This is a genomic window from Paradesulfitobacterium ferrireducens, assembly GCF_017310645.1.
GTDB classification, from domain to species: Bacteria; Bacillota; Desulfitobacteriia; order Desulfitobacteriales; family Desulfitobacteriaceae; genus Paradesulfitobacterium; species Paradesulfitobacterium ferrireducens.
Map to the genome: position 1 here is coordinate 1 of NZ_JAFLRH010000017.1, position 57671 is coordinate 57671.

General features: G+C 50.8%; 50 protein-coding genes and 1 riboswitch (1 of these 51 running past the window's edge). Of the genes, 7 read left to right on the top strand and 43 right to left on the bottom strand.

Going from position 1 to position 57671, the window contains the following annotated elements; genetic code table 11:
* Positions 1 to 162: 162 nt before the first annotated feature.
* The 4 genes from J0X21_RS05205 to J0X21_RS05220 all read right to left on the bottom strand — a co-directional run bounded on the left by J0X21_RS05205 (position 163) and on the right by J0X21_RS05220 (position 7978).
* Positions 163 to 966, bottom strand: coding sequence for a Cof-type HAD-IIB family hydrolase (locus J0X21_RS05205; protein WP_206811137.1), 804 nt, complete (start codon positions 964 to 966; stop codon positions 163 to 165).
* 158 nt (positions 967 to 1124) lie between these two features.
* On the bottom strand, positions 1125 to 3938 hold the full coding sequence (gene uvrA, locus J0X21_RS05210; protein ID WP_206811138.1) for an excinuclease ABC subunit UvrA: 2814 nt from the start codon (positions 3936 to 3938) through the stop codon (positions 1125 to 1127).
* A 301-nt stretch (positions 3939 to 4239) separates the two neighbouring features.
* Entirely contained in the window at positions 4240 to 6306 is a 2067-nt protein-coding gene (gene uvrB / locus J0X21_RS05215; RefSeq protein ID WP_206811139.1) for an excinuclease ABC subunit UvrB, read from the bottom strand.
* Positions 6307 to 6427: 121 nt separating this feature from the next.
* Positions 6428 to 7978 (bottom strand): substrate-binding domain-containing protein, encoded by a 1551-nt coding sequence (locus J0X21_RS05220; protein ID WP_206811140.1) that lies wholly within the window; start codon positions 7976 to 7978, stop codon positions 6428 to 6430.
* A 179-nt stretch (positions 7979 to 8157) separates the two neighbouring features.
* Between J0X21_RS05220 and J0X21_RS05225 the strand changes: the two genes are divergently transcribed.
* The 6 genes from J0X21_RS05225 to J0X21_RS05250 all read left to right on the top strand — a co-directional run bounded on the left by J0X21_RS05225 (position 8158) and on the right by J0X21_RS05250 (position 14639).
* Positions 8158 to 8496, top strand: a complete 339-nt coding sequence (locus J0X21_RS05225) for a phage holin family protein (RefSeq protein WP_206811141.1) — start codon at positions 8158 to 8160, stop codon at positions 8494 to 8496.
* 39 nt (positions 8497 to 8535) lie between these two features.
* On the top strand, positions 8536 to 9378 hold the full coding sequence (locus J0X21_RS05230) for an HDOD domain-containing protein (RefSeq protein WP_206811142.1): 843 nt from the start codon (positions 8536 to 8538) through the stop codon (positions 9376 to 9378).
* Between the two features lie 67 nt (positions 9379 to 9445).
* Positions 9446 to 11128: a sensor histidine kinase gene (locus J0X21_RS05235; RefSeq protein ID WP_206811143.1), complete on the top strand. Its 1683-nt coding sequence runs from the start codon at positions 9446 to 9448 to the stop codon at positions 11126 to 11128.
* A 46-nt stretch (positions 11129 to 11174) separates the two neighbouring features.
* Entirely contained in the window at positions 11175 to 11960 is a 786-nt protein-coding gene (locus tag J0X21_RS05240; RefSeq protein ID WP_206811144.1) for a LytR/AlgR family response regulator transcription factor, read from the top strand.
* A gap of 444 nt (positions 11961 to 12404) precedes the next feature.
* On the top strand, positions 12405 to 14225 hold the full coding sequence (locus J0X21_RS05245) for a carbon starvation CstA family protein (RefSeq protein ID WP_206811145.1): 1821 nt from the start codon (positions 12405 to 12407) through the stop codon (positions 14223 to 14225).
* Between the two features lie 99 nt (positions 14226 to 14324).
* Positions 14325 to 14639, top strand: a complete 315-nt coding sequence (locus J0X21_RS05250) for a hypothetical protein (protein WP_206811146.1) — start codon at positions 14325 to 14327, stop codon at positions 14637 to 14639.
* A gap of 11 nt (positions 14640 to 14650) precedes the next feature.
* On the opposite strand, the gene J0X21_RS05255 is transcribed toward J0X21_RS05250, so the two are convergent.
* Positions 14651 to 15688 (bottom strand): hypothetical protein, encoded by a 1038-nt coding sequence (locus J0X21_RS05255; RefSeq protein ID WP_206811147.1) that lies wholly within the window; start codon positions 15686 to 15688, stop codon positions 14651 to 14653.
* Between the two features lie 253 nt (positions 15689 to 15941).
* On the opposite strand from J0X21_RS05255, the gene J0X21_RS05260 reads away from it, so the two are divergent.
* Positions 15942 to 17024 (top strand): serine hydrolase, encoded by a 1083-nt coding sequence (locus tag J0X21_RS05260; protein WP_236006100.1) that lies wholly within the window; start codon positions 15942 to 15944, stop codon positions 17022 to 17024.
* A 115-nt stretch (positions 17025 to 17139) separates the two neighbouring features.
* On the opposite strand, the gene J0X21_RS05265 is transcribed toward J0X21_RS05260, so the two are convergent.
* The 38 genes from J0X21_RS05265 to J0X21_RS05450 all read right to left on the bottom strand — a co-directional run.
* Positions 17140 to 18741, bottom strand: coding sequence for a methyl-accepting chemotaxis protein (locus J0X21_RS05265; RefSeq protein ID WP_206811149.1), 1602 nt, complete (start codon positions 18739 to 18741; stop codon positions 17140 to 17142).
* Positions 18742 to 18793: 52 nt separating this feature from the next.
* Positions 18794 to 18894, bottom strand: a riboswitch (purine riboswitch).
* Positions 18895 to 19063: 169 nt separating this feature from the next.
* Positions 19064 to 20248, bottom strand: coding sequence for a S41 family peptidase (locus tag J0X21_RS05270; protein WP_206811150.1), 1185 nt, complete (start codon positions 20246 to 20248; stop codon positions 19064 to 19066).
* 270 nt (positions 20249 to 20518) lie between these two features.
* Positions 20519 to 21649: a murein hydrolase activator EnvC family protein gene (locus J0X21_RS05275; RefSeq protein WP_206811151.1), complete on the bottom strand. Its 1131-nt coding sequence runs from the start codon at positions 21647 to 21649 to the stop codon at positions 20519 to 20521.
* Positions 21650 to 21670: 21 nt separating this feature from the next.
* A complete protein-coding gene (ftsX, locus tag J0X21_RS05280) occupies positions 21671 to 22561 on the bottom strand; it encodes a permease-like cell division protein FtsX (protein ID WP_206811152.1) in 891 nt (296 codons plus the stop codon).
* The gene (gene ftsE / locus J0X21_RS05285; protein ID WP_206811153.1) at positions 22551 to 23237 is read right to left on the bottom strand and encodes a cell division ATP-binding protein FtsE; all 687 of its coding nucleotides are present in this window, start codon (positions 23235 to 23237) and stop codon (positions 22551 to 22553) included. Before ftsE ends, ftsX begins: the two co-directional genes overlap by 11 nt.
* A 416-nt stretch (positions 23238 to 23653) precedes the next feature.
* A complete protein-coding gene (locus tag J0X21_RS05290; RefSeq protein WP_236006084.1) occupies positions 23654 to 24592 on the bottom strand; it encodes a transketolase family protein in 939 nt (312 codons plus the stop codon).
* Entirely contained in the window at positions 24585 to 25415 is an 831-nt protein-coding gene (locus tag J0X21_RS05295; protein WP_206811155.1) for a transketolase, read from the bottom strand. Before J0X21_RS05295 ends, J0X21_RS05290 begins: the two co-directional genes overlap by 8 nt.
* A 495-nt stretch (positions 25416 to 25910) precedes the next feature.
* Positions 25911 to 27015, bottom strand: a protein-coding gene (prfB, locus tag J0X21_RS05300) for a peptide chain release factor 2 (protein WP_206811156.1) whose coding sequence is annotated in 2 segments (ribosomal slippage) — positions 25911 to 26945 and positions 26947 to 27015 — 1104 coding nt in all. Because the reading frame shifts where the segments join, the coding sequence is not laid out codon by codon here.
* 30 nt (positions 27016 to 27045) lie between these two features.
* Complete coding sequence (gene secA / locus J0X21_RS05305) at positions 27046 to 29553, bottom strand: preprotein translocase subunit SecA (RefSeq protein ID WP_206811157.1); 2508 nt, start codon at positions 29551 to 29553, stop codon at positions 27046 to 27048.
* A 124-nt stretch (positions 29554 to 29677) separates the two neighbouring features.
* The gene (gene hpf / locus J0X21_RS05310) at positions 29678 to 30199 is read right to left on the bottom strand and encodes a ribosome hibernation-promoting factor, HPF/YfiA family (RefSeq protein ID WP_206811158.1); all 522 of its coding nucleotides are present in this window, start codon (positions 30197 to 30199) and stop codon (positions 29678 to 29680) included.
* A gap of 329 nt (positions 30200 to 30528) precedes the next feature.
* A complete protein-coding gene (locus tag J0X21_RS05315) occupies positions 30529 to 30726 on the bottom strand; it encodes a cold shock domain-containing protein (protein ID WP_328812326.1) in 198 nt (65 codons plus the stop codon).
* A gap of 87 nt (positions 30727 to 30813) precedes the next feature.
* A complete protein-coding gene (locus J0X21_RS05320; protein WP_206811160.1) occupies positions 30814 to 31554 on the bottom strand; it encodes an amino acid ABC transporter ATP-binding protein in 741 nt (246 codons plus the stop codon).
* Positions 31541 to 32215 (bottom strand): amino acid ABC transporter permease, encoded by a 675-nt coding sequence (locus tag J0X21_RS05325; protein WP_206811161.1) that lies wholly within the window; start codon positions 32213 to 32215, stop codon positions 31541 to 31543. The genes J0X21_RS05320 and J0X21_RS05325 overlap by 14 nt, the downstream gene beginning before the upstream one ends.
* Positions 32216 to 32493: 278 nt before the next feature.
* A complete protein-coding gene (locus J0X21_RS05330) occupies positions 32494 to 33297 on the bottom strand; it encodes a basic amino acid ABC transporter substrate-binding protein (protein WP_206811162.1) in 804 nt (267 codons plus the stop codon).
* A gap of 523 nt (positions 33298 to 33820) precedes the next feature.
* The gene (locus J0X21_RS05335) at positions 33821 to 35455 is read right to left on the bottom strand and encodes a mannitol dehydrogenase family protein (protein ID WP_328812328.1); all 1635 of its coding nucleotides are present in this window, start codon (positions 35453 to 35455) and stop codon (positions 33821 to 33823) included.
* Positions 35456 to 35475: 20 nt separating this feature from the next.
* A complete protein-coding gene (locus J0X21_RS05340) occupies positions 35476 to 36576 on the bottom strand; it encodes a sugar kinase (protein WP_206811163.1) in 1101 nt (366 codons plus the stop codon).
* Between the two features lie 263 nt (positions 36577 to 36839).
* A complete protein-coding gene (locus J0X21_RS05345; RefSeq protein ID WP_206811164.1) occupies positions 36840 to 37487 on the bottom strand; it encodes a bifunctional 2-keto-4-hydroxyglutarate aldolase/2-keto-3-deoxy-6-phosphogluconate aldolase in 648 nt (215 codons plus the stop codon).
* A 24-nt stretch (positions 37488 to 37511) separates the two neighbouring features.
* Positions 37512 to 38582, bottom strand: a complete 1071-nt coding sequence (gene uxuA, locus J0X21_RS05350) for a mannonate dehydratase (protein ID WP_206811165.1) — start codon at positions 38580 to 38582, stop codon at positions 37512 to 37514.
* A 39-nt stretch (positions 38583 to 38621) separates the two neighbouring features.
* On the bottom strand, positions 38622 to 39896 hold the full coding sequence (locus tag J0X21_RS05355) for a TRAP transporter large permease (protein WP_206811166.1): 1275 nt from the start codon (positions 39894 to 39896) through the stop codon (positions 38622 to 38624).
* Positions 39893 to 40384, bottom strand: coding sequence for a TRAP transporter small permease (locus tag J0X21_RS05360; protein WP_206811167.1), 492 nt, complete (start codon positions 40382 to 40384; stop codon positions 39893 to 39895). Before J0X21_RS05360 ends, J0X21_RS05355 begins: the two co-directional genes overlap by 4 nt.
* Positions 40385 to 40480: 96 nt before the next feature.
* Positions 40481 to 41506: a TRAP transporter substrate-binding protein gene (locus tag J0X21_RS05365; protein ID WP_206811168.1), complete on the bottom strand. Its 1026-nt coding sequence runs from the start codon at positions 41504 to 41506 to the stop codon at positions 40481 to 40483.
* Between the two features lie 150 nt (positions 41507 to 41656).
* Positions 41657 to 42703, bottom strand: coding sequence for a Zn-dependent oxidoreductase (locus tag J0X21_RS05370; RefSeq protein ID WP_236006085.1), 1047 nt, complete (start codon positions 42701 to 42703; stop codon positions 41657 to 41659).
* 7 nt (positions 42704 to 42710) lie between these two features.
* On the bottom strand, positions 42711 to 43391 hold the full coding sequence (locus J0X21_RS05375) for a GntR family transcriptional regulator (RefSeq protein WP_206811169.1): 681 nt from the start codon (positions 43389 to 43391) through the stop codon (positions 42711 to 42713).
* Positions 43392 to 43587: 196 nt separating this feature from the next.
* Entirely contained in the window at positions 43588 to 43881 is a 294-nt protein-coding gene (locus J0X21_RS05380; RefSeq protein WP_206811170.1) for a zinc-ribbon domain containing protein, read from the bottom strand.
* Between the two features lie 102 nt (positions 43882 to 43983).
* Positions 43984 to 44712: a ComF family protein gene (locus J0X21_RS05385; protein ID WP_206811171.1), complete on the bottom strand. Its 729-nt coding sequence runs from the start codon at positions 44710 to 44712 to the stop codon at positions 43984 to 43986.
* A 20-nt stretch (positions 44713 to 44732) separates the two neighbouring features.
* Entirely contained in the window at positions 44733 to 46466 is a 1734-nt protein-coding gene (locus J0X21_RS05390; RefSeq protein WP_206811172.1) for a DEAD/DEAH box helicase family protein, read from the bottom strand.
* A 7-nt stretch (positions 46467 to 46473) separates the two neighbouring features.
* Positions 46474 to 46659, bottom strand: coding sequence for a hypothetical protein (locus J0X21_RS05395; protein WP_206811173.1), 186 nt, complete (start codon positions 46657 to 46659; stop codon positions 46474 to 46476).
* A gap of 29 nt (positions 46660 to 46688) precedes the next feature.
* Positions 46689 to 48599 (bottom strand): O-antigen ligase family protein, encoded by a 1911-nt coding sequence (locus tag J0X21_RS05400; RefSeq protein WP_206811174.1) that lies wholly within the window; start codon positions 48597 to 48599, stop codon positions 46689 to 46691.
* Positions 48600 to 48617: 18 nt separating this feature from the next.
* Positions 48618 to 49055 (bottom strand): 3-hydroxyacyl-ACP dehydratase FabZ, encoded by a 438-nt coding sequence (gene fabZ / locus J0X21_RS05405; protein WP_206811175.1) that lies wholly within the window; start codon positions 49053 to 49055, stop codon positions 48618 to 48620.
* A 2-nt stretch (positions 49056 to 49057) separates the two neighbouring features.
* Positions 49058 to 50080: a dTDP-glucose 4,6-dehydratase gene (gene rfbB / locus J0X21_RS05410; RefSeq protein WP_206811176.1), complete on the bottom strand. Its 1023-nt coding sequence runs from the start codon at positions 50078 to 50080 to the stop codon at positions 49058 to 49060.
* Positions 50081 to 50208: 128 nt separating this feature from the next.
* Complete coding sequence (locus J0X21_RS05415) at positions 50209 to 50664, bottom strand: dTDP-4-dehydrorhamnose 3,5-epimerase family protein (protein WP_206811177.1); 456 nt, start codon at positions 50662 to 50664, stop codon at positions 50209 to 50211.
* A gap of 49 nt (positions 50665 to 50713) precedes the next feature.
* Positions 50714 to 51460, bottom strand: a complete 747-nt coding sequence (locus tag J0X21_RS05420; RefSeq protein ID WP_206811178.1) for a sugar phosphate nucleotidyltransferase — start codon at positions 51458 to 51460, stop codon at positions 50714 to 50716.
* A gap of 24 nt (positions 51461 to 51484) precedes the next feature.
* A complete protein-coding gene (locus tag J0X21_RS05425; protein WP_206811179.1) occupies positions 51485 to 52423 on the bottom strand; it encodes a glycosyltransferase family 2 protein in 939 nt (312 codons plus the stop codon).
* A gap of 4 nt (positions 52424 to 52427) precedes the next feature.
* Positions 52428 to 53576: a glycosyltransferase family 4 protein gene (locus tag J0X21_RS05430; protein ID WP_206811180.1), complete on the bottom strand. Its 1149-nt coding sequence runs from the start codon at positions 53574 to 53576 to the stop codon at positions 52428 to 52430.
* Positions 53577 to 53604: 28 nt separating this feature from the next.
* Entirely contained in the window at positions 53605 to 55014 is a 1410-nt protein-coding gene (locus J0X21_RS05435) for a flippase (protein ID WP_206811181.1), read from the bottom strand.
* Between the two features lie 68 nt (positions 55015 to 55082).
* Positions 55083 to 56273, bottom strand: a complete 1191-nt coding sequence (locus J0X21_RS05440) for an anti-sigma factor domain-containing protein (protein ID WP_206811182.1) — start codon at positions 56271 to 56273, stop codon at positions 55083 to 55085.
* Positions 56270 to 56983 (bottom strand): RNA polymerase sigma-I factor, encoded by a 714-nt coding sequence (gene sigI, locus J0X21_RS05445; protein ID WP_206811183.1) that lies wholly within the window; start codon positions 56981 to 56983, stop codon positions 56270 to 56272. Before sigI ends, J0X21_RS05440 begins: the two co-directional genes overlap by 4 nt.
* 129 nt (positions 56984 to 57112) lie before the next feature.
* Positions 57113 to 57671, bottom strand: the 3' portion of a protein-coding gene (locus J0X21_RS05450; RefSeq protein WP_206811184.1) for a WecB/TagA/CpsF family glycosyltransferase. The gene runs 182 nt beyond the window's last position; only the last 559 of its 741 coding nucleotides appear in the window; its start codon lies off the right edge, out of view; its stop codon occupies positions 57113 to 57115.

The window sequence follows — 57671 nt, forward strand, 5'->3', positions numbered from 1 at the left end:
GAGATAATCGCCGAAGCCGCACAACACCAGAGAATCTCTTCGCGGCGAAGGATGCGGGTAATGCACCTTGGCTATTTTCATCCATCAGTGGTGCCGCATAGCGGCATGGGAGTCTGACTACTGACTCCTGAATTCTGGCTCCTGACTCCTGACTCCTGACACCTATTTCAGCACGTAGCGTTCGATTGCCTGGGCGACCCCGTCTTCCTCATTGGTTCCGGTGATGACATCCGCTATTTTCCTGACCTCCGGGCGGGCATTCCCCATGGCTACCCCTAGTCCGGCGTAGGTTATCATCTCGACGTCATTGAGACTGTCCCCTACGGCCATCACTTCCTCCTGCTTCACTCCAAACTTCCTGGCCAGCGCGGCTAAAGCTACCCCTTTATTCACTTCGGCATTAATAAGCTCCAGGAAAAAGGGTTTGGACTTGGTGACATGAATATCCCGGCCGAAACTCTCCCGCAAAACAGGGGCAAACGCATCCAGGCGGGCTTCTTCATCGATGATCAGGATTTTCTCTACCCCTTCGGGCTCAGCAGCCAAAACCGCGGCCAGATCGGCTTCCTCAATATTGACGCTGGCAATGCGTTCATATTCCTGTGTCCATTCCGTAACCTTCTGCACCATCACCCGGTCCCGTAAATATACCTGGGCATAAAGCCCTTGCTGTTCAATCCGGTTCAGAAGCTCGGCCGCCAAGGCGGAAGGAATCACCTTGCGAAAAAAGATTTCCCCGCTTAAAGCCTGAGAAATCAGAGCCCCATGATAGGTAATAACCGGCACATCGACCCCCAATTGCTCAGCATAAGGCTTAGCTGAAATGGTCATGCGCCCGGTCGCAATCGTTAAATTGACACCTTGCTCCCGTGCGGCCTGAATTGCCTTCACCGTGCGGGAGGATATGGTCCAATCATCGCGCAGCAACGTATCGTCAAGATCCATGGCAACCAGGCGAATCGCCATCCGTAATCCCCCCTAAATCGCAGTCCGAGGTCCGAAGTCCGAGGTCCGTCCTAACTGAATTCTAACTCCTGAATTCTGACTCCTGAATTCTGACTCCTGAATTCTGACTCCTGAATTCTGACTCCTGAATTCTGACTCCTGAATTCTGACTCCTGAAATCACAGATATCGCTTCAGAAACTGCCCCGTGTACGAGCCAGGATAGGCGGCTACTTCTTCCGGGGTGCCGGCGATTACGACTTCTCCGCCCCGGTCTCCGCCTTCCGGCCCTAAATCAATCAGATAATCCGCCGTTTTTATCACGTCCAGATTATGCTCGATCACCAGGACGGTATCTCCGCCTTCCACCAAGCGGTGCAAAACCTCAAGCAGGCGGTCAACGTCCGCCATATGCAGACCGGTTGTCGGTTCATCCAGGATGTAAATGGTTCTCCCGGTGCTGCGGCGGCTCAATTCCGTCGCCAGCTTGACCCGCTGCGCTTCCCCGCCGGAGAGCGTAGTGGCCGGCTGTCCGAGCTTGATGTAGCCTAAGCCCACATCCTGCAGGGTCTGAAGCTTGCGCTGGATCTTCGGCACTGCCTGGAAAAAGACGAGAGCCTCATCCACTGTCATGTCCAAGACCTGGGCAATGTTTTTGCCTTTATAGTGTACTTCCAGGGTCTCCCGGTTATATCTCTGCCCGCGGCACACTTCACACGGGACATAGACATCAGGCAAAAAGTGCATTTCAATTTTAATGATCCCGTCCCCGTGGCAGGCCTCACAGCGCCCGCCCTTGACATTGAAGCTGAAGCGCCCGGGCTTGTAGCCGCGCACTTTGGCTTCCGGCGTCTGGGAAAAAAGCTCGCGGATGAAGTCAAAAACCCCGGTATAAGTGGCCGGATTCGAGCGCGGGGTGCGCCCGATCGGGGACTGGTCAATATCAATGACTTTGTCCAGGTACTCCATCCCCTGGATTTTGGCAAAAGCCCCCGGGCGCTGGCGTGAGCCGTTCAAACGGGCAGCCAGCCCTTTATATATGATGTCATTGACCAAAGTGCTTTTGCCTGAGCCGGAAACTCCGGTCACACACGTAAACACCCCGAGCGGAACTTCGACAGTTATTTGTTTGAGGTTGTTTTCTTCAGCACCCAAGACTTTAAGCCATTTCCCGTTGGGAGTCCGGCGCACTAAGGGTACCGGAATTTTTCTCTTTCCGCTCAGGTATTGTCCGGTGACAGATTCCGGCGTGTTCAGAATCTCCTCCAATGTTCCCTGGGCTACAACCTGGCCTCCATGCGCTCCGGCCCCCGGGCCGATATCTATAATATGGTCCGCAGCCAGCATGGTATCCTCATCATGCTCCACCACCAACAGGGTATTGCCCAAGTCACGCAAACGCTGCAAGGTGGAGAGCAAACGGGCATTGTCCCGCTGGTGCAGTCCGATGCTGGGTTCATCCAGGACATAGAGCACCCCCATGAGGCTGGAGCCGATTTGAGTGGCCAGGCGGATGCGCTGGGCCTCCCCGCCGGAAAGCGTCCCGGCGGCCCGGTTAAGCGTGAGGTAATCCAGACCCACATTTACCAAGAAGCCAAGGCGCTCCCGAATCTCCTTCAAGACTTGGTGGGCAATTGTCTGTTCTTTTTCCGTAAGCTTTAGGGACTCTAAAAACTGTAGGCTCTCTGTCACCGGCAGCCGCGTTAAGTCATCGATCGACATATCCCCGACCTTGACGGCCAAAGCCTCCGGTTTGAGGCGCCTGCCCTGGCAGACCGGGCAGGGGCGTTCACTCATATACTGTTCAATCTCCGTGCGCACCGCGTCTGAGCTGGACTCCCGGTAACGCCGCTCGAAATATGGAATAAGCCCTTCAAACGGAGCGTGATAAATCTTGGGCTGGTCAAAGACATTGACATAACGGAAGCGCACCGGCACCTTGGTCCCGTGGAGCAGCCCCTGCCATTGCTCCTCAGTGAAATCCTTAACGGGAGTATCCATGCTAAAGCCTAAAACCTGGGCCACGCCTTCCAGCAGGTTCGGGTAATAATCGGACACAGAGCGGGCCCAGGGCGCAATCGCCCCCTCGCGCAAGGTTTTGCGCCGGTCCGGAATGACCAGGTCAATATCCACTTCCAGATTGGCCCCCAGCCCGGTACAGGCGGGGCAGGCTCCAAAGGGGCTGTTAAACGAGAACAGGCGCGGGGAAATTTCTTCTAAGGCAATGCCGCAGTCCGGGCAGGCAAAGTTTTCGCTGAACAAGACCTCCCCGCCATCCATTCGTTGGGCGATTACGTTCCCCTCGCCCAACTGAAGCGCGGTTTCCAAAGAATCAGCGAGGCGCGCGGCGCTGTCCGGCTTGAGCGCAATCCGGTCGATGATCACATCAATGGAGTGCTTCTTATTCTTCTCCAGTTTAATCTCGTCATTGATATCATAGGTCTCTCCATCCACCCGTACCCGGACGTATCCGGCCTTGCGGATTTCCTCCAGAACTTTGGCGTGTTCCCCTTTTTTCCCTTTGATTACCGGAGCCAAGATCTGCAGGCGCGTCTTCTCCGGCCAGGCCATAATCTGGTCTACCATCTGCTGCACGGTCTGGCGGCTGATTTCCCGGCCGCAGCGGGGACAATGGGGATGCCCGATGCGGGCATAAAGCAGGCGCAAGTAATCGTAGACCTCGGTTACCGTACCTACGGTAGAGCGCGGGTTGCGGCTGGTTGTCTTCTGGTCGATGGAAATCGCCGGAGACAACCCCTCGATATAATCCACATCCGGCTTGTCCATCTGCCCCAGGAACTGGCGGGCATAAGCCGAGAGAGACTCGACATAGCGCCGCTGCCCCTCGGCATAGATGGTATCGAAAGCTAAGGAGGACTTGCCGGAACCGGACAAGCCGGTGATGACCACCAGTTTGTCGCGGGGAATGTCCACATCAATATTTTTTAAGTTATGGGCGCGGGCGCCGCGCACCTTCAAGTAATCTTGGCTCATAAGTCCTCCAGATTTATATTACGAAAATATAATGGACGAAATACAGGCCCGCTCACCACGCGCCGGATGCTCGAACAGCGTGAAGCTGTTCGCCGAAGGATCGAAGTTTGTCGGCTCCGCTGACGCATCCGAAACCCTTTTGCTTTCTGCATGTGCGCCGCGTTGTGTGCCGTCCATGGCACACGCGGCATCAGTCCATCCGTGGACTAGTCCCGTCGGTGCGTCTAACGCTACGCCGACTACACTCGCTTAACGCTCCTTTGCTCAAACGGTTCGCTAAGCTTGTATTTCGCCATACTAATTAGCGTTTAGCTCTCTTCGCGGTCTTGGCAGCGTTGGCTGGGCCGGAGGCGGAGGCTTTGCGGGTGTCATAGCGGGAGCTGCGGCGCTGGACGGGCAGGCGCAGCTTGTTCTCTTCTCCTTTGAGTTCGATTATGAGGTCGCGCAGTTCAGCGGCCCTTTCAAATTCCAGATTCTTCGCCGCCTCACGCATTTCTTGCTCGAGAGCGCGGATGGCGGTTGCCAGTTCCTCAGGAGAGAGTTTACCCCCGTATGCCTGTTTCTTCTCTGCGACCATGGTCGCTTCCGGCACTTCGTACACGGGCTTGCGGATGGTTTGCGGAACAATGCCCATTGTTTCATTATAGGCCTTTTGGATTTTACGCCGGCGTTCCGTTTCGGAAATAGCCACCTTCATCGATTCGGTGACGCTGTCGGCATACATAATCACCTGACCGCCGGCATTGCGGGCCGCGCGTCCGATGGTCTGAATCAGGGAACGCTCCGCCCGCAGGAAGCCTTCTTTGTCCGCGTCCAGGATGGCGACCAGCGACACCTCCGGCAAATCCAGACCCTCGCGCAATAGGTTGATCCCCACAACGACATCGACCACCCCGAGCCTCAGCTCGCGCAGGATTTCCACCCGCTCCAGCGTTGTGATGTCCGAGTGCAAGTATTTTACTTTCAGCTCCAGGTTTTTCAGGTAATCTGTCAGTTCCTCCGCCATCTTTTTGGTCAGAGTGGTTACTAAGACCCTCTCCTGGCGGGCAATCCGCTTGTTAATCTCACCCACTAAATCGTCAATCTGCCCTTTGGTCGGGCGCACAAAAATTTCCGGGTCCAGCAGCCCGGTCGGCCGGATAATTTGCTCCACCAAGACAGGGCAATGCTCGAGTTCGTACGGCCCCGGGGTGGCGCTTACATAAACACGCTGGGGCACCAGCCGCTCGAACTCGGCAAACTTCAAGGGGCGGTTGTCGAGAGCGGACGGGAGGCGGAAGCCGAAATCCACCAGGGTGGTCTTGCGCGAGCGGTCCCCTTCATACATCCCGCGCACCTGGGGCAGGGTCACATGGGATTCATCCACAAACAACAGAAAATCCTCCGGGAAGTAATGGAGCAAGGTATAGGGAGTTTCCCCCGCGGCCCGGAAGGTGAGGTGGCGGGAATAATTCTCTACCCCATTGCAGAAGCCCATTTCCCTGAGCATTTCCAGGTCGTAGCGTGTTCTCTGCTCAAGCCGCTGGGCTTCTAAGAGCTTGTTTTCAGACTTTAAATAGGCCAGTCTCTCCTCCAGTTCAGCTTCAATATTGTCACAGGCTGCCAGCAGCTTCTCCCGGGCCGTCACATAGTGGGAATTTGGGAAAATAGAGACATGCCGGCGCTCGCCGAGAATCTCCCCGGTCAGCACGTTAATTTCATAAATATGCTCGATCTCATCACCGAACAGCTCAACCCGGATCGCCTGTTCTGAAGCTGAGGCGGGATAAATTTCGACCACATCCCCCCGTGCGCGGAACGTCCCGCGCACGAAGGCGATATCATTGCGGTCATACTGAATGGATACCAGCTTGCGCAACATATCGTCCCGGTCGAGCTCCTGCCCTTGGCGCAAAGACAAGACCAAATCACGGTATTCATCCGGAGAACCCAAACCGTAGATACAGGAAACGCTGGCGACCACAATGACATCCCGCCGTTCAAAGAGGGACGCTGTGGCCGAGTGGCGAAGCTTTTCGATCTCATCATTAATCGAAGCGTCTTTTTCAATATAGGTGTCGCTGGAAGGAACATACGCTTCAGGCTGATAATAATCGTAATAACTGACAAAGTATTCGACTGCGTTCTCCGGGAAAAACTCTTTGAATTCACTATAAAGCTGGGCGGCCAGGGTCTTATTATGCGCCAGCACCAAGGTCGGCTTCTGAACCTCAGCAATAATGCTTGCCATCGTATAGGTTTTGCCGGACCCTGTGACTCCTAAAAGGGTCTGGTGTTTTTTCCCGTCCCTGACGCCTTGTGCTAAACTCTCAATCGCCTGCGGTTGGTCCCCTGATGGTTTATACGGTGCATGCAGACGAAATTCCATAAGTGTTTTACTCCTTACTTTCCTTGGATAAATTTAACTAGCTTATAAATCGTAATAAGTCTAAATTAAATTATATCACTCCGGGAAGTAAAGAGCCAAACTTTCCTTTATTCGTTGTCCGTCAACCTGGTGAATTATTTCCTCCATTTTCTCCGCCATTCTTTTTATCTTTTTGGTCTCCTTGTTCCTTATCTCCGTTCTTCCCGTCCTGGCCTGAAGTTTGGGATTGCTTTTGACTGGCGGAGGGTTGGTTTTGCAGAAGCATTTCAGGCGGAATCGTACGCACTTGCTCATTAGCGTTTTTCTCTGTCCCGATGACTTTACCTTGTGCATCCAAATATTCTCTGGTCGTCTCGGTGCGCACCCGTTCCGTAACTTTTTGAACTCCGGCCGGGAGTCCGGTTGATGGCTGCTGTCCACCGGACTGACTTTGATTTTGCCCGCCTTGGGCGCTTTGGCCTGATGCATTTTGGCTGCCTTGACTTTGCCCTTGATTGGCTTGTCCCTGGCCTTGTTGTCCTTGCTTCCCTGACTGGTCTTGCTGCTGCCCGGCCGCCTGTTCCTGAGCGGCGGCATTCAAGGTCGTCACGTAGCTTTTTTGGACTAAAGCTATATTTTCCGGTGTTACCGGCTTCACCGGGAGAATCTTGGCCGGAATTTCTCCTCCATCACTGGGGATAGAACTTGTGATATCCAAAGGTTCATTTTTGACAATCTTTTGAGCCCATTGATAGGCGTTGACACCTAATAAATAGGGAGAAGTATCTACATCCGCTATTTGCCCGCCGGAGGCCATTCTTTGCAGGGATTGAATATTGGCCTGCCCGTTCACTAAGAAAACTTTATCGGCTAACTGCATCTGCTTCAGGACCTCTGAAGCCTGAGCCGACAATTTCTCGGTCTGCGCCAAGACTCCTTGAACTTTGCCCGGATTTTTCTGGAGGTAATCAATAAAGCTTTGCCTGGCCACGGATTCTGACCCGGGAGGGCTGCCAATAACCACGAGATTGATTTTCGGATTTTTGCTCAAAACAGCTTTAGCCCCCGCCACCAGGCTCTGGGAAGCGCTGTCATTGGGATCAGCCTGCAAGAATATCAACTGGCCTTCCTGCATCTTAGCTAAAGCGCTTTCCGCCATGAGCTGGCCCACGCTTTCGGGATTTGACAGCACGACACCTACCGGTTTCACCCCTGAAGGCACTTGTCCGATGGTTAGAATGGGTACTTTGCTTTGGCTGGCCGCTTGCAATAAATTTTGGGATTTCCCCCCTTGGTATATCAAAACCTTGGCCCCTTGCAGCGGATCATCATTTTGGTTTGAACTCTGGCTGCTTTCATTCGATCCGGACTTGGATTTAGCGTTGGATTTCGAGCCGGAGGACTGTCCGGAGCTGCCCTTAGACTGTTGATTGTTGCCCGCTCCTTGGGATTGGGCCGCACTTGCAGATAAATATTTTACTTCCATATTTTCCTTTTTAGCCATATCTTCGATCCCTTTTTGAATAAGTATTTTATTGGGATCCTCGTCATTTAGAGCTACTCCGATGACTTGCTTAGAATCAGATGTTTTTGGGGAAGAAGTTTTCTTTTTATTTCCTAAAAGGTCTTGTAGACCGCAGCCTGTTAAGGTTAAACTTAAAAGTAGAGTTAATAGGATATAAAAGAATCGCATAGGACACGCCTCCTCCCGTAAGTACTCAGTTGATTAGGAGTCAGGAGTCAGGAGCCGAATAACAAAACGAAATTTTAATTCTATTTCACATTCTGATTACTGAATTCTGGCTACTGAATTCTTTCAGCATTTAGTTTTCCCGCGGACATCTTAAAAATTCGGAAATAAAGGATGGTACGATGCTAAGCTTTTTGGTAAAACTGCTCATTAATTCCATGGCTTTAATTTTAACAACTTTATTTGTTCCGGGGCTGCACCTGGCCCGCTTTTCCACGGCGATCTGGGCCGCCCTGGTTTGGGGTTTAGTCAACAGCTTGATCCGCCCAGTTCTTTCCTTTTTTACCTTTCCCCTTCAGCTTGTTACTTTGGGCCTATTTACTCTAATCCTTAACGGGCTTATGCTGGCATTGACGGCCAAACTCGTTCCGGGCTTCAGCATCCGCAGCTTTTCCAGCGCAGTGATAGGGTCGGTGGTGTTAAGCATCATTAGTTTGGTACTGACCCATTTGTTTGATTAGGCTTCGTGAATATTTAGACAAGACTGGAGGGATTACAAGATGCCTGTTAAATTAGAACACATCCTGAAACGGGTTCAAGCCCTTCCCGCCTTGCCCGCCTCAGCCATGCGCGTCATTGCTCTGACCAAAAACCCCGAGACCAATATTAAAGATTTGCAGGCGGTAATCGCCCAAGATCCGGCCTTAGCCGCAGGTATTTTACGCCAGGCCAATTCGTCCTATTATGGGTATGCCCGCCGTATTTCCTCCCTGCAGGACGGAATCATGATTCTGGGCTTTCAAGCCATCCAGGGTCTGGCGATGGCCTCAGCAGTCGCTCCTATCCTTAAGGTAAACCTCGCCGGGTATGAGATCGATCAGGAAGGGTTGTGGCAGCACTCCATGCTTACAGCCATGACTGCCAAAAAGCTATGTAAAATCTTAAAACTCCCGCATGGGGATACTGCCTTTACGGCCGGCCTTTTGCACGATATCGGCAAAATTATTATTACGGTCTATCTCCAGGAAATCGGTTCCTATATACTCAAAAAAATAAATGACTCCAGCCTGACCTATGCAGAACTGGAGGAAAAAGTCATCGGTTTCGGCCACGCCACCGTTGGCGGATTTATTGCCAAACACTGGAACCTGCCCCCAGAGTTAGTGAGCGCCATTTCTTATCACCATACCCTCCCTTCCGAGGATCCGCACCCGGATGTTACCGCCGTTGTACATATTGCCAATTCTCTAGCCAATACGATGGGCGTTGGAGGCGGGGTCGACAGCTTCCTCAATCCTTTAGAGGAAAAGGCCTTAGCACGTTTTCAACTGACGGAAGCTGATTTGGAACTCCTCATGGCGGAAATGGGCGAGCTTCTCTCAGATCCGTCTTTGTTCGGGTAAACCTTAAACAGTTCACACCAAGACAAACTAGCAAAACAGGCGTATACTTGTGTTGGTGGTGAATATGATGCCGTTTGACTTATTTTTTAAACTTGCCCAAAATACGAGTGTTATCGTGACGATTGCTTACCTCTTAAGTAAAACGAAAATTTTTAAAAATGCCATGCTCCTGCGCAATAACCGGCTGGAAAAGCTTTTCCTGATTGCCATCTTCAGTGCGATCGGGATCATGGGCACGTATACGGGGATTTCGATCAAAGGGGCTTTAGCCAACTCACGGGTGATTGGCGTCGTGGTAGGATCTTTGCTGGGAGGGCCGGTGGTCGGGATTGGGGCTGCGCTGATTGCAGGCTTGCACCGTTACCTTATCGGAGGGTTTACGGCGTTCTCATGTTCGATCGCAACGGTGGCAGAAGCCGGTTTCGCGGCCGTATATGTGCGCAAAATGAATCCTAAAAGCCTCACTTGGAAGACGGGGTTGTTCATCGGGGTTGTGACTGAAACTTTGCAGATGCTCATCATCTTGGCAACGGCGCGCCCGTTTGCGGCGGCTTGGGACTTAGTTGAGACGATTGGACTCCCTATGATCGTAATGAATTCAATCGGAATTGCCATTTTCGTGGTGATCGCCCGCAATTCGATTGAAGAGGAAGAGAAGGCAGGAGCATTACAAGCCCAGAAAGCGCTCGAAATTGCCAAGGTTACTTTGCCTATCTTAAGAAAAGGACTGCAAGAAGAGAGCGCCAGGCAAGTGGCTCAGATCATTTTTGACAGGGCGGAAGTGGAGGCCGTAGCGATCACCAACCGTGAGGTCATCCTCGCCCATATAGGGAACGGTTGTTCCCATCATTTAGCCGGTTCCCCGATCATGACCAAGGCTACCCAAGAAGCAATGGATACGGGCGAGATGAAGCTGGCTCAAGTAAAGGAAGAAATCGGCTGCCGCGATCATGCCTGTACCCTGCGTTCGGCCGTGATCGTCCCGCTGTATAGCCGAGGCGACATTATCGGAACGTTGAAACTTTACCGGGGCCGGGATCACGGGATCGGAAGCGTAGAGATTGAGCTGGCCCAAGGACTGGCCGGCTTGTTTTCAACCCAGTTGGAACTCGCAGCCTTGGAAGAACAGTCGAGACGGGTGGCAAAAGCGGAGCTTCAGGCACTTCAAGCCCAGATCAACCCCCATTTTTTGTTTAATGCCTTAAATACGATCGTTTCACTCGTGCGTACAGACGGAGAAAAAGCACGAAAACTCTTAATTCAGCTGGGGGATTTTTTTCGCAAAAACATCCAGCGGAGAGACAAGTTTGTGAGCCTGCGTGAGGAATTGGAGCATATCAGGGCTTACCTGAGCATTGAACAGGCCCGTTTTGGGGATAGTTTGAATGTAGTGGAAGAGATTGCTCCCGAAGCCGAAGATTGGCTCGTTCCGCCACTAACCCTTCAGCCCCTGGTGGAAAATTCCATCAAGCACGGGATTTATCCCAAGGTAAACGGAGGAACCGTCAACATCCGTTGCTGGGTCGAACAACATGTATTGCGAGTTGTTATCGAAGATGACGGAGTGGGGATTGAACAAGCCAAGCTGGAGGCGATACGGCAAAAACGGTATATTTCGCCGACCGGGGCGGGTGTGGGTTTAAGCAATATCAATGACCGCCTCAAATATTTATACGGATCCGAATTGGAGATTCAGAGTGAACAGGGGCGAGGCACCCGAGTATCAATCAACATACCCGCACAGACTTAGGAAAGTATCATGCATGATTATTGAGGCCAACGAGGAGTGAAACCGGATGCGCGTGGTGATCGTTGATGATGAATCCCCGGCGCGGGATGAATTAAAATACCTGTTGGAACAAATGGAGAATGTGGATATTATAGGCCTGGCGCGCAACGGTCAAGAAGCTTTGGCCATCATTCCCGAGCTACGACCGGACGTGGTCTTTTTGGATATTCAGATGCCGGATATATCCGGACTTAGTGTGGCACGGGAATTGTATCAGCGCCTGGGCCCGGAACTTTTTCCTTTATTAGTCTTTGCCACTGCGTACGACCAACATGCTTTGGAAGCGTTTGAGGTCAATGCGGCCGACTATGTGTTGAAGCCTTTCAGTGAGGAAAGGCTGCAGCAAACGGTTCAACGCCTGAAACACAGTCTCCAGGAAAGAGGATGTCCTCCGGAACAAGTAGAGGGTACCCGGCTTGATAGAGAGAAATTAGATCGCATCCTTTCTCTCTTGGAAAGTCCGTCCCCAAAGGCCAAGCTTCCCGTTGAGGAAAATGAACGAATGATTCTGCTGAATGCGGAGGAAATTGTTTTTGCCGGGATCGAAGGTCGGCATGTGCTCATCAAAACACTGGATGCTTCGTACGCTACGAATTATTCTTTAAGCGAGTTGGAAGAACGTCTTGGCCTAGTGCAGACTCATAAGAGCTATTTAGTCAATAAAGAAATGGTGCGGGAAATCGTCCCTTGGTTTAACGGAACCTATAACCTGATCATGAATGACCGGGATAGATCCCAGATCCCGGTGAGCCGGACGTATGTCAAGTCTGTCAAGCAGGCACTGAAGATATAAAGCAAGTTTCTAAGATTAGGTATTCAGAATTCAGGAGTCAGACTTCCATGCCGCTATGCGGCACCACTGATGGATGAAAATAGCCAAGGTGCATTACCCGCTCACCACGCGCCGGAGCTGTTCGCTTGTTGATTCAGCTACAGCGCCAAACCTTAGGGTAATACCTGAAGTGAACCGTGACGCTGCTTAACGCTGAATCAACTGCGCTCTCGACGCTCCTCTGCTCTACGGTTCGCTAAGTAATTGCCCCTCGTCTATTTTCAGGGCAGAAGTCAGAAGCATTTTGAAAGTTGGAACCAAAAACGTGCAACTTAAGCACGTTTTTTTGCATGTTTTGCACACTTTCCCTCTAAAGATCCGATTTGAAGTATGATTTCAATGAGCATTAACCTTAGGGTAAATGCTTGTGCAATAATTTAATTTTTCCGAAAAGGGGGATATACCATGCGTGCACTTTATCTATTGATTGCGGCAGCCAGTATCCTGATTATTGGCTATCGCCTCTACGGCACCTTCATGGCGGCTAAAGTTTTAGCGGTCGACCCTCGAATTGCCACTCCGGCTAAACGTCTGGACGACGGCCATGATTATGTACCTACCAATCGCTGGGTAGCGTTTGGACATCATTTTGCAGCAATTGCCGCTGCCGGCCCGCTGGTCGGCCCGGTGCTCGCAGCCCAGTTCGGCTATTTGCCGGGAACACTTTGGATCCTCATCGGCGGCGTTCTCGGCGGAGCAGTCCACGACATGGTCGTACTGTTCGCATCCGTGCGCCACAACGGAGAGTCACTGGCACAAATCGCCAAGAAAGAAGTGGGCCCTGTGACCGGGGTTGCCGCCTCATTTGCGGTCTTGTTTATTCTGCTTATTACCATGGCCGGTTTATCGATTGTTATCGTCAATGCCTTGCACGATAATCCCTGGGGTTCCTTTACGGTCGCAATGACCATTCCGATTGCAATTTTTATTGGGATTTATATGCGCTTTTTACGCCCGGGGAAATTGGGCGAAGCCTCTTTAATCGGGGTGCTTCTCATCTTGCTGGCCGTAGCCTTGGGCCCGGTAGTGAAAAGTTCAGGCCTGGCACCTTACTTCAACTACAGCGCCAATGTCATTAAGATTGCCCTCCCTGCCTACGCCTTTGTCGCAGCGGCGCTTCCGGTCTGGTTCTTACTCGCACCGCGCGACTACTTGAGTTCTTACCTTAAAATCGGAACCATCGGCGCCTTAGCTTTGGGAATCATCTTTGTCAATCCGGTCTTGCACATGCCTGCGGTAACGAAGTTTGTCAACGGCGGAGGTCCTATCATCGCCGGCAAGGTTTGGCCTTTTGTTTTCATTACGATTGCCTGTGGCGCAATCTCCGGCTTCCATAGTCTGATTGCGGCCGGGACCACGCCTAAGATGCTGGAAAGCGAAAAAGATATTAAAATTGTCGGCTTCGGGGCCATGCTGGTGGAATCCTTCGTCGCAATCATGGCCATGATTGCCGCCTCGGTGCTCCCGGTCGGAGACTATTTCGCCATTAACACCATGCCAGACGTCTTTGCCAAGCTCGGCATGGCGGTCGACAAGCTGCCGGTGCTGTCCCAAATGATTGGGGAAAACGTGGCGGGACGCCCAGGCGGGGCAGTATCCCTCGCCGTCGGCATGTCTTATGTATTCTCGAGCATTCCAGGGCTCAATCATCTGGTTGCTTACTGGTATCAATTCGCAATTATGTTTGAAGCGGTATTTATCTTGACTGCTGTGGACGCCGGAACCCGGGCCGCCCGCTACGTAGTCCAAGACATGCTTGGAGTGATAATTAAACCCTTCAAGAAAATCAACTGGTGGCCCGGAGCGATTATCAGTGCAGCTTTGGTCTCTTTTGCCTGGGGCTATCTCCTGTACGGGGGGAATATTTCAACGGTCTGGCCCCTTTTCGGGGTCTCGAACCAGCTGCTCGCCTCCCTGGCCTTAGTGGTTGGAACGACCATCATCTTGAAGAACACAGGAAAGATAACCTACGCCTTGACTACGTTTATCCCGTTCGTCTTTCTCTTCGTGACCACGCTCACCGCATCCTACTATAATGTAACACTGGTTTATCTGCCCAAACACATGACCTTGAATGTCGTGCTGTCAGTTCTCATGGCACTGCTCTCCCTGGTTATTGTGGTGGATTCTGCAATCAAATGGAACCGCTTAATTGCAGACAAAAAAGCTATGACCCGGCAAAAACTCGAACACAATGCCTTGGTACAGGAGTTGAGCGCAAAGTAAGCATCTGTCCCGGAGATTTGCAGTAGAAATAAAGCGGGGCGCAGCGTAACATCTGCGCCCTATTTTTTCAGCACATGTAATGGAAAGGGGATGACCCGGATGTGGAAAATCTCACCGGAGGCGCTGGCATATCTGAATAAACAGCAGATTCAGGAACTTACTGTTGATCAACCTGTTACTGTCAGCGGGTGCTGTATCCAGGTTTCCGAACCACCTGGAGTTAGAGCGGGAGAACCGCTCTGGGACGGATTGCAGCCGGGAGTTCAGGTCGGTGGAGGGTCTTTTGCCGTGCTGGAGGTCGAAGGGATAAAGCTCAATGTACCGTCCCATCTGTCCGGCCTGGACTTAACCATTGATTTGACCCGGTTTTGGCGGCGGGAAAAGCTGGTTATCGAGGGTTGGAATCTGGTCTAGTTTTGCTTCTCTCAGCTCCGTCTTTGTTCGGTTAGAAAGTCAAGCTCCCGCAGGATGCGGTTTAGCAAGTCTTCCCTTAAAGCGTCGACCTTGCTGAAATCCACCGTTTCAATGTATATGTTTTTTAAGAGAGACCTTTGCTCATACCAAGCACGCAGGGTCTCTTTTAATTTGGGACTAAGAGACTGAGTCAGATTTTGATCGGCTAAGTTGTCCGGATTTCCTTGCCAAATGGCTAAATTCCGTTCCGGAAATACAATCCCAATGATCTCATTCGGATTGAGCGGGTGCAGTACCACCTCTATCACCTGCCCCAGCAACTGGGCTTCCCGTAAAAACCAGTTGAGCGCCTCCAGGGTTTCCTCCCCTGCTAAATGAATCTGATCAAATTCCGCTAAGAAATGGGGAGCCAGGTTGAGCCAGCCGTCAGGCGTGACACTATGAAGAAAACAGGGAGTAACAACACTCTTTTGCAATTTATGCAGGGCCTTTTGCACTTGGGACCAGGCACTATTTTCATTCTTGCTGAAATCCCACTGGGTCGGATTATATAAAGAAAACGGCTCTTGACCCTGCTGATCCATCCGTTTGGGTACGTGTTTTGTAAGCAAATGCACCAGTATCTCTTCAATTTCTGTTTGAAGTTCCCTTAATTTTTCTTCCAATATTAAAATTTCCTGGCGCTGATTGAGGAGCTTGCGCCCATCACAAAAGGCACCGAAATCATAGAAATGCTCGACGACGCCGGGAGCACGCCACTGCAGGGGAGAAATTTCTGCAGCATCGAGCATGGTATACCCTTCTCCAGCCAAAGTAAACCCGGCAATCGAGTCCGGGTCGCGGGCAGAGCGGAAAAAATCGAGTCCGTATCCCCGATCCAGAAGCTCCAGCCCAATCATTTTGATTAGGGTAGATTTACCTGTGCCCGGTCCGCCCAGGAGTACATAGGTACGCTCCCAGTTCACCATCATGAGCGGCAGCAAAGATATGTACCCCCTGGAAGTCAGACCCTCAGCAAAATAGTGACGCACGCCCGCCTTCGTGCTCATGCTTTTTGACCCCTCCCGCTGTTTTCTTTCTGTTTTCTTTGTACCAGTCTGAAAGTATAAATTTCTGGTGGCACAAGTGCAACTATGCTTCCGCTTTCGCTACGCTCGGCGCAAGCCGAGTTTTCTTTGTCGGGGTAGTTTATGCACGCAGGAGTGAATAGGTCACCGTTTTTATCTTCACCCAATAATTAAAGGGTACGGGCAGGAAATTTCGGCGTTCATTTAGAAGTATCTAGTAGGAGGGGTTAACTTGATGCAAACTCAGACTGCCGGCAAAGGACCAGGCATCTTCATTATCTTACTGGCCGCTATCTTACTTATTGTTTCAATCACGGTTACCGGCTTGAGTGCTTATGCATTAAACTCCGCGAATGCCTCAGATGCACCGGTTGCGTCTGAACCAATACCAATACATGCGCTCCAAGTCGGAGTTGAAAGAGCGCGCACGGAAGTTTTTAGGAAACAGGCGGAAATCTCCGCTCAAGCTGAAATGGAAAGATTAAAACAACTTGCTTTAGCGGAAGAAGCGCGCCGAAAAGAAGAGCAGCTAAGGCAGGAAGAAGAAGAGCGCAAACAGCAACAAGCCTTGGCTGCAAAATACAAAGCGATGACCCTCGAAGAACGGCTGAAAGACTATCTTGGCAGCAACGTGAATAAGGTAGGAATCGCCTATTATGACCTTACAACAGGAAAGACCCTGTCGATTAACGGAAATAAAACATTTATTGCCGCCAGTACGGTGAAAGTCCCTTTGGTTATGAAGGTCTATGATTTGGTTGCCGGCGGCCAATTACAAGAAACCCAGAAAATTGCCTATGACAAAGAGAAACATTTTGAAGCCGGATCCGGAATCCTTCTGAACCAGGACTTGTCGCAGCCGCTTCCGCTGAATTTGCTGGCGGAATATGCCATCCGTTATTCGGATAATATCGCAACCAATATGCTTATCACCCAGCTCGGGTATAATACTTTCAAGCAAGCGGTGGACGAAAAAGCCGGGATTGTAACCAACCATAGCGGCAACTACATGACCGCCAACGGAGCTATGAATATCCTAAAAAACCTATATACAGAATCCAAGAGCAATTCTAACTATGCAAAAATCATTGGCTGGATGAAGCAGACGGTCTTCCATGATAAGCTTGACCGTTACCTTAACCATGCTATGGTTGCTCATAAAATCGGATTTTACAGGGCAGCCGTCAGTGATATCGGGATCATTTATACCGATAAGCCCTATATTTTAGCCGTCTATACCAATGGGGTCGCTGATCCCAACACCCTGATCGCTGACATTTCGAAGATTATTTATGACCGGCAAGTGGGAAACGAATAGCAATTGGAACAATCATTGTATCAGTTATAAAAAACACCCTCTTGTATTCCTTCAGACATTGTTATCCACCCTAGCTGTTGCATAATACACAACAATGTTGTTTCTATAAAGTTTTTCAGCTGTCTTGGTTCTGCTCGCCGGCTAAAGCCAAGATCCGTTCAGCAGAAAGTGAAACATTCATAAGACCTTTACCCCCTGGACGGCGCGAAACCATAAATTTATAGGGTTTGCCATCCTCCACTCTTTTAATGATAGGAGTTGCAAAATAGTCTGCTTCCCCTGCAGCAACCTTCCGGTAAGCAGGGTTGATGTCATAAATAAGCATGCCTTCTGCCTCGGGTTGAGTGGCAAGTAGATATTTCCCCTCGGCATCGGTCAAATAGATATCATCGACACCGACTTCCGCCAGCAATTGAGTCAAACGGCTTCTGGACAAAGACTCGGCAGCGTCATACTTGGCAATCGCCTTACTGCGGTTCCACATGGTTCTTTCCATGCCTTTTTCTGCAATCCATTGCTGCATCTTGTCCACGGTTATGCTTAGTTCATTGACTGCATCCGTGATTATGGTTAAAGCATTGTTTTGCTCGTCAAGAGCGGCCGCAATCTCCTCGCTCCCTGCTGCGGTAGATTGGGCAGCCGCAGCGATGTCCCTGACTTCAGCGATGAACTCCTGGGTCTGCTCTTGCATTTCCTTAGTAGCCAATTCAATTTCTCCGAGGTGCCCGGCCACGCTGCGGCTTGCTTCAGCGACTTGCTCGAAGGCCAGGATTGCTTGCTGAACGACTTGTAACCCGGTTTCCGCTTCGTCCACGTTTTGCTTTGAGGCTCTATGAACTTCCTGTACCCCGGCAAGAACTAAGGCTAAAGTCTCTTGGATGTTCTCTACGGTTTGCTGGGAATTAGCTGCGAGCTTTTTTACTTCCTCAGCCACCACAGCAAAACCGCGCCCGGCCTCGCCTGCCCGGGCAGCTTCAATGGCGGCATTCAGAGCCAAGAGGTTTGTTTGCGCAGCAATAGCGGAAATCGCTGCCAACATATTCTCAATCCCCGCGGTATGGTTTTCCAGACGTTTAACCGCATTCTCAGTATCTAGAGCTTCCGCTTTTACCCTTTTCATGGCTGGTGTCAACTCGGCGGTGGCTTGGAGGCCGCTGGTAGCTGAAGAAGCTGTGTGTTCTGTGTTCCGAGCCAATTCCACAATACGATTGCTAACACCGTTAACTTTCTCCTCCAAGGTTTGGGCAAGCAGATTGAGGCGTTCGGCACTGTTGGCTTGGACTTGGTTGTTCCGGACGATTTCCGCAAAAGCGGCCCCGATTTCATGGGCACTTAAGCGTGTCTCTTCGCTGGATTGGGAAAGTTCAGCCATACTAGTGTGAACAGAAAGAGAAAATTTAGCCGTCGATGCCAGAAACAAACGGGCATTTTGCCGAGCATTCCCCACGGCCTGGGCAAGGATATGTAAGAGTCTGCGGGAACCGGGTGGGGGGAGGAAATAATCTCCCGCAGACCACTCTTGCAAAAATAAAGTTAAGGACTCCAAATCGCGCCATAAAAACCGTTCGAGCCAGAAGAGGAATCCAAGGCTGACGACAGCGATCTCCGCTGGAACTAAAAATTTAAGCGGAATGTAAAGAGAGAACAAGGAAAATATGCTATGGATCAAAGCAAAACCTAAAACAATCCCTAAACGCACATACCAACGTCCGGACAAACAAATGCAACCTCCTTTGCCTGCAAAAGCCAATCTGTCATAAGCCAAACCGCACATGACCAAATTAGCTCATAGCGAGGCAATTTCCGGTTGCCGCGTAGAAACCCTTGAACCAATTATCAAGGATATATGAGTTAGTCTGCACAATACCGCAAAATATATCTGACTTTTTAGGAAATATTATTCGACATATTAAACCAAATTCCTGCCGAACGAGAACGAAAATATACAACAAACTCCGCCTTTTCTGGATTGAAAAGGGACAAAACCGGAAAACCTTTTTTGAAAATATTGAGCAGGGGCTTAAATTTTCTCTCTATATTTACTTCCCTATCTTCCTCGCCAGTACCTCCACGGCTGTCCGTAACTGGGGATCAAACTGGGTGTTCATCGGGGAGATGGTCGGGTCTTGGTCTTTGCCCAGCTCGACTTGGACATCCGGTTCGATTCCCTTTTTGTGAATGTCAAGCTTGTTAGGCGTCAGGTACTTAGCGGTGGTCAGTTTGACACTGGTACCGCTGTCCAGCGGAAAAATCGTCTGTACAATCCCTTTGCCAAAGGTCTTCACTCCGATTAAAGTGCCGGTCCCTTTGTCTTTGATGGCCCCTGAGACAATCTCAGCGGCTGAGGCGCTTTCCCCATTCACCAGAACGACTAACGGCATATTCAAATAGTTGTCGGCAGCGTATTTGGTATCGACATTTCCGTTTTTATCCACAATATAGGTGACCGGACCCGGCGGTATAAAATAACTTGCTACCTGGACCGCCGATTCCAATTCCCCGCCCGGATTATAACGCAAATCCAGGATAATGCCTTTGTACTTCTTTATGTCTAAGCTTTTTAAGGCTTCGGCTAAGTCATTGCCCGTTTCCATGGCGAACTGGGAAATTTCAATGTAGGCCATATCCGGATGACCCGGCAAAGCTTTGCCTTCAACCGTAGGCACCGTAATCTTTTCGCGCGTGAGCGTAACCGTCACATCCCGGTTCTCACTTTCGCGGTACAAGACTAGGGTAACTTTCGTTCCTGGCTCCCCGCGCATGAGTGCGACCGCTTTATCCTGCTCGATGGTGGAGGTGTCCGTGTTGTCTATTTTTAAGATCACGTCCCCCGGTTGAATCCCTGCTTTGGCCGCAGGGGTGCTTTTAAGGGGGCGCATGACCACCAGTTTTTTCGGATCCTTGACACTGAGTATAATCCCGACGCCGCCGAATTTCCCTTCAATTTGTTCAAACAACTTTTCATTTTCCTGGGCATCAAGATACGTCGAGTAGGGATCTTTGAGAGCGCTCACAATCCCCCGGGTGGCACCGTCAACCAGCTGGTCCGTGCTGGTCGGCTCCAAGTATTCGTCCCGGATCAGCTCGAAAACCCGCACAAACCGGCCCAGGTGGTTAAAGTTGGCAACGACAACCGCACCCACTGCTACGGTTACAATGACTGAGAATATGACAAAAATCGTCAGTAAATACTTTAAGACCCTTCTTCCGCTCTGCTCCGCCAAAACCTTAACCCCTTCCTACCCCTGCCTGTCTTCATTCATAGTGCAACGCAGCGGCATAAGAACCCGTCTGCTGCTCCGTTCGGCCTAAAGAATTGCTTTTTAGGCTGGCCGAACGGCGTTAGTCATCCTCGGGCGGTAAGTTTCTTCTCCTGAATCGCCCTCGGCGATAACATCCACCGGATGTTATCGTCACCGGAGACTAACGTTCCTGGCTACTGAATTCTGACTCCTTCTACAAAGTCAAGCCTAATCTAAGTATATGCTTGTTTACTAATTGAAATACCTTAAAGGATCTGTGGGATTTCCGCCGACCCTGACTTCAAAATGAAGATGCGGTCCGGTGCTCCATCCCGTAGAGCCGACATAGCCGATCACCTGACCGGCCTTCACGGTATCCCCGTTGCTCACCGCAATCCGGGACTGGTGTCCGTAAAGGGTTGAAGTTCCCTCGCCATGGTCGATAACCACTGCGTTGCCATAAGCTCCATACCAACCGGCGTAAATCACTTCTCCGTCACCTGCCGCTTGAATCGCAGTCCCGGTAGGGGCAGGCAGGTCAACCCCGGTGTGAAGTTTGCGCTGGCCTGTGATCGGGTGCGTGCGGTAGCCAAAGGGTGAACTTATTTCATACCGTCCCGGAAGCGGCCAATTGCTGACTGAACCGACCACTCCGCCTTTGCGTGAGCGCTGGATTTGGCGGATTTTCTCCCCGATGGCATTGGAATCTTTCTCCAGCTGTTCAATTTGGTCAGACAATTCCTGCTGAGCTTTTTTGTTGGCTGCCAGTGAAACCTGGAGCTGACCGTTCTTGCTGTCCAAATCTTTCTTGGCGGCTGCCGCCTGGGCTTGCAATGCAGCAGCCTGGTCACGCGCCGCTTTTAATTCTTCTGTTTTCTTGGTGATCTGGTCTTTCTCTGTCCGGATATCGGAGAGAAGCTGTTGGTCATTGTCTACCAGCCTGCTTAAGTACTCAATCCTGGTGATAAAATCACTGATGCTGGACGACTCAAATAAAATCCCGAGGTAGCTTATTTGCCCATTCTCATAAATGCCGCGCACTCTCTGGGCTAAAGCCAAACGGCGCTGGTCTAGTTGTTCAACCTTCGCCTGCAGCTCCTTTTCCGAAGCAGTGACCTGTGCCTGGGCCTGGTTATATGCACTCTGCTTCTGATTCAGAGATACGGTGGCGGCAGAAATCTGAGCTTTTAACTGGTCCTGCTCTTTCTTCATTTTATCCGCCGTATAAGTGAGCTGGTTTAAGCGTCCTTGCACTTGATTAGTTTGTTCCGTCAATTTCTGCTGCTCACGAATCGCATCATCCAGCTCATCCGCCCGCAGCACCGGTCCGGAGGATAAAAGCAAGGCAAAAGAGAGGACGATAGCCGGAATCACTCTTTTCAACTCGAATCCCTCCCCCAAAGTTTAGATCTTAAGGAACTGTCTCAGCGAGATGGCCGTGCCGATCGCCCCGATGGCCATCCCGGAAACCAGGAGTCCGCTCAAAACCTGCCAGAACAGCATCGGATTTTGCACTACCGGAAGGAAGGCCAGGGTATTCTGGACATACCCGCTCAGCCAGTCATACGTTACCCCAACGGTCGCTGAGGCCAGAAGACCCCCGACCAAGCCCAAAAACATTCCTTCGATGAAGAAAGGCCAGCGAATAAAACCGTTGGTCGCACCGACCAGTTTCATAATCTGAATCTCCCGGCGGCGGGAGAAAATATTCATTTTGATATTGATCGAGATCAGAACGATGGAAGCAATCGCAAAAGCCACGATGACTCCGATACCGACCCAGCGCAGCCAACGCGTAAACGGCAGGAGCTTATCTATGAAATCCTTGCCGTAAACTACGTTTTCCACCCCTGAAAACCCCTGAATGCGCATGGCAATGTCTTTAACGACCTGGGGATCAGCCGCTTTAACCGTCAGCCTGTCCGGGAAAGGATTTATCCCGCCAAGGTCGTCGAGCAAATTATTGCCGCTGCTCTTCATGGTTTTGCCGAACTCAACCAGAGCCTGTTCTTTCGAGACAATCGTGACCGATGAAACCTGGGGCATTCTCTCGATGTCCAGTTTAAGTGTACCCAGCTGCTGGGGAGTAACGGATTTATCCGTAAACACCGCGATTTCCAGCTCGGATTCAAAGGTAGTGGCCATATTGTCCGCATTGACCATAAAGAAAATCGAAAAGCCCAGGATGACCAGGGATACCATAATCGTGAGAACGGAGGCTACACTTAACCAGGGATTGCGCCTGATTGAGTGAAAGGTTTCACGGAGGATGTAGCGCAGGGAGTTAAACTTCATAGCCGTATGCTCCCTTCTCTTCATCCCGTACCAGGCGGCCGCCTTCGATTGCGACCACCCGCTTTTGCATTTGGTCCACGATGTCCTTGGCATGAGTAGCCATGATCACCGTTGTTCCGCGTTTATTGATGTTATAGAGCAAATCCATAATTCCCCAGGCATTCTCGGGATCGAGGTTGCCGGTCGGTTCATCTGCAACCAGCAAGCCGGGACTGTTGATAATAGCGCGCGCGACACACGCCCGCTGCTGCTCTCCACCGGAAAGCTGATGGGGAAACGACTTGCCCTTGCCCCCCAGGCCGACGAGCTCCAGGGCAGCCCGGGAACGGGTCTGAACTTCCCGGGTCGACATTCCCAAAACTTCTAAGGCAAAGGCGGTATTTTCTTCCACCGTTTTGTTGGGAAGCAGTTTAAAATCTTGGAAGATGACCCCTATTCCTCTCCGCAAATAAGGAACTTCATGTTCGCGCATCCGTACCAGATTTCTATTATTCACTAACACCTGACCCCGGGTTGGTTTTTCTTCCCGGTAGAGAAGACGAATCAAAGTGGATTTTCCGGCCCCGCTCGGTCCGACCAGGAACACAAATTCTCCTTTGCCTATTTTCAGGTTAATATCGCTGAGGGCCCGGGCACCGTTCGGATAAATTTTTGATACATTACTCAGCTGAATCATTTCCGTCCTCCTCGTTCCGTGTCAAAGCCCTTTTTCCCCATAACTATTATTAAATTCGACACAAGTCTTGGATTTCCTGTTATAAAAAAATAAAACGGGCTGGTTGAACGAGACTTCATTCAGAGGGGGATTCAACCCCCTCTGAATGTTAGTCGAGTCCATACTGAACATTACCCGCCCTTTGGCACCCGCATCCTCGCCGCATAAGAAATTTAGTAAGTTTGCGGCTCGGCGAAAGCAATCCTCAGCCGTTAAGTTATTTTCACTGGTCAGCGGCTTCGGCGAAACCCTCCACTGGAGGCTTTCGTTGCAAGATACTTTCGGCCTATAAAGGCGGGGGACTTAGGGCGGGTTAGCTCAGTGTTAAAGCCCGTTTTCTTATATATAGTTGTCAGACAAGATGCCTTTGCCCCTTTTTACTTTCGCTCCCTCACGTTCTTGACGGCTTTCACCAGTTCGGCCTTGGAAAGCCCGTACTTCTCAAGAAGTTCGAGGGGACGGCCGGATTCCCCGAAGGTATCCTTAAGCCCAATGCGCACCATCGGAGTGGGCTGATGCTCCGCCAGAACTTCAGCGACGGCGCTTCCGAGGCCGCCGATGATGTTATGCTCTTCAGCCGTAACCACGGCCCCGCACTCAGCCGCAATACGTACGATGGTTTCCCGGTCCAGGGGCTTGACCGAGGCGGCATTGACCACACTGACTTCTATTCCGGAAGCGGAAAGCTCAGCGGCAGCCTCCAGGGCAATTCCTAACATCATCCCATTGGCGATAATCGCAGCGTCTTTGCCCTCGCGCAGGACGTTGGCCTTGCCGATCTCAAAGTGATAATCCTTATCAAAGAGCAGCGGCACGTCGAGACGGCCCATCCGGATATAGACCGGGCCCTGATGTTTAGCTGCAGCGTAGACGGCCTGGCGTGTTTCTTCTCCATCTGCCGGAACCAGGACGGTCATATTGGGCAAAGCCCGCATAATGGCCACATCTTCCACGGCCTGATGGGTTGCGCCGTCCTCCCCTACGGTTATCCCGGCGTGGGTGGCGGCTATTTTTACGTTAAGCTGGGGGTAAGCAACCGAATTGCGAATTTGCTCAAAAGCGCGTCCGGTGGCAAAGACCGCAAACGTGCTGGCAAACGGGATCTTGCCGGCAGCCGCGAGCCCGGCGGCCGTTCCGATCATATTCTGTTCCGCAATCCCCATGTTGAAGAAGCGCTCCGGATAGTTCTTGGCAAAGTCTGCGGTTTTGGTGGATTTGGACAGATCGGCATCGAGGACCACAATCTTAGGATTTTCTGCGCCTAAAGCTACGAGAGCCTTGCCATAAGCGTCACGGGTTGCTTGTTTCTCAGCCAAGTTTAGATGCCTCCTCTTCCAATTCTCTGAGCGCTTGCTCAGCTTGCTCTGCGCTGGGAGCATTGCCGTGCCAGCCTACCTGATTCTCCATAAAAGATACCCCTTTGCCCTTGACGGTTTGGGCAATGATCATTGTGGGTTTGCCTTTAACCGCTTGGGCTTCAGCTAAAGCCTTTAGAATCGCGTCTACATCATGACCGTCCACTTCAATGACATGCCAGCCGAAAGCCTGCCACTTTTCCGGCAGGGGCGCGGAAGACATTACGCTGTCCGTGGTGCCGTCAATTTGCAGCCCGTTGAAATCGAGAATGGCTGTCAAGTTATCCAGCTTATAGTGGGCCGCAGCCATGGCCGCTTCCCATACTTGCCCTTCTGCCAGCTCCCCGTCCCCTAAGAGCACGTACACGCGGTAGTCTTTTTGGTCGAGCTTGGCAGCCAAAGCCATGCCATTAGCGGCAGAAAGCCCTTGTCCCAAAGAACCGGTGGACATGTCCACTCCGGGCGTATGCTTCATATCCGGATGTCCCTGGAGCATGCGTCCGGTCTGGCGCAGTTCCCATAATTCATTTTTAGGAAAATATCCTTTTTCCGCCAAAGCTGCATAGAGCACCGGGGCCGCATGCCCTTTTGAGAGAATAAAACGGTCGCGCTCCGGCCACTTCGGATTCTCCGGCTGGATGCGCATTACCTTAAAATAGAGAGCAGCCACGATGTCCGCAGCGGACAGGCTTCCTCCCGGATGCCCCGATTTCGCCGGAAGCAGCATCTTGATAATATCCTGACGCATCGCGTTGGCCATGCGCCGAATGTCTGTGGTCGACAAATATATTCCTCCTTAGTATAAAATCTAGCATTACTATTGTGAGGTATTCAGAATTCAGGAACGTAAGTCTCCGGTGACGATGATATCCAGTGGATGTCATCGCCGAGGGCGATTCTACAAAAGGATACTCACCGCCTGAGGATGACTTACGCCGTTCGGCCAAACCAATGAGAAATTCTTCTGGCCGAACGGAACAGTAGTCAGAATAGCTTAGAAAAACACTCCTGACTCCTGGCTTCTGCCCTGAAAATAGACGAGGGGCAATTACTTAGCGAACCGTAGAGCAGAGGAGCGTCGAGAGCGCAGTTGATTCAGCGTTAAGCAGCGTCACGGTTCACTTCAGGTATTACCCTAAGGTTTGGCGCTGTAGCTGAATCAACAAGCGAACAGCTCCGGCGCGTGGTGAGCGGGTAATGCACCTTGGCTATTTTCATCCATCAGTGGTGCCGCATAGCGGCATGGGAGTCTGACTACTGACTCCTGTCTCCAATGAACTTACTGCACTTTCTTGGTGTGCTGCAGGTAGGCCGCGATAAACTCGTCAATTTCCCCGTCCATGACGGCGGTGACATTTCCGGTCTCCACATTCGTGCGATGGTCTTTGACCAGGCTGTATGGGTGGAATACATAGGAGCGGATTTGGCTGCCCCAGGCAATTTCCTGCTGTTCCCCCCGAATCTCGGACATCTCTTCTTCCTGCTGCTTGCGTTTAAGCTCAAGCAGCTTGGCCTGGAGAATACGCATCGCCACGGCCCGGTTCTGAATCTGGGAGCGTTCGCTCTGACACTGAACCACAATCCCGGTGGGAAGGTGGGTAATGCGCACGGCCGAGTCCGTCTTATTCACATGCTGGCCGCCCGCCCCTCCGGAGCGGTAAGTGTCAACCCGCAGTTCTTCCGGGTTAATATTGATTTCGGCGTCATCCGCAACCTCGGGAATCACGTCCACCGAGGCGAACGAGGTATGGCGGCGCCCGGAAGCGTCAAACGGAGAAATGCGCACCAAGCGGTGCACTCCTTTTTCGGCCTTGGCATAGCCGTAGGCATTCTCTCCGGCCACGGACAGGGTGACGCTTTTGACCCCGGCCTCTTCACCAGCCAGCAAATCCAAGGTCTCGACTTTATACCCCCGCCGCTCACCCCACCTTACATACATCCGGTAGAGCATCTGAACCCAGTCTTGGGCTTCCGTCCCCCCGGCTCCGGCATGCAGGGTTAAGATGGCATTGTTGCGGTCATACTGCCCGCTGAGAAGAATCTCCAATTCCAGATTGGCGAAGTGCTCCCTCAGCTTTTTAACCCCCCGCTCAATCTCCCCTTCGAGCGAGTCGTCCCCTTCTTCTGCAGCCAGTTCCCAGAAAGTAACCTGGTCCTCCAGCTCCTGCTCCAGATCCCGGTAAATTTTCACTTTTCCCTGTTGATAGGACAGTTCCTGCATAGTCTTCTGGGCACTGGCCGGCTCATCCCAAAAATCCGGGCGGTTCAATTCCTGCTCCAGCCCCTGAATTTTCTCTTCGCACTGGGCGACGTCAAAGGGAAACCCTCAAATCTGCCAAACGCTTGGATAAAAGCTCGAATTCCCGCTTGTAATCCTCAAGCACATGTCTCATCCCTTTCAATCTCTAATTGGTCTAGGCTGAGCGGCCGCAGCACTTCTTGTACTTTTTGCCGCTGCCGCAGGGGCAGGGGTCATTGCGCCCGACTTGCTCCCCGATGTGCACCGGCTGCAAGGGCTGCTCCTCATCCCGGTTGGTGCTGATATTTTTCGGTTCCTCCGGCTGCTGTTCCGGCTGTGCTACCTGGGGAGTGACCCGCATCATATAACGGACAATGTCCTCTTGAATACTGTCGATCATACTCTGGAACATGTCAAAGCCCTCATGCCGGTACTCGACTAAAGGATCCCGCTGGCCATATGCCCTAAGCCCGATTCCTTCCCGCAGCATATCCATGGCATCCAGGTGATCCATCCACTTGCTGTCCACCACCTGGAGTATGACGGCCCGTTCAATCTCGCGCATCAGCTCGGCCCCGAACATCTCTTCCCGCTTCTCATAGTAGGCGACAGCTTCATTTAGCAGAAGCTCCTCGACTTCTTCTTTGTTGAGATTGGCGATATGCTCCGCCGTCAGCTTATGCCCGGGGAGCAAGAGATTGTCACAGTACTCAAGAAAGCTGGGCAAATCCCACTCTTCCGGATACGGGCTTTCTCCGCTGAACATGCTGACGGTGTCCGCCACCGTCTTCTCAATCATATCCATGATGTTGTCCCGCAGGTTCTCGCCCATGAGCACAGCCCGGCGCTGGGCATAAATGACCTCACGCTGCTGGTTCATGACATCATCATATTCCAGGACGTGCTTGCGGATATCAAAGTTGCGCTGTTCCACCCTGTGCTGGGCGTTTTCCAGAGAGCGGGTGATGATTTTGGAAGTAATCGGAATGCTGTCATCCATTCCAAGCTTATCCATCAAGCCCATGATGTTCTCTGAACCGAACAAGCGCATCAGGTCATCTTCCAGGGACAAAAAGAACTGGGATGAACCGGGGTCGCCCTGGCGGCCCGCCCGCCCGCGCAGCTGGTTGTCAATCCGGCGCGATTCATGGCGCTCTGTCCCGATGATGTGCAGCCCCCCTAACTGGGCCACACCCTCTCCGAGCACAATATCCGTCCCACGTCCGGCCATATTGGTGGCAATCGTGACCATGCCCCGCTGTCCGGCTTCCGATACGATCAAGGCCTCTTTTTCATGGTGTTTGGCATTCAATACCTGGTGCGGAATCCCCCGCCGCTCCAACATGGCGCTCAGCCGCTCGGACTTTTCAATCGAGACGGTGCCCACCAGGATCGGCTGGCCCTTGGCATGGCGCTCTCCGATTTCCTCCACCACCGCCTGGAATTTTCCTTCCTCCGTCCGGTACACGACATCGGGCATATCATCCCGGATCATGTCCTTGTTGGTCGGAATCTCGACCACATCCAGCTTATAGATTTTCCGGAACTCTGGGGCCTCGGTCATGGCGGTGCCGGTCATTCCAGCCAGCTTATTGTACATGCGGAAATAATTTTGGAACGTGATCGTGGCCAGGGTTTGCGATTCTTTTTCGATCTTTACGTTTTCCTTGGCCTCAATCGCCTGGTGCAGTCCCTCACTGTAGCGGCGGCCGAACATGAGGCGGCCGGTAAATTCATCCACGATGATAACCTGTCCGTCCTTGACCACATAATCGCGGTCCCGCTTAAACAAGGCGTGGGCTTTTAAAGCCTGGTTAACGTGGTGGGCCACTTCCGTGTGCAAATCATCATAGAGGTTATCCACCCCCAGCATGCTTTCCACCCGGCCTACACCATGCTCGGTTAATGTCACCACCCGGTCCTTTTCATTGACATGGTAATCCTCTTCCACCTTTAAGCGGGGAATCACCTTGGCGACGCGATAGTAGAGCTCCGTCGGCTTGTCGGCCTCCCCGGAAATGATCAAGGGGGTGCGGGCCTCGTCAATTAAGATGGAGTCTACTTCGTCCACAATCGCAAAATTCAGTTCGCGCTGGACCAGACCTTCCGGGCGGGTCACCATGTTATCCCGCAGGTAATCAAACCCGAATTCATTGTTGGTGCCATACGTAATATCCGCGTGATAGCTTTCCCGGCGCTCGGCATAATTAAGCCCGTGCACAATCAAACCGACGGAAAGGCCGAGGAAACGGTGAATCTGGCCCATCCATTCACTGTCCCGGCGGGCCAGGTAATCGTTTACGGTTACGATATGAACCCCGCGCCCGCTTAAGGCGTTGAGATAAGACGGAAGGGTCGCCACCAAGGTTTTCCCTTCCCCGGTTTTCATTTCTGCGATTTTGCCCTCGTGCAGGACCATGCCTCCAATGAGCTGAACATCATAATGGCGCTGGTTCAGGACGCGCTTGGCCGCTTCCCGCACCACCGCAAAAGCCTCCGGCAGCAGGGCGTCCAAGCTTTCTCCGTTCTCATGACGCCGGCGGAATTCATCCGTCTTTTGCCTCAGTTCCTCATCGCTTAACCCTTTAATACTGGGTTCCAGTTCATTAATTTGTCTGACGCGCTTTTGATATTTTTTAATTTCACGCGCATTATCATCCAACAGATTGCTTAAAAACCCCATGCGAACCACCTTTCTTCGTCCTGGGCATCACTTTATTGTAACATCACCTGAAATAGGCCGCAAGTTGTCCGGAAGCGCAAAAGTAATCGGGACGCACTGCATCAGCACGCCCCGATTATCCCGCTTAAGCTTCCGGTTCCAGGAGACCATAATCCCCGTCTTTACGCCGGTACACCACGTTCATTTGGTGGGTGTCGGCATTGGTAAAGACATAAAAATTATGTCCGACGAGGTTCATTTGCATGATGGCTTCATCAACAGCCATGGGTTTTGCTGAGAATTTCTTGTTGCGCACCAATTGGTGCTCTTCTTCTGCCGGCCCCACACTCGGCTCGTGATCCTTGAGGACTTTGGAACGCATTTTTCTCAGGATCCGGGTCCGGTATTTATCAATTTGGCGTTCCAGCTTTTCTAAGACAAGGTCAATGGAAGAGTACATATCTCCCGTTTCTTCTTCCCCGCGTAAAATCATCCCATTAATAGGTGCCGTCACTTCTACCCGGTGGCGGTCCCGTTCGACCAGCAAGGTCACGGTAATATCCTGAAATTCGTCGGTGTATTTTTCTAATTTGCCGACCCGCTTCGTTACGTAACTTTTCAGGGCATCCGTCACCTCAATATGCTTACCGCGAATGATTATGTTCATGTACCCAACCTCCTTTTTACCTGGTCTGTAGTATAATATTCCCCTCTCTTAACAAAAATCCTGCTGAAACACGGAATAAGACGTCTCTATTTTTCCCAGAAATCTTCTAAAGAAACACAAGGGTGTAAAGAACATTTCAACAAGCAAAGAAAACTCGGCTTGCGCCGAGCTTTGCGAAGGCGGAAGCCGTAGTTGCACTTGTGCGCCCTCAAACTTATACTTTCCGATTAGCCGAAAAAAGAACCGCCAAAAGCGATTCTTTTAATAGCAGTTTATTAGGCACATCCAACTTTCAGGCTTTAGGCCATCGTCAGCTTGGTTCTCAGACTTTAAGCCATCGTGACATTGGAAGCCTGTTCACCACGGGGACCCTGGATCACGTCGAACTCGACCTCTTGTCCTTGTTCCAATGTACGGAACCCGTCTCCGAGGATCGAAGAATAATGCACAAAGACGTCCCTGCCATTATCCCTTTCGATAAACCCGTACCCCTTTTGCTTGCTAAACCACTTCACTTTACCTAACACCAAAAACAACCTCCTTGATTTCTGGGCTTTACGCCCTTCCTTCTAAGGATAACCAGTGTTGGTAAAAATTAAACATGGAACGTGGCTTCATTCAGAGGGGACCCCCACTGAGAGAATCTTGCTTAGAAAGGACTGGGTACGGGGATTGCGGGGGTTGGCAAAGACATCCTCCGGAACCCCTTCTTCCATGATAATCCCTTCATCCATGAAGATCACGCGGTCTCCCACTTCGCGCGCGAACCCCATTTCATGCGTGACCACCACCATGGTCATTCCTTCCCGGGCCAAATCCTTCATGACCGCGAGCACCTCTCCCACCATCTCCGGATCCAGAGCCGAAGTCGGTTCATCAAAGAGCATTACCTTGGGCTTCATGGCCAGGGCTCGGGCGATGGCCACCCGCTGCTGCTGACCGCCGGAAAGACGCTCCGGGTACTCATGCGCTTTATCCGATAGCCCTACTTTGCGCAGGAGTTCCAAGCCTATTTGTTCTGCTTCACCCTTGCTTACACCGCGCACAATCTGCGGTGCGAGAGTAACATTCTCTAATGCTGTCATATGCGGAAACAGGTTAAAGCGCTGAAAAACCATCCCGACTTCGCGCCGGATGGCATTGACATTCGTCTCGGAATTGAGAGGAATGCCGTCAATCACAATCTCTCCATCGGTCAGCTCTTCCAGCTTGTTGAGGCAGCGTAAAAAGGTGCTCTTGCCCGAACCGCTGGGCCCGATCACCACCACCACTTCTTTTTCCCTGATATGGCAGTCGATGCCCTTGAGCACTTCCAGCTTGCCGAAATATTTGTGGAGATTCTTAACGTATATCACTTTTAGCCAGCCTCCTCTCCACAACCGCCAGTATTCTTGAGATGACCAGCGTCATAACTAAATACATAAGAGCCACCTCAATATAAATCGGAACCGGCTGGGCGGTGCGGCCGACGATGATTTTACCTCTGTAAAGGAGTTCTTCCATAGTAATAATTGATACTAAAGACGAGTCTTTAAGCATGGCAATAAACTCGTTTCCCAGAGGGGGAATAACCCGTTTAACAGCCTGGGGCAGGATTATATAACGCATGGCCTGACCGTGGCTCATACCCAAAGAACGGGCAGCCTCTGTCTGGCCGCGGTCAATGGACTGAATCCCCGCCCGAAAGATTTCGGCGATATAGGCTCCGGAGTTCATGCCCAAGGCTAAAAAGGCCGCAATCCATTCCCATTTGTTTGGGGTACTAAATCCGAAAAGAGGAGGAAAAGCAAAATATACAATAAACAGCTGAACTAAGAGCGGGGTTCCGCGCAAAAAATCGATATAGACCGTAGCCACAAGGCGCAATAGTCTGAAGCTCGAGAGCTTGGCCAGAGACATAATCAACCCGATCACCAGGCCCATAGCCACTGCCCCGGCTGTCAGCTCAAGGGTCACAACCGCACCTTGAAGGAGAATGGGGAAGCTTTCAAAGGCCAAACCCCAGTTAATATACACGCATAAATCCTCCTCGCCTGATTTTGACTGTCTAGGTCAAAATACCTGTTTCTTCTGCAAATTATACAAGCTATTGCGCGGTTATTCAAGCCGCAGCACGCGCTATCTATGGCACGCCCTATCATCAATTGCACCGTCAAACAAGCAGGGTACCCCAGAGAAATTCTGAAGTACCCTTAGAAATAATAATCTTATTCTTGGAATGCAAGCATTCATTAAGCTATCGTCCTAGTTCTGATACAGGCTGAGTTTTGCAGACAACTGACTGGTTCGGCGGCTTAGAACTTAGGAGCATCCTCATTAAACCACTTTTTATATATATTGTTATAGGTTCCGTCTTCCTTAAATTTCTTTAAGGTCGCATTGACTTTATTAGCCAGTTCGGTATTTCCCAGCTTAAAAGCAATTCCGTAAAATTCCGGATCGACGTCCGCTTTAACCGTATCAATGTTGGCATTCTTGTTCTTCTCGGCAAAATAGATCACGACCGGAGCATCCGCAACCACAGCATCCACTCCGCCGTTGAGCAAGTCATTCAAGGCATCGGGAGTTGTATCGTATTTCTTGGGTGTAATTCCCTGATCCTCAACAACAAATTGTCCGGTGGTGTCAAGCTGGACGCCAACTCTTTTTCCTTTTAAATCGGCAATGGTCTTGAAGTTGGATCCTTTCTTGGACGCAATATATTGTACCGTTTGAAAGTACTTATCACTGAAAAGAATACTTTTGGCCCTCTCCGGAGTAATAGTCATCGCTGAAATGACCGCGTCAAAATTCCCATTGGCCAGAGACATGGGCAGGCCGTCAAAAGATGAAGTCTTGAACTCAACTTTATACCCCAGGTCTTCCCCAATGGCTTTCATCAAGTCAATGTCAAACCCTTGCGCTTCATGTTTCTCATCGAAGAATTCAAACGGTGCATAAGCGATATCCGAGCCGACTTTCAGCACCTTTTCCCCTGAGCCGGCGCTATTGCTGTTCCCGGCCGGAGCATTGGCGCCGCTGCTGCCGCAGCCGGCCAAAGCAACCAAACTCAAAATAAGTAAAAATACGGTAGCAAGACGTAATCCTTTTTTAGACATTCTCTTTTTTCTCCCTTCATTCGCTGGAAAATTCATTGTCTGGCAGAAGCTCGTCCAGACGGATAAAATTATACATAGGTCTGAAACTTTATTCAATACCTATTTCCAGAATATTTCCAGGATTGTAGTGTATACATGGATGCGAGCTTGGTTTTAATTTAGTAAACTAAAACCAAGCACATGCTATTTTAAAAGTTATGCACTCACTTTAGTCACAGGTACCTGTGGATAATGTTGATAACTTTGGGGGGGAACCGTTATTTGAGGGATTAAGCTGTGCATAACGATGTGGAAAAAGTCTAACCTCTCCTAAAAAACCAGGAACACGTTTTTATTTACGTAATAGATTGAACTTTGCAAAAGTAAAAAACCTAGACAAACGAATTAGAGAGATTGAAAGAACTAATCGAGAATGGAACTCGGATTATGAAGGGGGTTACCGCTGAAAAAGCGGTTAAATAGCTGCCAAAAAGCGGGAAACCCTCATACGAGAGCTTCCCGTTCATACTGTCTGCTTATCTTTTTAGCCTAAATACTTTTGCAGGGTTGCCCGCACCGCGTTTTTACCCGCCAGCATCTCAGTGAAGTAGCCTTCAATCTTTGCTCCCAACCCCGCCTCATAGAGATTGATCCCAAAGATGCTTTCATTCGCCAGAATCAGCTTTAAGACTTCAGCTCCCTGTAAGACATCTGCAACTGCTTCCCAGCTGCCGAGACTTACTCCGGAAAGGTGAGACCGCAGCGGCTCAAGCATAGGGTCTGGACTTAAAGGCATTTCCAAGCCATGATCATCCACACCCAGAAGGTACCTGCACCATCCCGCAATGACCAGGGGTATATAGGTGAGATTGGCCGGGTCCAGGTCCTTCCTGCTGTGATAGGCTTTGATTGTCTCCCCGAATCGAATCCCTATCTTTTGCGAAGTATCGGTGGCTATTCTTTGGGGAGCATCGGGAATATAAGGGTTGGGAAGCCTTTGTTCAATCACCTCGCGCAGGAAATCTGCGGGATTTAAGATACCGGGATTGATGACAACAGGCAGCCCTTCTTCATATCCAATCTTCTGCACCAGCTTGTGCAAATGGGGGTCTTTCATTTCATCCGCGATCAGGGTATAACCCAAGAGACAGCCGAATACCGCCAAGGCCGTATGCAGCGGATTAAGACAGGTGCAAACTTTCATTTTTTCAACTTTATCCACGGTCTGCCTGTCGCTAAAGATTACCCCTGCCAGCTCCAGCGGCATGCGGCCGTTGGGAAAGCTGTCTTCGATAACCAGGTATTGCGGCCCCTCAGCATTGACAAACGGAGCAATAAACGTATTTTTGCCCGTGCAGATAATCCCGGTATCGACAAAACCTGCGGCCTCCAGGGCATTTTTGACTGTTTCCGAAGGCCTGGGGGTGATTTTATCGATCATGGACCAGGGGAAAGTGACTTGAGCCGGATCATTAAGATAGGCTAAAAAATCCCGTTCTACCAGTCCATTCGCCACCCATTGTTCGACGATGGCCTGAACGGCATCATGCAGCTTCTCCCCATTATGGGAGCAATTGTCCATACTGACAAAGGCAATGGGGAGTCTGCCGCTTTGATAGCGGGTATAGGCCAGGGAAGCAATCTTGGACATCAGGTGCCTGGGCTCAGCCGGTCCCTGCCTCATATCACACAGGACATCATCCAGGTATTCCCCTGACAGCTTCTTCAGGCTATAGCCTTTTTCCGTGATCGTAAAGCTGGCCATTTGCAGGGAGGGCTTGGCAAAGATCCTGGTCAGCCTCTTCCAGTCTTGTGTACGCGCACTGTCTCCGATAAGGGCTTCAGCGATGCTTCCAACCACCCTTTTCTTAAGAGTACCGTCAGGATTCATGATGACCAGGAGATTGAGATTGTCGTACGGCGTATACATCCGGTCAATAATCTCGATATCATATGCCTCGACCGCAATAATGCCCGTATCCGCTTGACCCAGATTGAGCAGGGTTTGCTGCAGGGCGGCAATAAACCCGCGGAAGATATTACCGGCACCGAAATGGACCCAGGTCGGATTCTCCCTGGTACGGGCGGCCATGCGGTCATACTCGAATCCCGGGAGCTCAATATTTACCTCTGCCCATGCCTTGGCATCCTTTAAGCTTTCTCTGCTTAAGTTCAGCATTTTAATTTATCCTTCCGTTGTTATCTTTGAACCCTGGCGCTTCCGCCCTTCATCAGATTTTCCACTTCTTTGCGACTGGCCATGGAGGTATCTCCGGGGGTGGTCATCGCCAGGGCACCATGGGCGGCCCCGTAATTAACCGCTTGTGACGGGTCGCCGGTTGTCATAAGCCCGTAAATCAGACCTGAGGCAAAGCTGTCTCCGCCGCCTACCCTGTCGAAGATTTCCAGATTGTTATACTCGTTGGCCTTGTAGATCTCTCCGCCAGCCCAGCAGATGGCGCTCCAGTCATTGACCGTAGCCGTTTTCACGGTGCGGAGCGTGGTGGCCACCAATTTAAAGTTGGGATAGGTTTTTACAACCTGATCAATCATCTTCTTATATCCATCCAGGTTCAGCTCTTTCAGGTTTTTGTCATTGCCCTCCACTTCAAATCCGAGGCTGGCTGTAAAGTCCTCCTCATTTCCGATCATGACATCAACGTATTTGGCCAATTCCTTATTGACTTCCTGGGCTCTGGCTTGGCCGCCGATATGGCTCCAGAGCGAAGGGCGATAGTTGAGATCGTAGGAAACGATCGTGCCGTATTTTTTCGCCGTCTGCACAGCCTCCAGCACGACCTCCGGGGTGGTGTCCGACAAGGCGGCGAAAATACCGCCGGTGTGAAACCATCTTGAACCGAGCTCGCGAAAGATATAGTCCCAGTCAATGTCACCCTTTTTCAGCTGAGAAGCGGCCGTGTTGCCCCGGTCAGACACCCCTAATGCGCCGCGCACGCCAAACCCTCTCTCCGTGAAGTTGAGGCCGTTGCGCACGCTTCTCCCGATTCCGTCGTAAGGTACCCATTTGATCAGAGAGGGATCGACCCCGCCCTGCAAAATGAAATCTTCCACCAGCCTGCCGATTTCATTATCCGCAAAAGCAGTGACAACGGCCACGTTCATGCCAAAGCATTTCCGGAGCCCGCGGGATACGTTGTATTCTCCGCCGCCCTCCCATGCTTTAAACTGCCTGGCATTCTTAATCCGGCCGTCACCCGGGTCCAGCCTCAGCATGACTTCACCCAGGGATATACAATCATATTTACAGCTGTCTTTCGGTTTCACATTAATTACTGACATGGTATTGGCCCCTCTTTTCAACAGTTAATTCGTTAGATTACCCTGAAAAAGTCCTCCAGCGTTCCATATTTCTAAGCGAATCCCTTCGCAGCGATGAATCAAGGTGCGACTTTGACTGCGGACAAGCAGACGCCATCAACGGAAAACCCCTACCCCTAACGCTTTGGCGGCTGCCCGCAGTCAAACAAAGCACATTCCTCTGTTGACGATGCAGGGTGAGCGGGAAATTCGAACGCGAAACAATGGACTTTTTCAGGGGACACTTAGTTCGCTCTGGCTTCCCTGATCTTCTCCATAAACTGCTTGGCGATCGTGGTAATGGATTCATAATCGCCTTTCTTAGCCCCGGCGGTCAGATTTCCGCCGACTCCGACAGCGACCGCCCCGGCTTTGATCCATTGACTGACATTGTCCAGGCTTACCCCCCCGGTCGGCATCAGGGATGCCTGGGGCAGAGGACCTTTGATCGCTTTAATGATAGCCGGGCCAAACAGTTCTCCCGGGAAAATCTTGACCACATCCGCTCCGGCTTCCATGCATTCCACTGTTTCCTTGACCGTCATCGCTCCCGGCATAACCGGAACCTGGTACCTGTTGCAGAGTTTTACTGTTTCGGTATTTAAACAGGGACTGACAATATATTGAGCGCCGGCGAGGATGGCCGCCCGTGCCGTCTCAGGATCCAGAACCGTACCGGCACCGATGATGATTTCACCGGATGGGTAGTTCTGAACCAATTCTTTGATCAGATCGGCCGCTGAGGGTACGGTAAAGGTAATTTCAATGGCGGCCACGCCGCCGGCAATACACGCTTCGGTTATTTTAAAAGCCTGCTCCGTACTTTCCGCCCTCACAACGGCAACCAGTCCTCCGTCTTTGATCTTGGTCAGGATTTGTTCTTTCGTTGCCATTGAGTTCATCCTTTCTGTGAAGACTTAAGCGTCTTTTTTGCTTCTCTCCAGGGCATCCCAGTTGCCCCACAAATACATAATTCCGAGCGCTCGGTCATACAGTCCGTAACCCGGCCTGCATTTTTCATTCCAGATGTGCCGGCCATGATCCGGCCGGACATAGCCGGTAAATCCAATGTCATGATAAGCCTTGACGATCTCGCTGATATCCAGGGAGCCGTCACTGGACCGGTGTGAGGTCTCAATAAAATCTCCGTTTTCATAAACTCTAACGTTTCTGATATGGGCAAAAGCGATTCTATCGGCAAATTCCCGCACCATTTCCGAAATATTGTTCTTGGGATTAGAGCCCAAAGAACCGCTGCAAAGCGTAAGCGCATTGGATGGGCTGTCTACCAGCTTTAATAATCTCCGGAGATTTTCTTTATTGGTAATAATTCTGGGCAATCCGAAGACGGACCAGGGCGGATCGTCCGGGTGGATGGCCATTTTTATATCGTGCAGCTCGGCCACGGGAATAATCTGCTCAAGGAAATACTTTAGGTTAGACCACAAATTTTCCTCAGTCACGTTCCGGTAGGCTTGGAAAAGCTGCGGCAGGTGTTTTAACCGTTCCGGTTCCCACCCAGGCATCGTCAGATCCGGATTGGAAGCGATTTGATCCACGAGTTCAAACGGATCCATATTGTCAATTTTAGCTTTTTCAAAGAAGAGAGCGGTGGAGCCATCCTCCAATTTTTCGAATAAATTGGTCCTGGTCCAATCAAAGACGGGCATAAAGTTGTAGCAAATGACTTTGACCCCTACTTGGGCCAGCTTTTCAATGGTTCGTTTATAATTCTCGATATACTTATCTCTGGTAGGCAAACCCAGTTTGATATCTTCGTGGACATTGACGCTTTCGACCACATCAATATGGAAGCCGTATGGATGCGCTGTTTTTTGCACTTCGAGGATTCTGTCCAGGGGCCACTCTTCACCGGCCGGCACATCATGGAGCGCCCAGACAATCCCTTCAACTCCGGGAATTTGCTTTATTTGTTCCAAGGTTACTGTATCATTGCCTGCTCCATACCATCTAAAAACCATTTTCATAACAGTATTTCCTCCGGATGTTATCCTGTGATCTGGAACTTACTTCGCCATATAGTGAACCAAGAACAGGGAAATCTGCGGGACATAGGTTACTAAGGCTAATACCGCTAAACTGACGCCCAGGAACGGCACAATGGCTTTGCTCATACGGCCCAAGGAAATCTTGCCAATGCCACCGGCGACATAAAGGCACACTCCCACCGGCGGGGTGGTCAAGCCGATCACGAGATTCAGGACGGCGATAATAGCGAATTGAATCGGGTCAACGCCCACACTGGTAGCCACTTGCAGCAAAGTCGGGAACAAGATCACCAAGGCGGCGATCGTTTCCATGAAAGCTCCCACGAACAAGAGCAGCAGATTAATTAACAAAAGCATTAAATACTTATTGTGCGTAATGCCAAGCATAAACCCGGCAATCGCTTGCGGAATCTGCTCGCTGGCCATAATCCAGGCAAAGATGTTGGCGAATCCAACCAAGAGCATAATGCCTGCGCTTTGCACAGCAGACTCAATCACGATTTTGGGTATATCTTTCAATTTAAGCTCTTTATACACAAACAAACCGACAACCAGGCCATAAACTACCGCCACAAAGGCTGCTTCGGTCGGAGTGAAAATGCCCCCGACAATCCCAACAAAAATGATGGCTGTCATTAAGATGGCCCAGAATGCTCCAATAAAGCTCTTGCCGATTTCCGGGAGACTGTATTTCCGTCCTTTCGGATAATTGTTTTTGACGGACATATAATACCAGAGTCCCATGAAGCCCAAACCCATTAAGATGCCCGGTATAGCCCCGGCGACAAACAGCTTGCCCACTGAAAGGCCGGTCAAGGTTCCGGCAATAATCATCGGGACGCTGGGGGGAATAATCGGGCCCACGGTGGAAGCAGCCGCCGTTAAGCCGCAGCTTTGGTCAAGATCATACCCTTGTTTTTTCATAGCGGGGATCATAATGGAGCCGACACTGGCGGCGTCGGAGACTGCGGTTCCGGAGATACCGGCAAACACCATGGAGGTCACAACGTTCGCAAGCCCCAAGCCGCCGCGGATACGCCCTACCAAAGCATTGCTCAGATCAACGATCTTGTTCGTGATCCCTCCGTTATTCATTAAATTCCCTGCCAGGATAAAACCCGGCACACAGAGCAACACAAAGGAATCAAGGCCGGCAAACATTTTTTGGGGAATTACGATCAGCGGTATGTCTGCCATGAATAGATAGATTAGGGAGGAGATACCAAGGGAAAAGGCGACAGGTACACCAACCATCAATAAGAGGAGAAAGCTAAGAAAGAGTACTAACGTCATTTTTGTTCACCCCCTAATCCGGCTGCGAAATTTTTGATCATTGAGACTAACTCGATCACGAAATAGATGATCAAGAACAACCCGCTAATCGGTATGACGCCAAAGATATATTGCATCGGAAGCATGAGTACTGATGAGCGTTGGATCAGCCCTAGTTCGGCAAACTTGATACCCTGCACGAAAATAACTCCCGAAAATATTACCAGTCCCGCATAAATTAAGATATTAAGCACTTTCTCGATTGTTCGGGGCAGCAGATTAAAGACAAAATCCACATTGACATACGCCTTTTCTTTCACCGCTAAACCAGCGGCAAAGGCAATCGTGTACAGAAATAAATACCTGGCCGCTTCTTCAGTCCAACTCGGTGATTTAATGAAAGAATACCTGGTGATGACCTGAATCATGACCACCGCGATCAGACCTGCTATACAAATAATCATACCGGCCTGGAGGAACCCATCCAGAAATTTTTTCAATGTTTTCATATGATCCTCCGACTGTTAATTTGGGGGGAATCTTTACTCTTCCGAGGAACTGAACAGGCCTGGCCGTCACCAGACCTGTTCGTACTTCGTTTATACTTATCTCGTGTTCATAATTTTTTCATAGATATCTTTTTGCGCAGGATTCAGAGAAGAGAGAATGGCCGGTTTTGCTTTGGCTTCGAAAGCGGCTTGATCCGTATCAACAAACTGCATTCCCTCACTTTGCAGTTTTTGGGTCAGTGCTTGTTCGTCTTTCAGCATCAAATCATGTTCATAAGTCTGCATATCTTTTGCCGCATCGAGAACGATTTGTTGAAGATCCTTGGGCATGGATTCGAACTTCTTATTGCCGATTACAACATAAATCCAGCTGCGTACGTGTTCAGTGCGGTTAATATATTTTTGGACCTCATAGAAGCCTGAGCTTTGAATCAGTGCCAGCGGATTTTCCTGAGCGTCAACCGTTCCTTGTTGGAGTCCGGTAAACACTTCACCTAAAGCCATCGGCGTCGGTTTCGCCCCTAATGCTTCCCAGGCCTTGACATAGAGCGGCACATTGGGAACCCGCAGCCTGAGGCCGTTCAAGTCATCCGGAGTTTTGATCGGACGGTTGCTGGTCAAGTAGCGGGGACCGCGGGCAAACCAAGTGAGCGGGCGCAAGCCGGTTTTATCGAGAATCTCTTGCTCTATTTCCTTGCCAATTGGCCCATCAGCCACTTTCTTTAACTGATCATCACTTTTAATCAGGTAGAGAGCACCCATTACCCCAACCTTCGGCGCCCAGTTTTGCAGGGACTCCCCTGTAATGGTCATGTCGGCGGTTCCTGCCTGGATTCCGTTGATGGTATCCATTTCCGAGCCAAGCTGGCTGTTCGGGTAAACTTTGACTTCGATGCGGCCATTGGATTTTTTCTTGACTTCATCGGCAAAATAGAGAGCCGCTTTATGCCAGCTGTTGTTTTCATCAGCCACGTGGCCAAACTTAAGGGTGAATTCGGGTTTCTTGTCTCCCCCTTGATTGGACGCCGTGTTATTGCCGCTGGTGCCGCATCCGGCCAGGCTTCCCATTAATAACACCCCAGCGAGACCCAACGATGCAATCTTGATCCATCTCCTGTTCATTTTCATCCTCCGTTTTCTCCAATTGATAATCTTTCTCTGGATTCGATTTTGACCGGAAACTCTGGAAAAGATTCACCCCCCAAGCAGAATCTTATTGCTCACTTTTTTAGGAAGCTTTTATCTGTATCAAATACCCTAAAAAAGTAACAACTACTGTTGAAAAAGCAGAACCGCTTTGCAGACCTTCTGAGGCTCTGTCTCAATAAGGTGCAAGGCTTTTTCGATTTCGGTGTAGGGAAAGGTATGAGAAATCAGCTTTTCCGGATTCACCTCTCCCTTGTTAAACCACTCAATCACCTGAGGAAATCGATGGGCATTGAGCCTTGACCCGCGAATATCGAGCTCATTCTTGGTGATATACAACTGAGCCAGCTGAGAAGGTGTTTCGGTAAATCCCAAGACCACAACCCTGGCTGCCGGGCAGGCTAATTGCACACCGTCTTCCAGGAGCTTAGGCAGGCCTACGGCCTCGACCACAACCGTTACGCCAACACCATTCGTTTCTTTCATAACAATTTCTCTTAGGTCTTGCTTAGAACTGTTTACAATAACATCTGCTCCCATTTGCTTCGCCATGTCCAGGCGTTCCTCGAGAATATCGGTAATAATTGCCCTGGCACCGGTTTTCTTAACGGCCTGCAAAATGATTAAGCCAATTGGACCTGCGCCGAGTATTAAGACGATATCTCTCGCTTCGATCTCCCCGCGTGCCAGGACTTGGGCGGCAATACTGTACGGCTCGACTAAAGCAGCAGCCTCCCACGGCAAATCCGGGGATATCTTGTACACACTGGAGCTTTCCGCGGCAATATACTCGCGAAAGCCGCCGTCCAGGTGAACCCCTCTTACCTTTAACGAGGTGCAGACATTAGGGCGGCCAAGCGAACATGGGTAGCAAGCTCCGCAGCTCACAACCGGATCAACGGTCACGTGATCGCCAATTTTCAGATCCTGAACTTTTGCGCCCACTTCAACGATTTCGCCCACGATTTCATGGCCGATAATTCTGGGATAGGTTGCCACCGGAGAAGTGCCGTGGTAGATGTGTATATCTGAGCCACAGATGCCGGCGGCTTTAATCTTAATCAAGACTTCGTTCTCATGCGTTAGCTCGGGCTTTGCGACCTCCGCAATTTCAATGTTCCCGGGACTGTTTACTCTTATGGCTTTCATGTTTAGTTCCTTTCTTTGACTCATGATTTTCCTACTCAACTTCTTTAAAATACTCGGGGTATTTTTTAACTAACTCTGTTTTATCAAAGTTAACCGCCGTTAAGTGTTCTTTCATCGCCTTCTCGGCCAGTTCAGGATTTTTATGGATGATTCCGTTGAAAATATTGGAATGTTGGATGTAGATATCATCCCAATTAAAATTGGTTGCTAACCGCAACAGCCGAATTCGTTTAAAGTCATTATTCATTTCATCTATTATCTTCCAGATCCTGGTCTTGTCACAGCCTTCAAAAATCAGTTTGTGGAATTGCTCATCGGCTTGAAATTGTTTCTCAGAGTCATGATTTTTAATATACATTTCCTGATATTTTAAATTCATTTCTAAAGCAAAGACTTTTTCTTGCGAAAATTCTTTACAAGCTAAGTTAACTACCGCTTTTTCTAATGTTTCCCGCAAGAACCGCGCTTCTTCAACCAGGGATAAATCAATCAGCGAAACGAATGTCCCTTTTTGCGGATAAATCGTTAATAAGCCTTCCTGGGATAACCGCAGAAACGCTTCCCTGACCGGGGTTCTGCTCACATTGTATTTTTCGGATATTTCATTTTCTGAGATATTGGAACCGGGTTTAAGCCTCAGTTGAATGATTTCCTCTTTTAACAGCTCATACAGTTTTCTGCTGGCGGAGTTTTTATTTGTTTCAAAAATCATAGTCTTCTCCTTTACCATATTAATATACATGTATACTTGTATGGTAGTGTGCAAGATTTATTATACCCTTCCTTTTGAAAAATTCAAGATGTTTAAACTAAAAATGGTGTGTATGCTAAATATTTGGTTCATCCTTAAAGAAAAACGGGAAACCCTCATACGAGAGCTTCCCGTTCATACTGTCTGCTTATATATTTTAGCGTGCCGGGCGGTGGTGTTGGTAACACTCACGGCAGTAGACCGGACGATCGGAAGTCGGTTGGAACGGAACTTGGGTTTCTACCCCACAGTCCGCACATACAACCGTGTACATTTCGCGCGGTCTTCCTTCGGAACCATTGCGAGCGCTCTTGCGTGCGCTGCGGCAATCCCGGCAACGGAGAGGCTCATTTTCGAACCCTTTTTCAGCATAGAATTCTTGTTCTCCAGCGGTGAAAATGAAAGTTGCCCCACAGTCTTTGCATACCAGTTCTTTGTCTTGAAACGCCATGAAAAGTATTCCCCTTACATAAATAATGTGACAGGCTTATGCCCACCCAAAAATATTATACATTCATTCTGAGAACCTAACAAGATTTTTTTGTTTTTTTACCTATGCTTCCTTTCCTGCGGCCAGACACAACCCGTAAATTTCTTTAACTTCCGCCAAGTGCAAAGCCTGGGCACAGGCTTCAAGCGTTGCTCCTGTGGTCGTAACATCATCGATCAGCCAAATGACCCGGCCGCTTATTTCTTTCCCCTCAATCACTTCAAAACCCCCGCTTAAATTATGCAAGCGCTCCTGACGGGTAAGCGCTGCCTGGGAACGCGTAGGGAGCACGCGTTTAAGCCCGCTAAGCAAGGGAATCCCCAACTCCCAGTGCAGCGCGGAAGCAATGACCTCCGCCTGGTTAAACCCGCGCTCCGCCAAGCGGGAGTCATGCATCGGGACGGCCACCAGTCCGTCCGGAGGCGGCAGTTGGGCTTCAGCCCACTCTGCCAGGGGTCGGGCTATTTTCTCAATCAACGTGGGCTGGGCTTGGTATTTAAAGCGATGAATAAACTCGCGCCAGTGCCCGGAATAATGGCCCCAGGCAAGCACTCGCGTGAGGGCTTGAGGCCCGCGGTGCTCCCGGCAATCCCGGCAGTGGGTAAAGTCCTTGGGGATTAGTTTGCCGCAGGCCTGACAGCGTGCAAGCTCCGGCTGAAAGTATTCATGAAAACACGCCGGACAGACCGCTCCGTCTTCTCCCCCGCACAAGACACACTTTTCCTTACTTTCGTACCAGACGCTGCGCATGAATGAAAGGCTTATATCAATGATGGCTGAGGCTTTTACCATTTGCCCTCACCCCCTACTACTTAGTCCAGCAAGCCGGCCGATCGCGCCAGCTCATTCTGCTCGTGAATCCAGTCCACGGCTGTTTTCATTGCTTTGGTTGCACGTGCGGCAAAGAAGACAACCTCTCCCTCAGGGTGCGCCCGTGTGCGTCCGGCCCGGCCCGCCATCTGCACCAGAGTGCGCTCATCAAACACAGGATGGTCCGCGGCCATCACCGCCACCTGCACTCCCTCGACCGTTACTCCCCGTTCTAAAATCGTGGTTGCCACAAATAAATCAAATCCTCCCTGGCGCAAGCGGATAAGCTTCTCCTGTCTTTCCGGATCACTGCTGTAACTGCCGCTAATAGACCAGCTGGAGAATAGCCCCTTTAACCTTTCTGTCCATAACTTAACCCAGGAAATTTTGGGGACAAAGAAAATGACCGGTCCCCGCCGGCGCAGGGCCGCCAAATTCTCCCTGAGAGCAGACTCGACCCTGGCTTCCGTTATTTTGATCCATTGAGGCACCGGCAAAGGCCGGCGGTGATGGCGTGCCGGCAGGCGGATGATTCGCCCCGCCTTTCCCAGCCTTTGCCGGATTGCCGAATCAGGAGTCGCACTGAGAAACAGGATTTTCCCTCCGGGCCGCAAAGCCTGATTGATTCCCCACTGCAGCATCCGGCTGCCTCGATACGGAAAGGCATCCAGCTCGTCCAGAAAAATTAAATCAAACGCTCGGTAAAAGCGCAATACCTGGTGCGTCGTTGCCAACACCAGCTGGCCTGAGCCAAACTTCGCCGTCGAGGCACCGGATAGAACTGGAATGGATATGTCAGGGAAAGCCTGCTGCAGCCGGGGTGCCACATCGTGAACCACATCCTGGCGCGGTGCCGCAAAGAGCACTGCTTGTCCCTGGGCTAGGGCCCACTCCGCCGCCGGAAAACAGACTTCCGTCTTCCCTGCTCCGCAGGCCGCCCATAAAAGAGACTCCCGTTCGCGGGCAGACCGCGCGAACTCCAGTACCTCTCTTGCCGCTTGCTCCTGGGCTGCAGTCAACCTTAAGCCGGGAAAAAGTGAGCTGAACTGCTCTACCCCAACCCGGCCTATCCGGATCTTGCGGAATTTTCCTGCAGAAGCCCTCAAGTCCCGGTATATTACCTTCATCGAAGAAGAAGCACCCAAACTGCGGCAGCTCGGACAGGTAAAACTTGTTCCGTATAGGCCGGGCCACTCTTCCAACTCGCTTTCACCGCAGCGCTCACAGTACCAGCCCTTGCTTCCCCGGCGCACGGCAGGAACCCATTCCCCCAGGCCCGCACGCACCAAGATGTGGGCCTGCCGCCATAGCATATCCGCATTTAACCCGATGCCGGCCGCCAATACGCTTAATTCATCGTCTGTGAGTTGACGGCCGCTTAAACTATCCGCTAAATCATCCCCGGCGCTTCTCTCCAGGCTTAAATTTTCGTTACCCCTCATCTGCTCAAGGTCTTGCTGCTCAAGGTTCTGCCACTTCCAGTCGAATTTTTGCAGCGCATCCTCCTTGGCGATAATTTTCAGGATGAATCCTTCCGTTTCTAAACCTGCCCGTGTTCCTATCCGCGCAGATACCCGCGCGAAAATAGGCTCCAGGTAAGCCAACGGAATCCCCGGAATCAAAATTCTGAAGGGCGGCATACCCGTTTGTTCGCTTTCTTGGAAAAGCTTGTCCAGCTCCGGAAAGGGTGAAAGCTTAAACTCTCCCGCCGGAGTATGCATTAGGTAAAAAAGCATAAGCCGGTTAAGCCTCCTTTTTAGGCTGTACCAAGGCCTGAAAACGCCGCTCGATCAGAGCCTGCGGCTCCGGAGCGCTCAGCTTTGCCTGGAACTCAATGATCCTTGTCTCCAATCCCTGCGGCACCCGCCATTCCCATGCAGCCGCAAAAAACCAAAGCAACCCGGAAAGAACTAAAATAAATACTGACATTCGTCCCACCTGCCTACCTTAGGTTATGTTCAAAAGTTGGCAGGAGTGAGTGTTCTCTGCCTGGCATATTCCGCCAGGTAATCGATGGCAGGCGTGGGCTTAAAGTTTTCCCATTCAGGCCATAACCTGCGGGCATACCCAGGAATTAAACCCTGTTTTTCTTCGATCCGGGCCGGTATCATCTGCACCCAGTGGTAGAGAGTCCTGGCATCGCCGCTGCCGGAGGCTGATTTTGACTCGCGCATGGCGTCAGCCGCATGAAGAACGGCACCCTGGGCCCATTCATACGCATTAAGGTCGAAACTCCGCCAGGCCAGGGTTTCCTCTACAGCCCTCAGTCCAGCCTCGATATTTCCCTGGGCCAGTTCCAGCTCAGCCAGCTGCCGGCGCCAGGAAATCTCAGTCTGATCCCAAGAGAGGCCTTGGCGCCAGAGCCGGGCACCCGCCCCGGGATCATGTGCCTGCACCCGTTCCGCCTCCCGGCTTAGAGCCTGGCCCGGATTGATAAGCTCCGGCTGCACCAGATTGAGCGTAGGCATGAGCAGCAAATATAAAGCGGCCAAACCATAAAGTCCTGCGCGCAGAACCCTTGCCTGCATTAATGTCCATGGGAATTTTACACTCTGCCTGGCAGCTTCATAAAAGCCTGAACCGGATGATTGAGATATAGTTACCCCGGCCAGCAGCCAAAAAACAAGTCCCAGGGCACCAAAGGCGAAATCCGCGTCAACCATGGAATGCAGTATAAGAAAGAGCATGGGCCATTTTCCTGCACCCTCCCCCAGCCTGCGCCACATCCACACTGTCCAGGCTGCTATCAGACCCAACCCCGCCAAGCCCTGATTCAGCAACACCTGAATCAAGCCCGAGTGGGGATGAACGGTCCAGTACGGAAGGGTCTGAACGGCGGGAAACGCCAGCCACCCTCCGGCTCTGGGCCACCCCTGTGCTTTCCAGGCCAGGGATAACCCATCTAAGTAATATAGAAGGCGTTGTCCGATGCTGGGTGAAAACAGATCCCAAGAGCGCAGGTGTTCCCAGGCATTCGGAAATACTTTAACACTGAGCATGAGAATTATGACAAAAAGAATCAGTCTTTTTAAAATATAGATAAGGAAACCTCTACCGAAACCTGTGGATTGAGACCATCCCCACTGTTTAATCTGCCTCCAGGCGTTTGCCGCCGTTCCCCCGAGCGTACGTTTCCTCGCACCGGTATTCTTTTTTGCCTGCCATACTTTGATTCCAATTAGGGCAAGCACCAGGAGCAGGGCTGCCAGAGACCCCCGTGAGCCGGTGCTGAGCAAGGACACCCCCAAAAAAGCCTTCGTGAGAAAGCTTCCTCCGGGAAGGAGCAGTGCCGCCCCGACAAAAGCCGCTGTCGCATTGGGGTAGCCAAAGACCGAGCTAAACCTTCCCGCCTCAGGCAAAGGAGGAGCCGGCCAAATCAGATTTGCCCAGGGGAGCCAGCCAATCACAGCCACTGTTACAGCAGCCCAGCGGAGATGTGTGAGCAAGCGATCACCGGTATAACCCTTCCTCCCCGCTCCGGCGGCAAAACGGTAGACCAGCCAGTAAACCAGCCAACGCAAAACTTCAAACAGCCCGTCGATAAACCGCACCGGATGGATTAACCCCAGAGCGGATAATCCCGCCAGCCCAAGGAGAACAAAGTCGGTTAAACCGAAATCTGACAGCTCCAGGCTTCTCCCCTGAACCCCGGACTTGCGCGAATAATAGCTCTGACCTTGCCTACGCCTGGAAAGCAAAGCCAACCCCATCCTGCTCAAAACATAGAAGCCGAGGACTATCGCCGGCAATAACCACGTCTTCTGATAATACAATCCGGATGCCAGCACACTGAGCCAGAGAGAAAAAGCCAGGATGCGCTCACTGCTGCTCCCGGCTTTGCTGACTCTTTTTAGGTTAATTCCAATCATCGCTTGTTCCAATCACCCTTAGGCCGGGTTTTGGGGGCCCAAGGCAAACATCACTTTGCCCGAGGCCGCCAGCTCATCCCCAACGTAAGCCTTGCCTTCAGCCACGCCCACGCCGTGCCTGAGCTTGAGCACATTAACCTCCAGACGCAGTTGATCTCCCGGCCGCACCTGGCGCTTGAAACGCACTTCATCCATCCCGGCAAAAAGAGGAATCCGCCCGGCATATTCCTCTTTACTAAGCAGGATGATTGCCCCGACCTGAGCCAGACACTCCATAATCAGCACTCCCGGCATTACCGGGTACTTGGGAAAGTGCCCGGAAAAAAAACCTTCATTGGCAGAAACATTTTTTATCCCCACTGCCCTTTTCCCTTCTTCAAACTCAATAATGCGGTCCACCAGCAGAAACGGATAGCGATGAGGAAGAATCTCCTGAATTTTATCAATATCAATCATGCTTACCCTCCTAAATACTTTTGTCCATACATCCTGTCATAATAGTTCATGTACTCTCCGCTGATAATAGCGCGCCACCACGGTTCATGCTCAAGGTACCACTTGACCGTATTCTGAATCCCTTCCTCAAAGCGGATCTGGGGCTCCCAACCGAGTTCACGCTTGATCTTCCCGGCGTCAATGGCATAGCGCCGGTCATGCCCAGGACGGTCCTTGACAAACTCGATCAGGTCTTCCGGCCGGTCCAGCAAGCGCAGCACGGTTTTCACCAGCTCAAGATTCGTGCGTTCATTGTTCCCGCCAATATTATAGACCTCTCCGGCCTGACCGTGGCGCAAGACCAAATCGATAGCCCGGCAGTGGTCTTCCACATACAGCCAGTCACGCACGTTGAGGCCGTCCCCGTACACCGGCAGGCTCCTTCCCTCCAGGGCACGCCAAATCATCAGAGGGATCAGCTTCTCCGGAAACTGGTATGGGCCATAATTATTGGAGCAGCGGGTAATCGAGGCATTAAACCCGTACGTCTCAACCGCAGCCCGGACAAACCCGTCTGCCGCTGATTTACTGGCGGAGTACGGACTATTCGGTTTTAAGGGTGAATCTTCCGTAAACACCCCGCTTGGCCCCAAGGAGCCATATACCTCATCCGTAGAAACCTGAACAAAGCGCTCCACCCCGTATTTACGGCTCAAATCCAAAAGCTGAATCGTTCCCAGCACATTGGTTTCCGCAAAAGCCACCGGATTCTCAATACTACGGTCCACATGGGATTCTGCCGCAAAATGAACCACCGCCGCCGGTTCTTCCCGCTTAAACACTTCTTCCAAGGGCACGCGTTCCCTGATATCCGCTTTATAAAAGCTATAGTTGGGGCTGTCCTCAATGTCCTTGAGATTCGCCAGATTTCCGGCATAGGTTAAGGCATCCACATTAACAAAGCGGTCCTCCGGGTACTTCTTCACCATCGCCAGCAAAAAATTGGACCCGATAAATCCGGCCCCGCCGGTCACTAAAATATTCAAGTTAAGCCTCCATTCCGAAGTACTCAGTACTCAGTAGTCAGTAGTCAGTAGGATTTTGCATTCTTTTAGGGTTTCGACCCCTGATATGTACTAAGACATCCTCTCCTGTCTCCTGACTTCTACTTAATCTAGCGCGGCTTCGTCGTCCAGTCAAAGCCAATCCCCGGGTCATCCCACGGGATGCGCAGCTCATCCGGGTCATCGCGGCGATAGGATTCCGTGGTAAAGTAAACGATAATCGCCGGAACCTGGCCCAGGACCCGGTATCCATGGGCCACTCCCTTCGGAATCAGAAGCAGTCCCGGGTTATCCTCTCCCAGATAAAAGGTATTAGTTTCCCCTTTGGTGGGAGAATCCGGGCGCAAATCATAAAGGACTACCTGGGCATTCCCGCAGGGAAAGAACCAGAGGTCATCCTGCCGTTCATGATAATGAAAAGCCTTAATAACTCCCGGGTAAGATTTGGACAGGGAGGCCTGACCAAAGCGCTGCAAGAGTTCCTCGTCATCGCGCAGGATCTCCATAAAAAAGCCCCTGTCATCACTATGCCGGATGAGCTTCTTTAATGCTACTCCCTCAATCATTTTTTCTCCGGGTCAACTCCTTTAACCAGTATTGAATTCTTTTATCTCATTATCCCTTTAAAATCTCAGACACCCGGTCACCCAAGCCGGTTTCAAACGCGAGCTTATTGGCCAAAGACAGGGATTCAAAGGTTCCGGCATCTGTCCACCAGGATGAAAGCTGATCATACCGGAGTTCCCCGCGCGCGATATACGTGTTGTTGACATCTGTAATTTCCAGTTCCCCGCGGCCGGAAGGCTTTAAGGTCTTAATCATGGCAAAGACATCCGGATCATAACCGTAAATTCCGGTCACACACAGGTTGCTCTTAGGCTCACTCGGCTTTTCTTCGATCCCGGTGATCTTTCCGTCTTTTACTTCAGCCACTCCGTAACGCTGCGGGTCAGGCACTTCTTTTAACAGAATCCGTGCACCCTGCCCCTGAGCCTTGAACTCATCCACAAACGGTTTAATCGAATCTGCAAAGATATTATCCCCTAAAATGACCGCGCACAGGTCTGCTCCCACAAACTGTTCCGCCAGTCCCAAGGCTTGGGCGATTCCCCCGGCCTGATCCTGCACCTTAAAAGTAAAATCCAGCCCTAAATCCGCCCCGCTTCCGAGCAGGCTAACCACATCCCCCATGTGCTCTTTCCCGGTCACCACCAAAATTTCCGTGATTCCCGCTTCTTTCAGTTTGGCAACCGGATGAAAAATCATGGGGTAATGCCCCACCGGCAGCAAGTGTTTATTTGTCACTTTGGTCAGGGGATAGAGGCGCGTCCCGGTCCCGCCGGCTAATATAATGCCTTTCATCCAACACGGTCCTCCCTCGAAATTCTATGTATGGCCGCCTGGCCGGTTGCTTTGCGCAAGGTATTCCCTTGCCTTATCCATGTCCAGTTTCTCAGGGTCAGCCTTAAATCCTTCATAGAAGATCTGATATAAGCGCCACGGTTCCCTGCGAATCAAAATCCGGGCTAAGGCTTCGATAATCAGGTAGATATAAAATACAATCCTTTGCTCCCGGCCCGCATTGCGGCGCATGAATACGACCCGGTTGCGGTTCAGGAAATAATACCCTAACCCCTGATATTTGGATATGGTAGCCGAACGCTTGTGATATACCCGGCTGGCATGTAAACAGACCAGCTTATAACCGAGTCTCTGTGCTTTCAGACATAATTCCGTTTCCTCAAAGAACAAAAAGTAATTCTCAGGAATCAACCCCGTTTGAGCCAAAACTTTCGCTTTGACTACAAAACAGGCACCGCCTAAATAATCTACTTCGCGCATCTGCCCCCTAATTCCTGCATAGGGCTTACCTTTGGCAATTCCCTGGGCCAGCCCGCTGTAAAGAGAAAGGGATGCTCCCATGGCTTGGATCTGCGCTCTATTGTAGAAATCGCAGATGGTCGGTCCCGCCATCCCAACTTCGGGGTTTGAAGCCAGTGTATGTATGAGCGGCTCTAAGAAATCCGCTTCAGCTTCTACATCATTATTCAGAATGCAAATATATTCGGCCCCCTGGGCCAGAGCATATTGAATGCCCAAATTATTCCCATGGGCATAGCCATAATTCCCGTCACTTCGAAGGAGGGTATGCCGTGACAGGCTATGGTTTAGTATCTCCCAGGAATTATCGGTGGAACAGTTGTCAACCACAATCACCCGGTAATAGGGATAGGTGATCTGCTCCAGGCTCGCCACACAGCTGAGCGTTTCTTGAGCCGCGTTAAAATTTAGAATGATAAAATAAACGACCGGAAGGTTGGTCAACCTTTTAACTCCTCATTATCCTTTTTCTCAGTTCTCTATCAAGCTTAACACAAATTTCGTCCCAGTTAAACTTTTCGCGGCAGATGCGGGCGCTCCGGCCGCATAGTTCCGTTAAATCCGGGCGCTCCATGAATTCTGCCAGTTTGTCCGTTAAGGCATCCACATCTTTCACCGGTACCACCGCTCCGTTCCCTTCCCGCACCAGCTCGGAAGCAATTCCCACATCCGTGCTGATAATCACGGCTCCGGCAGCCGCCGCTTCGATTAAGGCAAAGCCAAAGCTTTCGTAATTAGACGTTAAACAAAAAATTTTAGCCCGGCTGTACTCCGTCCACAACTCCCGGCGCGATGCGAGTTCTCCCCTAAACAGGATATACTCTTTAAGCTCAGGATTCTGTTCCCAAAATCTGTCCAGATAACGCTGAAACTCTGAAGCCACTGCTCCCACCAAGACTAATTTCCACTCCCGCTTTCCTCTCTGCACCAGACGGGCAAACGCTTGCAAGAGCATGGGGGTATTTTTTTCCTCACTGCCAATCCTGGCCACCGTAAGGATCAGATTCTCTTTGCCCGCGTCTTGCAGTTCAGGCCGGTAACGCTCCAGATCAGCAAAATCCACTCCGTTTGGCAGGTAGATAATCTTGGCCCGGTGCGCCGGAAAAATCTCTGTAATATCCTGCTGAAGCTTCTCCTGCTCTACTCCGATCAGATCTACTCTCTCCAGGAACTGATGAAGAAGCTTCATTGGCAGCCTGCCCAGGCCTCTTAATTTTTCAACCAATTTAATACTGCAGTCGAGTTTGAGAAATATTATCCCACCCGGATTGACCCTTTTATAAGAATATGCATAGACAATAGAGCTCAACGTCATATGGAAAACTTGCAGAATATCTATCTCTTTCCCTTTACGGCGTAAATAATGAACCCCATCCCAGGCCGAATGGCGCCATGTACGGGATACGTCCCCTCGCTTCCCAATGAAATCGAGCTCTAAACCCGGAACTACATCTTCAAGATACGGATAGGGGCCATTGTCATACGTCGCCAGGACAGCTTGATAATTGCCAAGCTGTTTGAGCTTGTACGGTATCATCCCTACGTCCTTCACCAGATGGACATTTTGAGCCTCTGGAAACAACACACAATAGCGCATACCCGTCAGGCACCCTTTTCCCTTATTATCAAAACAGAGACGTTTTAATCTCCTCAAGTTTAACAATGCGCAGAAGAACTGCAGCAGCCGCATACATCACAATACCAAGTACAATCAAGATTAAAACCGGCACCAGCCCCCGGAGCAAGTACAGGACTCCGCCCATAAGTGCAGCCGGGAACACTGCCTTCAGCATATGGGACACAACCGGAGTCTTAACGACGCGGGACGCCGCTTGCCGCATTAAGATTAAGTTCAGTGTTTCCGAAATGAGGTTTATGGATGCAGCGATATAAATTCCGTAACGGGGAGTAAAGATCAGATTGAGCGCCAAGTTAACCATGGAGGAAAGTCCGATAATTTTAAGATAAGACTTTTCCAGATGCCAGGCATTTAGCTGATAGCCGAAAATCTCGCGCGTAAATAAGAGCACACTGAAAAGAAGCAGGATAACAAACGGCCCCGCCGCAGGAGCGTATTCTTGTCCGTAAAGGAGGATGATGATTTCTTGAGCCAGCACGATCCCCCCGACAGCCACCGGAATGATGAAAAGCGCAATAAATTTGGCCACCGTGGCCGTAAGCCGGGTCAGGCTCTCTTGATTTTGCTCATGGTGATGCTTAACCAAGCGCGGAAAGACCGGGACAAAAATAATCGCCACCACATTGGTCAAAAACAAGATGATATTATACGCTGCCGAATAGAGGCCCAATTCTGCTTCCGTCCGGGAAAAGCCGATGACAATCCGGTCGATATTGATATTGACCATGGCCAAGAGTCCGGAGATGAAAAAAGGAAAGCTCAGCCCAAGGTATCTTCGCAGTTCATTCCGGGTGAGTCCCAGTTGGAAGCGGATGTTCTTTTCTTTAAGAATGGAATATTGGTAACCGGCCGCCATCAGCAAGCCGGCCAATGTAGCAAGGGGCACATAATACAACTGTCCGTCCTGTTTTAAAAAAACAACCAGCATAAAGAAAGGCACCGCATTGCGTAAGACATTATATACCGCATTATGCTGCATTTCCTCTATCCCGGAATAAAACCAGTCGATGTTTAAGGCGGTGGGCAGCAAAGTCAGCCCGTATACAAGCATTAAAACTTTAAATGAAAAATCTTTGGGCATAAGGAGCGTTAACCCAACCAGCAACACATAAGCTGCAGCAAATAGGAAAAGCCTGGCCGAGATGATCTCGCCCAGGATCAGGGAGTGGCTTATATTCCCTTTGGAAACTTCTCGCACTCCATGTGTTTGCAGTCCAAAGAGCGTTAAGATCGAAAAGTATGTAATAATGGCCTGGGCCAGATTAATGCTGCCAAACCCCTCTTTGCCCACCACCCTGGCGATATAGGCAATCGTTAAAAAGGTAAGGAACTGGGCAAACACACTGGACAAGCCAACAGAAATAACATTTTTAGCGACTTTATTGATGATAGGCACCTTCCCGCCAGCACAAATTTCTTCTAGGCACCCTCCATTATAGCGAATATTCCTCTAAAACTCAAAAATCACCTATCTTTCTGTTCCCTTCCGGAACGCTCACGCTCCGATTCATCATCAAAGGTTTTTCCAGCCTCAAGCTCTTGGTCCCCGCCTTTGGAGCCCTCTTTTATACGATCGTTCTCATTAGCCTGAGGCTTGGGAGCGGGCGAAATGGGAGAGAGTACCGGAACAGACTTTTGCAGGGAATTTCCCCGCTCCTGTTTTTCAGAGGCTTCATGTTTATCATCTTCGTTCGCTTTGGAGCTGCGTTCTTGTCCTTGTATAAGGTTAGCTCTATCCTTTTCATTATTTTTAGCTTGCTCTTTTTCTTGATTTTGATCTTTATCTTTATCTTGATCTTTATCTTGATCCTTGTCTTTATCCCGTTTAAGCATATCTTTTATTGCCGAATCGTTTTTGCCTTGAGTCCCAGGAATTTGCAGCACTCCTTTATCTTTAAGCACCTGGGCCTGGATCTCAGGAGCTTCAAGCAGGCGTACCCGCTCTGTTTTGGTTTTCAGTTCCTTGGCCTCAACTTTTATTCCTGCTTTATCCGCGCTTTGCCATAAAGCATACTCTCCGATGCTCACCCCGGCTTGTTCTGCCTTGATCCGCTCCTGCTCACTTAACTGAAGCACTGCCATCCGGGCATTTACCTTTTCCTGAATGGCCGCACCGGCTGACTTAACAGCCTCCTCCAACGCCGGAGGCAGCTCCTTGTCTCCGTTCGGGGCCAGGCCGACCAATACCCAAGAGTGTTCATCCGTTAAATAGCCCTTGTTCTGTGCTTGCTCCAGAATTTTGGACATAGCCGCAGGCACAGGCTGATTTTTTAGTTCTAACGCCTGAAGGACTTTTTCTCCATCCGCATTGACGGCAGTGGCTTGAACTACTTGTTCACGCGCATTGACCGCAAGCTTAATGCTTGGGTTAATATCAATCGAAACCAGCGCAACGGCAGTTGATGCCTGGGCAAAGTTCCAGCCCAGAGCCACCGTCAGGGTCAATAATAGCAGTGCTGCCGCCGCAGCCCAGGCATGCCAGGCTCGCCAAGATTGTTTGTAGGTATCAGCCCAGCCTGCATCCGCGTCTAATTCAATTTCTTCCCCTACCTGAGCTCCGTAAGAATTGGGAAGACTGCGGAAAGAGCCGTCATCTGCAAGGACGGTGCACCGGGAACCGGTTGTTTCCAATATAACTGCTTTGATCTTGTTCATTGCTTTATTTCCCCTTTCCGGGGGAGTACATATTCCCTTAGATAGATGTAATCGTGCTGGTTCGCTATTAAAATCGCAACGGCTAGAAGGTATTTGCGTCCCCGTTCCAAAACCTTAGGATGAATTCCCGTTCTTTGGGCCAAGGCTTGCATCGGAACCTTTCCTTTCGCGCCGGCTTGCTGCCAGAGATCCTTATCCTGAGCCAAGATTCGGGCCGCCCGCAGCAAGGTTTCGCGGGAATCCCGGTGTTTAGGGGAAACTTCCACCAGGTCGGCAAAAGCCAGACCCCACTTCCCTAATTCCTGAGCATATTCCCTAATCTCAGCCGCCCGCTCCCGGTTTTGTACTCCTTCTTGAAAATCATGCAGGCTAAGAACGGCCTCCACGGCTACACCAACTTCTGCTTGATCCAGCGAAAGGGCTTCCCGGCTGCGTTGTTTCCGGTAATAGTCTATCAACCTGCGCTTAATGAGGACGCGAGCATAGGCTAGGAATGGGACTCCACGTTCGGGATCAAAATTGTCAATGGCTTCATTGAATGCAACAAAGGCTTCAGACAATTCTTCATCCCGGCCCCACTCCAGCGGTCTGTGAGACGCTTGACTGGCAACTTGGCGGACAAAAGGCTGAGATTCGTGCAAGAAAGCCTCCCGCGTGTCCTTGTCCGTTTGGATGCGGTCCCAAGGCCACCTCTCCTCCCATTCCGGCATTTCTCTATCCTCCTACTCCTTAATACGCGAGCGCTTCTTTTTTTCTGGGGGTACTGTAAAGTATTCAGGAGTCAGGAGTCAGAATTCAGAATATTTCCGGAGTATAATTTACCTTATTTCTCCTGACTCCTACTCCTGACTCCTGTCTACTGACTCCTGACTCCTCGTGGATTGGGCCAGCACCTTCAGCACAAAGCGGGGCAAAGCCAGTTGGCGTTTGAAACGCTTCGGCTCACGGATTAGACGGTAAAGCCATTCCAGATTTAAATTCTGCACCCATTGGGGCGCGCGTTTCACTACCCCGGCCAGCGCGTCAAAGCTTCCACCCACCCCGATGCTTACTTGGGCCAGGCGGGAATGCTCTGCCAGCCAGAACTCCTGACGGGGGCTGCCCAATCCTGCCAGCAATAGCTGGGGACGAAATGCCTGAATCCGTTCGAGAAGCATCCCTTCTTCAGCCGGTGTAAAATAACCGTGATGGGCCTGCCACTCAAACCCATTAACTCCGGTTGCCTTGTGTGCGGCCAGTTCTGCCACTCCCGGCTGTCCTCCCAGAAAAAAGACCCGCCATTTGCGTTCCCGGGCCAAAGGGAGCAGTCCCTCCAATAAATCAATGCCGGTCACTCTTTCCGGCAAAGGAGTTCCAAGTCTGGCAGCCGCCCATATCACCCCGATGCCGTCAGCTGTA

Excerpts from the sequence above, each read along its gene's own strand:
- J0X21_RS05245 (WP_206811145.1), top strand. The coding sequence starts at position 12,405 with ATGCGTGCACTTTATCTATTGATTGCGGCAGCCAGTATCCTGATTATT.
- J0X21_RS05340 (WP_206811163.1), bottom strand. The coding sequence starts at position 36,576 with ATGTCAGTAATTAATGTGAAACCGAAAGACAGCTGTAAATATGATTGT.
- J0X21_RS05385 (WP_206811171.1), bottom strand. The coding sequence starts at position 44,712 with ATGGTAAAAGCCTCAGCCATCATTGATATAAGCCTTTCATTCATGCGC.
- J0X21_RS05335 (WP_328812328.1), bottom strand. The coding sequence starts at position 35,455 with ATGCTGAACTTAAGCAGAGAAAGCTTAAAGGATGCCAAGGCATGGGCA.
- J0X21_RS05230 (WP_206811142.1), top strand. The coding sequence starts at position 8,536 with ATGCCTGTTAAATTAGAACACATCCTGAAACGGGTTCAAGCCCTTCCC.
- J0X21_RS05355 (WP_206811166.1), bottom strand. The coding sequence starts at position 39,896 with ATGACGTTAGTACTCTTTCTTAGCTTTCTCCTCTTATTGATGGTTGGT.
- J0X21_RS05420 (WP_206811178.1), bottom strand. The coding sequence starts at position 51,460 with ATGAAAGGCATTATATTAGCCGGCGGGACCGGGACGCGCCTCTATCCC.
- ftsX (WP_206811152.1), bottom strand. The coding sequence starts at position 22,561 with ATGAAGTTTAACTCCCTGCGCTACATCCTCCGTGAAACCTTTCACTCA.
- J0X21_RS05250 (WP_206811146.1), top strand. The coding sequence starts at position 14,325 with ATGTGGAAAATCTCACCGGAGGCGCTGGCATATCTGAATAAACAGCAG.
- J0X21_RS05390 (WP_206811172.1), bottom strand. The coding sequence starts at position 46,466 with ATGCTTTTTTACCTAATGCATACTCCGGCGGGAGAGTTTAAGCTTTCA.
- J0X21_RS05400 (WP_206811174.1), bottom strand. The coding sequence starts at position 48,599 with ATGATTGGAATTAACCTAAAAAGAGTCAGCAAAGCCGGGAGCAGCAGT.
- J0X21_RS05370 (WP_236006085.1), bottom strand. The coding sequence starts at position 42,703 with ATGAGTCAAAGAAAGGAACTAAACATGAAAGCCATAAGAGTAAACAGT.
- J0X21_RS05235 (WP_206811143.1), top strand. The coding sequence starts at position 9,446 with ATGCCGTTTGACTTATTTTTTAAACTTGCCCAAAATACGAGTGTTATC.
- J0X21_RS05360 (WP_206811167.1), bottom strand. The coding sequence starts at position 40,384 with ATGAAAACATTGAAAAAATTTCTGGATGGGTTCCTCCAGGCCGGTATG.
- J0X21_RS05395 (WP_206811173.1), bottom strand. The coding sequence starts at position 46,659 with ATGTCAGTATTTATTTTAGTTCTTTCCGGGTTGCTTTGGTTTTTTGCG.
- J0X21_RS05415 (WP_206811177.1), bottom strand. The coding sequence starts at position 50,664 with ATGATTGAGGGAGTAGCATTAAAGAAGCTCATCCGGCATAGTGATGAC.
- hpf (WP_206811158.1), bottom strand. The coding sequence starts at position 30,199 with ATGAACATAATCATTCGCGGTAAGCATATTGAGGTGACGGATGCCCTG.
- J0X21_RS05205 (WP_206811137.1), bottom strand. The coding sequence starts at position 966 with ATGGCGATTCGCCTGGTTGCCATGGATCTTGACGATACGTTGCTGCGC.
- J0X21_RS05225 (WP_206811141.1), top strand. The coding sequence starts at position 8,158 with ATGCTAAGCTTTTTGGTAAAACTGCTCATTAATTCCATGGCTTTAATT.
- J0X21_RS05260 (WP_236006100.1), top strand. The coding sequence starts at position 15,942 with ATGCAAACTCAGACTGCCGGCAAAGGACCAGGCATCTTCATTATCTTA.
- J0X21_RS05330 (WP_206811162.1), bottom strand. The coding sequence starts at position 33,297 with ATGTCTAAAAAAGGATTACGTCTTGCTACCGTATTTTTACTTATTTTG.
- fabZ (WP_206811175.1), bottom strand. The coding sequence starts at position 49,055 with ATGATTGATATTGATAAAATTCAGGAGATTCTTCCTCATCGCTATCCG.
- J0X21_RS05255 (WP_206811147.1), bottom strand. The coding sequence starts at position 15,688 with ATGAGCACGAAGGCGGGCGTGCGTCACTATTTTGCTGAGGGTCTGACT.
- uvrA (WP_206811138.1), bottom strand. The coding sequence starts at position 3,938 with ATGAGCCAAGATTACTTGAAGGTGCGCGGCGCCCGCGCCCATAACTTA.
- J0X21_RS05220 (WP_206811140.1), bottom strand. The coding sequence starts at position 7,978 with ATGCGATTCTTTTATATCCTATTAACTCTACTTTTAAGTTTAACCTTA.
- J0X21_RS05345 (WP_206811164.1), bottom strand. The coding sequence starts at position 37,487 with ATGGCAACGAAAGAACAAATCCTGACCAAGATCAAAGACGGAGGACTG.
- J0X21_RS05430 (WP_206811180.1), bottom strand. The coding sequence starts at position 53,576 with ATGCGCTATTGTGTGTTGTTTCCAGAGGCTCAAAATGTCCATCTGGTG.
- J0X21_RS05440 (WP_206811182.1), bottom strand. The coding sequence starts at position 56,273 with ATGAACAAGATCAAAGCAGTTATATTGGAAACAACCGGTTCCCGGTGC.
- sigI (WP_206811183.1), bottom strand. The coding sequence starts at position 56,983 with ATGCCGGAATGGGAGGAGAGGTGGCCTTGGGACCGCATCCAAACGGAC.
- J0X21_RS05375 (WP_206811169.1), bottom strand. The coding sequence starts at position 43,391 with ATGATTTTTGAAACAAATAAAAACTCCGCCAGCAGAAAACTGTATGAG.
- ftsE (WP_206811153.1), bottom strand. The coding sequence starts at position 23,237 with ATGATTCAGCTGAGTAATGTATCAAAAATTTATCCGAACGGTGCCCGG.
- secA (WP_206811157.1), bottom strand. The coding sequence starts at position 29,553 with ATGGGGTTTTTAAGCAATCTGTTGGATGATAATGCGCGTGAAATTAAA.
- uxuA (WP_206811165.1), bottom strand. The coding sequence starts at position 38,582 with ATGAAAATGGTTTTTAGATGGTATGGAGCAGGCAATGATACAGTAACC.
- J0X21_RS05380 (WP_206811170.1), bottom strand. The coding sequence starts at position 43,881 with ATGGCGTTTCAAGACAAAGAACTGGTATGCAAAGACTGTGGGGCAACT.
- uvrB (WP_206811139.1), bottom strand. The coding sequence starts at position 6,306 with ATGGAATTTCGTCTGCATGCACCGTATAAACCATCAGGGGACCAACCG.
- J0X21_RS05240 (WP_206811144.1), top strand. The coding sequence starts at position 11,175 with ATGCGCGTGGTGATCGTTGATGATGAATCCCCGGCGCGGGATGAATTA.
- J0X21_RS05365 (WP_206811168.1), bottom strand. The coding sequence starts at position 41,506 with ATGAACAGGAGATGGATCAAGATTGCATCGTTGGGTCTCGCTGGGGTG.